The sequence below is a fragment of the Gracilibacillus orientalis genome, assembly GCF_900114645.1.
GTDB classification, from domain to species: Bacteria; Bacillota; Bacilli; order Bacillales; family Amphibacillaceae; genus Gracilibacillus; species Gracilibacillus orientalis.
The window spans coordinates 1-57,671 of record NZ_FOTR01000015.1 but is presented as its reverse complement, the minus strand read 5'-3'; the positions used below and the strand labels follow the sequence as shown (position 1 = coordinate 57,671).

The 57,671-nt window shown below is 35.8% G+C and carries 59 protein-coding genes and 1 pseudogene (1 of these 60 running past the window's edge); 13 read left to right on the top strand and 47 right to left on the bottom strand.

All coding sequences use genetic code 11. From position 1 onward, the window contains the following. The 4 genes from BM121_RS19360 to BM121_RS19345 all read right to left on the bottom strand — a co-directional run. Positions 1-1,931 carry the 5' portion of a dynamin family protein gene (locus BM121_RS19360; RefSeq protein ID WP_091485749.1) on the bottom strand. The gene continues 1,675 nt to the left of window position 1, outside the view, so only the first 1,931 of its 3,606 coding nucleotides appear in the window; the start codon lies at positions 1,929-1,931; its stop codon lies beyond the left edge, outside the window. 737 nt (positions 1,932-2,668) lie between these two features. Next, a complete protein-coding gene (gene parC / locus BM121_RS19355) occupies positions 2,669-5,122 on the bottom strand; it encodes a DNA topoisomerase IV subunit A (protein WP_091485746.1) in 2,454 nt (817 codons plus the stop codon). A gap of 21 nt (positions 5,123-5,143) precedes the next feature. Beyond that, complete coding sequence (parE, locus tag BM121_RS19350; RefSeq protein WP_091485744.1) at positions 5,144-7,096, bottom strand: DNA topoisomerase IV subunit B; 1,953 nt, start codon at positions 7,094-7,096, stop codon at positions 5,144-5,146. A 72-nt stretch (positions 7,097-7,168) separates the two neighbouring features. Continuing rightward, entirely contained in the window at positions 7,169-7,582 is a 414-nt protein-coding gene (locus tag BM121_RS19345) for a CoA-binding protein (RefSeq protein ID WP_091485741.1), read from the bottom strand. A gap of 221 nt (positions 7,583-7,803) precedes the next feature. Here BM121_RS19345 and plsY point away from each other — a divergent pair, with 221 nt between their 5' ends. The 3 genes from plsY (at position 7,804) to yidD (ending at position 9,658) form a co-directional block, all read left to right on the top strand. Next, positions 7,804-8,388: a glycerol-3-phosphate 1-O-acyltransferase PlsY gene (gene plsY, locus BM121_RS19340; protein WP_091485739.1), complete on the top strand. Its 585-nt coding sequence runs from the start codon at positions 7,804-7,806 to the stop codon at positions 8,386-8,388. A 107-nt stretch (positions 8,389-8,495) separates the two neighbouring features. Beyond that, positions 8,496-9,419, top strand: coding sequence for a GTP cyclohydrolase FolE2 (gene folE2, locus BM121_RS19335; RefSeq protein ID WP_091485736.1), 924 nt, complete (start codon positions 8,496-8,498; stop codon positions 9,417-9,419). A gap of 26 nt (positions 9,420-9,445) precedes the next feature. Beyond that, the gene (gene yidD / locus BM121_RS19330) at positions 9,446-9,658 is read left to right on the top strand and encodes a membrane protein insertion efficiency factor YidD (RefSeq protein WP_425432268.1); all 213 of its coding nucleotides are present in this window, start codon (positions 9,446-9,448) and stop codon (positions 9,656-9,658) included. A gap of 192 nt (positions 9,659-9,850) precedes the next feature. Here yidD and BM121_RS19325 read toward each other — a convergent pair whose 3' ends face one another. From BM121_RS19325 to BM121_RS19300, 6 genes are all read right to left on the bottom strand, one after another. After that, the gene (locus BM121_RS19325; RefSeq protein WP_091485731.1) at positions 9,851-10,150 is read right to left on the bottom strand and encodes a hypothetical protein; all 300 of its coding nucleotides are present in this window, start codon (positions 10,148-10,150) and stop codon (positions 9,851-9,853) included. Positions 10,151-10,152: 2 nt separating this feature from the next. Beyond that, positions 10,153-10,575: an acyl-CoA thioesterase gene (locus tag BM121_RS19320; RefSeq protein WP_091485728.1), complete on the bottom strand. Its 423-nt coding sequence runs from the start codon at positions 10,573-10,575 to the stop codon at positions 10,153-10,155. Beyond that, on the bottom strand, positions 10,572-12,857 hold the full coding sequence (locus tag BM121_RS19315) for an AAA family ATPase (protein WP_175495509.1): 2,286 nt from the start codon (positions 12,855-12,857) through the stop codon (positions 10,572-10,574). Before BM121_RS19315 ends, BM121_RS19320 begins: the two co-directional genes overlap by 4 nt. An 18-nt stretch (positions 12,858-12,875) precedes the next feature. Continuing rightward, positions 12,876-13,472: a redoxin domain-containing protein gene (locus tag BM121_RS19310; RefSeq protein WP_175495508.1), complete on the bottom strand. Its 597-nt coding sequence runs from the start codon at positions 13,470-13,472 to the stop codon at positions 12,876-12,878. A 313-nt stretch (positions 13,473-13,785) separates the two neighbouring features. Further along, positions 13,786-16,488 (bottom strand): aconitate hydratase AcnA, encoded by a 2,703-nt coding sequence (gene acnA, locus BM121_RS19305; RefSeq protein ID WP_091485720.1) that lies wholly within the window; start codon positions 16,486-16,488, stop codon positions 13,786-13,788. 180 nt (positions 16,489-16,668) lie between these two features. Then, entirely contained in the window at positions 16,669-17,769 is a 1,101-nt protein-coding gene (locus BM121_RS19300; protein ID WP_091485718.1) for an ATP-binding protein, read from the bottom strand. Positions 17,770-17,959: 190 nt separating this feature from the next. Between BM121_RS19300 and BM121_RS19295 the strand changes: the two genes are divergently transcribed. Continuing rightward, positions 17,960-18,445 (top strand): DUF2621 family protein, encoded by a 486-nt coding sequence (locus BM121_RS19295; protein ID WP_091485715.1) that lies wholly within the window; start codon positions 17,960-17,962, stop codon positions 18,443-18,445. 19 nt (positions 18,446-18,464) lie between these two features. Here BM121_RS19295 and BM121_RS19290 read toward each other — a convergent pair whose 3' ends face one another. From BM121_RS19290 to BM121_RS19265, 6 genes are all read right to left on the bottom strand, one after another. Further along, entirely contained in the window at positions 18,465-18,890 is a 426-nt protein-coding gene (locus tag BM121_RS19290; protein ID WP_091485713.1) for a Na(+)/H(+) antiporter subunit B, read from the bottom strand. Between the two features lie 43 nt (positions 18,891-18,933). Then, positions 18,934-19,638 (bottom strand): cytochrome c biogenesis CcdA family protein, encoded by a 705-nt coding sequence (locus tag BM121_RS19285; protein WP_091485710.1) that lies wholly within the window; start codon positions 19,636-19,638, stop codon positions 18,934-18,936. Positions 19,639-19,751: 113 nt separating this feature from the next. After that, positions 19,752-19,976 carry a YneF family protein gene (locus BM121_RS19280; protein ID WP_091485708.1) on the bottom strand — a complete coding sequence of 75 codons (225 nt, stop codon included), beginning with the start codon at positions 19,974-19,976 and terminating at the stop codon, positions 19,752-19,754. Positions 19,977-20,109: 133 nt separating this feature from the next. Then, complete coding sequence (gene tkt, locus BM121_RS19275) at positions 20,110-22,110, bottom strand: transketolase (RefSeq protein ID WP_091485705.1); 2,001 nt, start codon at positions 22,108-22,110, stop codon at positions 20,110-20,112. 167 nt (positions 22,111-22,277) lie between these two features. Further along, a complete protein-coding gene (locus BM121_RS19270) occupies positions 22,278-22,505 on the bottom strand; it encodes a DUF896 domain-containing protein (RefSeq protein ID WP_091485702.1) in 228 nt (75 codons plus the stop codon). Between the two features lie 111 nt (positions 22,506-22,616). Then, complete coding sequence (locus tag BM121_RS19265; protein ID WP_091485700.1) at positions 22,617-23,279, bottom strand: YneB family resolvase-like protein; 663 nt, start codon at positions 23,277-23,279, stop codon at positions 22,617-22,619. Between the two features lie 263 nt (positions 23,280-23,542). On the opposite strand from BM121_RS19265, the gene lexA reads away from it, so the two are divergent. Beyond that, a complete protein-coding gene (gene lexA, locus BM121_RS19260) occupies positions 23,543-24,163 on the top strand; it encodes a transcriptional repressor LexA (protein WP_091485697.1) in 621 nt (206 codons plus the stop codon). Positions 24,164-24,451: 288 nt separating this feature from the next. On the opposite strand, the gene BM121_RS19255 is transcribed toward lexA, so the two are convergent. Then, on the bottom strand, positions 24,452-24,964 hold the full coding sequence (locus BM121_RS19255; protein ID WP_091485694.1) for a hypothetical protein: 513 nt from the start codon (positions 24,962-24,964) through the stop codon (positions 24,452-24,454). Positions 24,965-25,309: 345 nt separating this feature from the next. On the opposite strand from BM121_RS19255, the gene BM121_RS19250 reads away from it, so the two are divergent. Continuing rightward, positions 25,310-25,417, top strand: a complete 108-nt coding sequence (locus BM121_RS19250; RefSeq protein WP_091485691.1) for a YjcZ family sporulation protein — start codon at positions 25,310-25,312, stop codon at positions 25,415-25,417. Positions 25,418-25,664: 247 nt separating this feature from the next. On the opposite strand, the gene BM121_RS19245 is transcribed toward BM121_RS19250, so the two are convergent. Further along, a complete protein-coding gene (locus BM121_RS19245; protein WP_091485689.1) occupies positions 25,665-26,042 on the bottom strand; it encodes a hypothetical protein in 378 nt (125 codons plus the stop codon). 540 nt (positions 26,043-26,582) lie between these two features. Here BM121_RS19245 and BM121_RS19240 point away from each other — a divergent pair. The 3 genes from BM121_RS19240 (at position 26,583) to BM121_RS19225 (ending at position 28,645) form a co-directional block, all read left to right on the top strand. Continuing rightward, the gene (locus tag BM121_RS19240) at positions 26,583-26,804 is read left to right on the top strand and encodes a hypothetical protein (protein WP_091485686.1); all 222 of its coding nucleotides are present in this window, start codon (positions 26,583-26,585) and stop codon (positions 26,802-26,804) included. A gap of 441 nt (positions 26,805-27,245) precedes the next feature. Further along, entirely contained in the window at positions 27,246-27,536 is a 291-nt protein-coding gene (locus BM121_RS19235; protein ID WP_091485684.1) for an RNA polymerase alpha subunit C-terminal domain-containing protein, read from the top strand. A 608-nt stretch (positions 27,537-28,144) separates the two neighbouring features. Beyond that, entirely contained in the window at positions 28,145-28,645 is a 501-nt protein-coding gene (locus BM121_RS19225) for a phenolic acid decarboxylase (RefSeq protein WP_091485798.1), read from the top strand. 610 nt (positions 28,646-29,255) lie between these two features. Here the strand turns inward: BM121_RS19225 and BM121_RS19220 are convergent. After that, positions 29,256-29,780 carry a GNAT family N-acetyltransferase gene (locus BM121_RS19220; protein ID WP_091485681.1) on the bottom strand — a complete coding sequence of 175 codons (525 nt, stop codon included), beginning with the start codon at positions 29,778-29,780 and terminating at the stop codon, positions 29,256-29,258. A 174-nt stretch (positions 29,781-29,954) separates the two neighbouring features. Next, positions 29,955-30,252, bottom strand: a pseudogene (locus tag BM121_RS22615) (hypothetical protein); the annotation flags it as partial. A 401-nt stretch (positions 30,253-30,653) separates the two neighbouring features. Between BM121_RS22615 and BM121_RS19210 the strand changes: the two are divergent. Next, complete coding sequence (locus BM121_RS19210; RefSeq protein WP_091485680.1) at positions 30,654-31,094, top strand: ferritin-like domain-containing protein; 441 nt, start codon at positions 30,654-30,656, stop codon at positions 31,092-31,094. Between the two features lie 45 nt (positions 31,095-31,139). Here BM121_RS19210 and BM121_RS22215 read toward each other — a convergent pair whose 3' ends face one another. After that, positions 31,140-31,301, bottom strand: a complete 162-nt coding sequence (locus BM121_RS22215; RefSeq protein ID WP_175495507.1) for a hypothetical protein — start codon at positions 31,299-31,301, stop codon at positions 31,140-31,142. A gap of 173 nt (positions 31,302-31,474) precedes the next feature. Between BM121_RS22215 and BM121_RS19205 the strand changes: the two genes are divergently transcribed. After that, on the top strand, positions 31,475-31,975 hold the full coding sequence (locus BM121_RS19205; protein ID WP_091485796.1) for a phenolic acid decarboxylase: 501 nt from the start codon (positions 31,475-31,477) through the stop codon (positions 31,973-31,975). A 336-nt stretch (positions 31,976-32,311) separates the two neighbouring features. On the opposite strand, the gene BM121_RS19200 is transcribed toward BM121_RS19205, so the two are convergent. The 9 genes from BM121_RS19200 to BM121_RS19160 all read right to left on the bottom strand — a co-directional run bounded on the left by BM121_RS19200 (position 32,312) and on the right by BM121_RS19160 (position 37,438). Continuing rightward, complete coding sequence (locus BM121_RS19200; protein ID WP_091485677.1) at positions 32,312-33,088, bottom strand: DUF899 family protein; 777 nt, start codon at positions 33,086-33,088, stop codon at positions 32,312-32,314. Positions 33,089-33,276: 188 nt separating this feature from the next. Beyond that, positions 33,277-34,335, bottom strand: coding sequence for a LysM peptidoglycan-binding domain-containing protein (locus BM121_RS19195; RefSeq protein ID WP_091485675.1), 1,059 nt, complete (start codon positions 34,333-34,335; stop codon positions 33,277-33,279). A gap of 55 nt (positions 34,336-34,390) precedes the next feature. Beyond that, positions 34,391-34,621 (bottom strand): phage holin, encoded by a 231-nt coding sequence (locus tag BM121_RS19190; RefSeq protein WP_091485672.1) that lies wholly within the window; start codon positions 34,619-34,621, stop codon positions 34,391-34,393. Positions 34,622-34,653: 32 nt separating this feature from the next. Beyond that, on the bottom strand, positions 34,654-34,950 hold the full coding sequence (locus tag BM121_RS19185; RefSeq protein WP_091485669.1) for a hypothetical protein: 297 nt from the start codon (positions 34,948-34,950) through the stop codon (positions 34,654-34,656). Between the two features lie 124 nt (positions 34,951-35,074). Beyond that, positions 35,075-35,365: a hypothetical protein gene (locus BM121_RS19180; RefSeq protein ID WP_091485666.1), complete on the bottom strand. Its 291-nt coding sequence runs from the start codon at positions 35,363-35,365 to the stop codon at positions 35,075-35,077. Positions 35,366-35,433: 68 nt separating this feature from the next. Continuing rightward, positions 35,434-35,670 carry a hypothetical protein gene (locus BM121_RS19175; protein WP_139220291.1) on the bottom strand — a complete coding sequence of 79 codons (237 nt, stop codon included), beginning with the start codon at positions 35,668-35,670 and terminating at the stop codon, positions 35,434-35,436. Then, positions 35,667-36,092, bottom strand: coding sequence for a hypothetical protein (locus BM121_RS19170; protein ID WP_091485661.1), 426 nt, complete (start codon positions 36,090-36,092; stop codon positions 35,667-35,669). The genes BM121_RS19175 and BM121_RS19170 overlap by 4 nt, the downstream gene beginning before the upstream one ends. Next, positions 36,089-36,283: a hypothetical protein gene (locus tag BM121_RS19165; RefSeq protein WP_091485658.1), complete on the bottom strand. Its 195-nt coding sequence runs from the start codon at positions 36,281-36,283 to the stop codon at positions 36,089-36,091. Before BM121_RS19165 ends, BM121_RS19170 begins: the two co-directional genes overlap by 4 nt. Before the next feature lie 6 nt (positions 36,284-36,289). After that, positions 36,290-37,438: a tail fiber domain-containing protein gene (locus BM121_RS19160; protein WP_091485656.1), complete on the bottom strand. Its 1,149-nt coding sequence runs from the start codon at positions 37,436-37,438 to the stop codon at positions 36,290-36,292. 42 nt (positions 37,439-37,480) lie between these two features. Between BM121_RS19160 and BM121_RS19155 the strand changes: the two genes are divergently transcribed. Further along, positions 37,481-38,188: a phage head completion protein gene (locus tag BM121_RS19155; RefSeq protein ID WP_139220290.1), complete on the top strand. Its 708-nt coding sequence runs from the start codon at positions 37,481-37,483 to the stop codon at positions 38,186-38,188. Positions 38,189-38,309: 121 nt separating this feature from the next. Here the strand turns inward: BM121_RS19155 and glnA are convergent, their stop codons facing one another. From glnA to BM121_RS19070, 17 genes are all read right to left on the bottom strand, one after another. Next, a complete protein-coding gene (gene glnA, locus BM121_RS19150; RefSeq protein ID WP_091485653.1) occupies positions 38,310-39,641 on the bottom strand; it encodes a type I glutamate--ammonia ligase in 1,332 nt (443 codons plus the stop codon). Between the two features lie 24 nt (positions 39,642-39,665). After that, the gene (locus BM121_RS19145) at positions 39,666-40,061 is read right to left on the bottom strand and encodes a MerR family transcriptional regulator (protein WP_091485650.1); all 396 of its coding nucleotides are present in this window, start codon (positions 40,059-40,061) and stop codon (positions 39,666-39,668) included. Positions 40,062-40,180: 119 nt separating this feature from the next. Then, positions 40,181-41,401, bottom strand: a complete 1,221-nt coding sequence (locus BM121_RS19140; protein WP_091485647.1) for a methionine gamma-lyase family protein — start codon at positions 41,399-41,401, stop codon at positions 40,181-40,183. Beyond that, entirely contained in the window at positions 41,398-42,624 is a 1,227-nt protein-coding gene (gene hflX / locus BM121_RS19135) for a GTPase HflX (protein ID WP_091485645.1), read from the bottom strand. Before hflX ends, BM121_RS19140 begins: the two co-directional genes overlap by 4 nt. A gap of 116 nt (positions 42,625-42,740) precedes the next feature. Next, a complete protein-coding gene (gene hfq, locus BM121_RS19130; RefSeq protein ID WP_091485643.1) occupies positions 42,741-42,965 on the bottom strand; it encodes an RNA chaperone Hfq in 225 nt (74 codons plus the stop codon). A gap of 38 nt (positions 42,966-43,003) precedes the next feature. After that, a complete protein-coding gene (miaA, locus tag BM121_RS19125; RefSeq protein WP_091485641.1) occupies positions 43,004-43,939 on the bottom strand; it encodes a tRNA (adenosine(37)-N6)-dimethylallyltransferase MiaA in 936 nt (311 codons plus the stop codon). A gap of 67 nt (positions 43,940-44,006) precedes the next feature. Continuing rightward, complete coding sequence (gene mutL / locus BM121_RS19120) at positions 44,007-45,851, bottom strand: DNA mismatch repair endonuclease MutL (RefSeq protein WP_091485640.1); 1,845 nt, start codon at positions 45,849-45,851, stop codon at positions 44,007-44,009. Further along, the gene (gene mutS, locus BM121_RS19115) at positions 45,852-48,446 is read right to left on the bottom strand and encodes a DNA mismatch repair protein MutS (RefSeq protein ID WP_091485638.1); all 2,595 of its coding nucleotides are present in this window, start codon (positions 48,444-48,446) and stop codon (positions 45,852-45,854) included. A gap of 238 nt (positions 48,447-48,684) precedes the next feature. Next, on the bottom strand, positions 48,685-49,248 hold the full coding sequence (cotE, locus tag BM121_RS19110; protein ID WP_091485636.1) for an outer spore coat protein CotE: 564 nt from the start codon (positions 49,246-49,248) through the stop codon (positions 48,685-48,687). Positions 49,249-49,534: 286 nt separating this feature from the next. Then, positions 49,535-50,410: a VanY-A/VanY-F/VanY-M family D-Ala-D-Ala carboxypeptidase gene (gene vanY, locus BM121_RS19105; protein ID WP_091485635.1), complete on the bottom strand. Its 876-nt coding sequence runs from the start codon at positions 50,408-50,410 to the stop codon at positions 49,535-49,537. A gap of 102 nt (positions 50,411-50,512) precedes the next feature. Next, a complete protein-coding gene (locus tag BM121_RS19100; RefSeq protein WP_091485791.1) occupies positions 50,513-51,628 on the bottom strand; it encodes a HAMP domain-containing sensor histidine kinase in 1,116 nt (371 codons plus the stop codon). Beyond that, positions 51,621-52,316 (bottom strand): vancomycin resistance response regulator transcription factor, VanR-F/VanR-M family, encoded by a 696-nt coding sequence (vanR, locus tag BM121_RS19095; RefSeq protein WP_091485633.1) that lies wholly within the window; start codon positions 52,314-52,316, stop codon positions 51,621-51,623. Before vanR ends, BM121_RS19100 begins: the two co-directional genes overlap by 8 nt. A gap of 335 nt (positions 52,317-52,651) precedes the next feature. Continuing rightward, a complete protein-coding gene (locus BM121_RS19090) occupies positions 52,652-53,071 on the bottom strand; it encodes a YlbF/YmcA family competence regulator (RefSeq protein WP_091485631.1) in 420 nt (139 codons plus the stop codon). Further along, complete coding sequence (gene miaB, locus BM121_RS19085; protein ID WP_091485630.1) at positions 53,072-54,649, bottom strand: tRNA (N6-isopentenyl adenosine(37)-C2)-methylthiotransferase MiaB; 1,578 nt, start codon at positions 54,647-54,649, stop codon at positions 53,072-53,074. A gap of 109 nt (positions 54,650-54,758) precedes the next feature. Then, positions 54,759-55,676 carry a dipeptidase gene (locus BM121_RS19080; RefSeq protein ID WP_091485628.1) on the bottom strand — a complete coding sequence of 306 codons (918 nt, stop codon included), beginning with the start codon at positions 55,674-55,676 and terminating at the stop codon, positions 54,759-54,761. 76 nt (positions 55,677-55,752) lie between these two features. Next, positions 55,753-56,013, bottom strand: a complete 261-nt coding sequence (locus tag BM121_RS19075) for a stage V sporulation protein S (RefSeq protein ID WP_091485626.1) — start codon at positions 56,011-56,013, stop codon at positions 55,753-55,755. A 125-nt stretch (positions 56,014-56,138) separates the two neighbouring features. Next, the gene (locus BM121_RS19070) at positions 56,139-56,936 is read right to left on the bottom strand and encodes a TIGR00282 family metallophosphoesterase (protein WP_091485625.1); all 798 of its coding nucleotides are present in this window, start codon (positions 56,934-56,936) and stop codon (positions 56,139-56,141) included. Between the two features lie 385 nt (positions 56,937-57,321). On the opposite strand from BM121_RS19070, the gene BM121_RS19065 reads away from it, so the two are divergent. Beyond that, positions 57,322-57,612 (top strand): DUF378 domain-containing protein, encoded by a 291-nt coding sequence (locus BM121_RS19065; RefSeq protein ID WP_091485623.1) that lies wholly within the window; start codon positions 57,322-57,324, stop codon positions 57,610-57,612. Positions 57,613-57,671 lie beyond the last annotated feature (59 nt).

Sequence of the window (57,671 nt, the reverse complement as noted above, 5' to 3'; positions counted from 1 at the left end):
CCAATTAATGCATTGGCAAAAGAAGATTTTCCCGCACTAAAGGCACCAAATAGTGCAATCGTAAACGAGCGGTTACTCAGTCGCTCTTTTTTACGAAGTATTTCTTGGCGAATAGAGCCCAACCCATTAATCCCTTTGAATAGATGATCTGATTGTTCTACATCAGTAATGGTTTCATTAAATGAATATAATGGTGTATCGTTATCTTTTCTAAGCTGTGAATCATACTGTTTTTCCGTTTTGGTTTCTTCTGCTTTTTGTGGTATCTCTGTTATATCCAGCACTTTATCAACTATTCTGGCATCCAATTCCTTCTCGATCGCATGTAATTCATCTTCACCAAAAGTAAGCTCTTTTCTTAAAATAGATTCAACATTATTTTTATAATCATTAAATTCGTGTTTTATTTGATTCATTTCAGCTTGAATGGTCTGATACCTTTCGATTGTCTCCAGTTCTCTTTTCTTCTCACTTAATTGTTCTTCAACCGGAGATAGAATCCTATCTCTTAATTCATGCCACTTGTTTTTATAAAATTGACGATACATTTTCTTTATCGCAGCCGCTACCTGATCCGTATAGACAAGAATATAGTCACCATTTACAGTCGCGCCTTCATTCATCAATTTCACCAAATCATTTGCTTGGAATTGTTGTTCAAAAATAGGATCCGAAAAGTGAACGGATACGTAAGGTTTTAAAAATTCCGACATTTTGTCCCTTAATTTCCATTCTAAACTTACTTCCGCTTTCTCTTTGATTGCCTGGTAAAACATGGCTAATCGTTCATCACGTTCCGATTCTATCTTCTTACGATTGCGGAAAAGACCAACTTTAAATTTTGGATCGAACGAATGTAGCAACTGCTCCGCTTTCTCACGGATTTCATATGGAACAAGCTGAGCGTTTTTCGTTGTCTGCTCAACTTCATGTGAATATTCTTTTTCTATATTTTTTTTCTTTTCTTCTAATGTTTGATAACGATCTTGGACCTCTTCATAGGAAGCTGCAGGTAATACTATATCGTCTATCCCATCCTCTAAAACAGTAAGTCTGTCATCCATTTGTTTTTGCTTTTCCTGGATGCCTTGAAAAACAGAGTACTCGGTACCATGCGATAAAGTATCTTGTAAAAGATTCTGATGATTAGCTGTTATTAACTGATTGATAGTTTTTCTCAACTCGTTAAATTGATTAATTTCCTTTCCTGTGTCATACATGGATGTATAAAAGACTTGTTCAGGGCTAATCCCCCATTGTTCGAAAACGTGTTTTAAGCTATCTTTAAAATCAGAAATTGTTATTTCTGCTTCATCATGTTTATCCATTTGATTAATAATGACATAATACGGTTTATTCATTTCATCCATTTGTTTCAAAAATCGTGCATTTACCTCTGATTGAACATGGTTATAATCCATCACATAAAACAAAACATCGACCTGATGGAGTGCGGATTCGGTCATTAAGCGATCGGCATCATTGGCAGCATCAATACCAGGCGTATCCATAAATGTTACTCCTTCAGGTAATGCTTCCATGTTTTTAAAAATTTCTATCTTCTTCACTTCATCTCCATCACGACATAATTGATGTAGACGATCCATGGGGGGAAGAGCTTTCATTTTAATAGCAGGCTGATCTAAAAAATGAACAATGACTCCTTCATCGCCCTTTTGTATCTCAACAATATTCGCACTGGTTGGGATGGGGCTTTGAGGTAATAAGGCTTCATTCATTAAATGATTGATTAACGTCGATTTTCCTGCTGAAAAATGCCCACTAAAACAAAGATGTAACATTTGTTGTTGTAATTTTGCATAATAATCAAGTATTTGCTCTTGATAGATTGTTTCATTTTTTTCGTCAAAAAAGCGGTATAAGTCTGCTAATTGTCGCTTATCTACCCTTTGGCTGCTTGTTGTCAACATTATCTAAACTCCTTGATTGTTTACTTTACTTTCCCATTATACTGATTTTTCGGAATTATTGCTAATAGTTTTCTGTTACACAAACTTATTGCAGATAAAAAACTGCCAACCAATAAAAATTCTGTTTAGTATCGCTTTCGTAGTGTTTTCTATACCCGAGGCACGGACACAGCTTCCTCAGAAAGCAAAATCCGCTTTTCGCGGGACCTTCAGCTCGCGTTGTTCCCCCAGGGGTGTCGCATTTTTCCATAGCTTAGAATTGTGTTCTGTTAAAGTGGCAAGACACAAAAAAACATAGACCTATGGGGTTCTTTTCTTCCCATAATCAGAACACTTAAATTAGCGAAGGCAGAATACGGAGACTCCTGTGGGACAGTGAGAGCTGAAGATCCACTTTGTGAAGTGCTTTTCTTCACAAAGTTAGCTGAAGCCGAGCCCGCGGAAAGCGCAGTATTCTGCCGAAGCGTAAGTCTCCAGTCAACAAACTACAGTGTGGAAGGAAGTAAACCAACGTTAAAATAACTTCGCATCTTATGAATTTTGTGTACAAAAAGATACCCAACCATAAGCTGGGTATCTTTTTATCACGGCGCTAATCGTCTGTAAGCACACCACTTCAAACTTCAAATAACCCAAGGAAGCTAAGTAGGGGGATAACAGACGCTAACACCCTGATAAGTTTCGGCTAGTGATCAGTGGAGGTCAATCCCCCCCACTGATCTTAGTCCCGCTTTATCTTATTCTTTTTCTTCGTCAAATGCTTTGGTTAGTTCCATTTTTTGTTTGATCGTTGTTACTTCGCCTGCATGATCAGTGTCGATCACATATGATCCATTGCTGTAACGATCGCTTACTGGAAGTTCCATCGGTTTTACTTCATGGATTTCTTCTTTGGTGGTTACTAATGTAATAACATCATTATTGTCTACTATATCGAAACCGACAATACTGTGTGGTTTTGCCTTTAATTCTCTTAACATCACTAGTCCTTTTTTAGCTCGTGATGATTTTTCAAATCGATCAATCTTCATTCGTTTACAAGCACCACGCTGGGTGGTAACAAATAAGTTTCTGTTTTCTCTTAGTTCATCCATCAGTACTGCATTAACAACAAATTCATCATCTTTTAATTGAATAGCTTTCACACCCGACGCGCGCTGTCCAATGATTGATACTTCTGATTCGTGATACCAGAGTCCATATCCTTTATTTGTTGCTACGAATATATCTTGATTACCATCTGTCTCATAAACATTGATTAACTCGTCATCCTTTTTCAAATTTAAAGCAATCAATGGGCGGGAATAACGTTGCGAGATGTATAAATCTAAAGTACTCTTCTTCACCATCCCATTTTTCGTAAAGAAAATAAGATATTTATCTTTTGCAAATTCCCGTATTGGTATGGCTTTAACAATCGTCTCATCTTTGTTAATAGAAGCTATGTTGGAAAAATGCTGACCGAGTTCTTTCCAGCGAATATCAGGTAATTGGTGAACTGGTATCGGTACATAACGTCCTTTATTGGTAAACAACAACAAATGATCTGTCGTATTAAGCTCCAATAAAGAGATTAAATGATCATTTTCTTTAATCACAAAATCTTCATCGGTTGAAGCAGTATACGACCTGATACTTGTTCGTTTCACATAACCTTGTTCTGTGACAGATGTGATTACATCCTCACTTGCAACTGTTACCTCTACATTAATTTTTAATTCTTCAATCTTTTCCTCAATTTTTGTATGGCGAGGATTGGCATATTGTTTTTTCATACTTCTAAGGTCTTTTTTAATCACAGATAATAAATTCTTTTCATCTGCAAGAATTGCCTGATGTTTTGCTATTGCTTTTTGAAGTTCATCAGCCTCTTTCTCTAAAGATGTTATATCTGTATTGGTTAAACGATATAATTGCAATGTGACAATTGCTTCTGCTTGAGGCTCTGTAAATTCATATGCTTCCATGATCCGCTTTTTGGCATCTTGTTTATCCTTGGACGCACGAATGGTTTGAATTAATTCATCTAAAATACTAACGGCTTTTATCAAACCTTCGACAATATGTGCTCTTTTCTCTGCTTTGTTTAAATCAAATTTCGTTTGTCTGGTGACAACTTCTTTCTGATGCTCCGTATATGCATCAATCATTTGTAATAAATTTAATAATCGCGGTGTTTTATCTTTAATGGCAACCATATTAAAGTGATAGCTAATCTGTAAGTCGGTATTCTTATATAAATAATTGAGTACACCTTGACTGTCTGCATTTCTTTTCAATTCAACCACTATTTGTAAACCAGTTCTATCTGTTTCATCACGAACCTCTGCGATTCCCTCTACTTTGCGATCAATTCGTAACTCATCCATTCGTTTGACAAGTACAGCCTTGTTCACTTCATATGGAATTTCATCAATCACAATTTGTTCACGGTTTCCTTTTAATGGTTCAATACTAGCCTTTCCGCGCACGACAATTTTTCCTTTTCCTGTCTGGTAAGCTTTCTTCAATCCTTCATAACCTTGAATAATCCCACCGGTAGGAAAATCTGGCCCTTTTACGATCTCTAATAATTCCTCTATCGTTACAGAAGGTTTATCCAGCCGTTTGATGATAGCATCAATGACCTCACCTAAATTATGAGGTGGTATTTCTGTCGCATAACCAGCAGAAATACCAGTTGAACCATTTACTAACAAATTGGGTATTCTCGCTGGGAGTACAACTGGTTCATCAATTGTATCATCAAAGTTAGGAATATAATCAACGGTTCCTTTATCAATGTCGCGGATCATCTCTGATGCAATAGCGGATAATCTTGCTTCGGTATAACGCATCGCTGCTGGCGGATCACCATCGACACTACCATTGTTACCGTGCATTTCCACTAACACATTACGAAGCTTCCAAGTTTGACTTAACCGCACCATCGCTTCATATACAGATGAGTCACCGTGTGGATGATAATTACCAATTACGGTACCTACCGTTTTAGCTGATTTCCGGAATCCTTTATCATGTGTATTCTTTTCTTCATGCATCGCAAAAAGAATTCTGCGTTGTACCGGCTTTAACCCGTCACGAGCATCAGGTAATGCACGATCCTGGATAATGTATTTACTGTAACGTCCAAAACGATCTCCCATCACATCCTCAAGGGGGAGATCTAAATACTTTTCTTCTACTGCCAACGAAATTCCTCCTAAAATGCCTTAAATTTGAATATTTTCATTATCAATAATATTATCGTCATCTTCTAAACTAAACTGCACATGAGATTCAATCCATTTACGGCGAGGTTCTACCTTATCCCCCATTAATGTTGTCACTCTTCGTTCTGCTCTTGCTAAATCATCAATAGTTACTCGAATTAACGTACGAGTTTCAGGGTTCATGGTCGTTTCCCATAGTTGGTCAGCATTCATTTCTCCAAGACCTTTATAACGCTGCAATTGATAACCATTTTTGAAATTTTTAGTAACTTTTGCTAATTCATCTTCTGTCCAGCAATATTCTATCTGTGCCTTAGCACCTTTTCCTTTTGAAATCTGATATAACGGTGGTAACGCAATGAATACTTTACCGGCTTCAATTAAAGGTCTCATATAACGATAGAAAAAGGTTAGTAATAAAATTTGTATATGGGCACCATCCGTATCGGCATCGGTCATAATTACGATTTTATCGTACTGGACATCGTCAAGAGAAAATTCACTTCCGACACCCGCACCAATTGTGTGAATAATCGTAGAAATTTCTTCATTCTTCAATATATCGACTAATTTTGCTTTTTCCGTATTTACTACTTTACCTCTTAAAGGCAATACAGCTTGAAACTTTCGATCTCTACCTTGTTTGGCTGATCCACCAGCTGAATCACCCTCCACAAGGTAAAGTTCATTCTTTTCTGAGTTTCGGGATTGTGCTGGTGTGAGTTTACCACTTAACAAAGAATCTTTTCTGCGCTTTTTCTTGCCAGTTCTTGCCTCTTCTCTTGCTTTTCTAGCAGCTAGTCGAGCATCTTTAGCACGAATTCCTTTTTTAATTAGCATAGAAGCAATGTCCGGATTTTCTTCCAGAAAATAAAGCAAATGCTCAGCCATAATCGTATCGACAGTGGACCGTGCTTCTGCAGTACCTAACTTTCCTTTTGTCTGCCCTTCGAATTGTAGCTTTTGTTCTGGTATTTTTAATGAAATGACAGCTGTGAAGCCTTCTCGAATATCGTTACCTTCAAGGTTTTTTTCTTTTTCTTTCAATAGATTAACTTTTCTTGCATAATCGTTCACAACTCTTGTGATTGCGGTTTTGGCACCAGACTCGTGTGTCCCGCCATCTTTTGTTCGGACATTATTAACAAATGACAAAATATTTTCGGCAAATCCATCATTAAATTGAAAAGCAAAATCTAGCTCCATTTCTTGATGTTCGCCTTCAAAAGCAACTACTTCATGGAGTGGATCCTTTTCCTCATTTAAGTAGGATACAAACTCTTTTAATCCGTCTGGGTAATGGTAAGTCTCCTCCATTCCTTCATTTCTTTCGTCCACTAAATCAATGGTGATTCCTTTTAACAAGAAAGCAGCTTCTCTTAATCTTTCTGCCAAAATATCAAACTGGAACATATCAGTGGAAAAAATGGAACGGTCAGGTTTAAATGTGATCGCTGTTCCCGTTTTTTTCGTTTTGCCTTTTTTTTCTAGCGTTGTAACTGGTTTACCACCGTTCTCGAATCTCTGATAGAAAACTGCCCCGTCTCGTTCGATTTTAACTTCTAACCGTTCTGACAATGCATTTACAACAGATGCGCCTACACCATGTAAACCACCACTTGTTTTATAACCACCTTGACCAAATTTCCCGCCTGCATGTAATACAGTTAATATTACCTCCGGAGTCGGTCTTCCTGTTTGGTGCATTCCAGTTGGCATACCACGACCATTATCCGTTATGGTAATACTTGGATCCTTGTGGATTGTTACAGTAATTTTATCACCAAAACCGGATAATGCCTCGTCAACTGAATTATCTACTATTTCAAAGACAAGGTGATGTAATCCTCTGGCATCTGTACTTCCAATGTACATCCCTGGTCTTTTTCTTACGGCCTCGAGCCCTTCTAACACTTGAATCGAATCATCATTATACGTTGTATTATTGCTCATTACTTTCTCAATACCCCTTCCCTACACTACCTCTATAACTAGAATATAGAACATACATTCTGATTTGTAAAGTTATTTCATTATAACGGCGTGTGCTACTTTTATACATTGGTCCATGATAACCTGCTTGTTATGTTTGGTTAAATAGTCGTATACTTCATTATCTGTTACGCCTTGTTGCATCCAAACATAATCAGCATCTGTATTAACGATTTCATTTGATAAATCTTTTAAATAAATGGATCGTCTGAAAATATTGATCAATTCAAAAGGTTCTTTCACATCTTCTATTTTCTCATATGCTTTTTCACCTAATACTTCCTCAACATTCGGATTCACCGGAATGATACGATACCCTTCATTTTGCATCGCTTTTGCAATTTGATACGACGTTCGATATGATTTATCTGAAAGCCCGATAACTGCAATGGTTGTTGTTTTTTCTAACATTTCACGCATTAATTGTTGTTCATTTTCATTATTCATATTGTTACACCTCATTTTTATTGATTAAACCATTTAATAGACTTTGACGCAAGTGAACAATTATAAAAATATTCCTGTTACTATCCATTTCTTGCTAGTTCTTCTTCTTTTTTATCATAGATGAACAAAAAATTAAATAATGCGTGTATCTCTTTTTCTAACATCGTGCTAAAATATAATCAATATTACCAATCATAACATTATATTGAAGGAGTTTGATGATGGAGTATATTATTTTTATCATTCTTGCTTATTTACTGGGGTCAATCCCAACAGGATTAATCGTAGGTAAAGTCGGCTATCAGAAAGATATAAGAGAACATGGTAGTGGCAATTTAGGTGCTACAAATACATTTCGAGTACTTGGTGTAAAAGCTGGTATTACGGTAACCATAGTCGATATCTTAAAGGGTACGCTAGCAGCTTTACTCCCCCTACTTTTTCAAGCAGAAATTGCTTATCCCCTGTTAGTTGGTATTTTCGCTGTAATTGGACACATGTACCCAATTTTCGCAAAATTCAACGGTGGAAAAGCAGTAGCAACCTCTTCAGGGGTAATTTTAGGTGTTAATCCGTTATTATTTGTCATTATAATCTGCAGTTTTTTAGTTATCCTTTATTTCACAAAATATGTATCATTATCATCAATGTTAACTGGTATTATCGCAATTATTGTTAGTCTTGTACAACAAGATGTCGGTTTAATTGTCGTCATTTCTATTTTAACAGCATTTGTGATATATCGACACCAAGCAAATATAAAAAGAATTATCAATAAAACCGAGCCTAAAATTAAATGGATGTAAAAGGGTCTAACAGAACCGTTAGATCCTTTTTTCTAAGCTTTTTACATTGAATATTATACTCAGATTAAGTATACTTTGAAATAGTTGAAGACGAAAGGGGTCTAATCATGAAAGATTTTAACACCAAACAACTTCCAAACAAAACAGAAAGACATAAATTGTTTGGCTCAGTTGAACCAGGTGAAAAAAAGAAACCAACTGAAAAAGAAAAAATGCCAGATTTACAAAATACACAGAAAGACTTTTTATTTGATATAGATCAAGTTGGCATTTCCAATGTCAAGCACCCGATACAAGTTACCAGTAAGATGAAGCCTACTACACAAACAACAATCGGGACTTTTAAAATGACTTCTTCTATAAAGAAAAATCATAAGGGGACAAACATGAGTCGCTTTACTGAAATGATACAAAATTATAGTAATGGAAGTCCCTTCGATTTATCTGTTTCAACATTAAAACAATTTACTAAGGAAATGGCCGATCGACTGGAGCAGGTTGATAATCAAATTACCGTCTCTTTTCCTTGGTTCTTTGAGCGCAGCGGACCAGCTTCAGACATGGCTGGTATGAATCACGCAAATGCAGAAATCACGATGATATATGATAAAAATGCAGGATATAAGATTACGGTGTCGCTAGAGGGTACTATAACTACATTGTGTCCTTGTTCAAAAGAAATCAGTGAATATAGCGCTCATAACCAACGCGGTAATGTCAAAATGACTGCAGAATTTTCGGCTGATTACCAAGAGGATGACGTTGATTGGAAACAAGCTTTATTAGAAGCAGCTGAAAGTAATGCAAGCGCACGTATTCATCCTGTGTTAAAACGACCAGATGAAAAAATGGTCACTGAGCAAGCATATGAAAATCCGCGGTTCGTGGAAGATATGGTTCGGTTAGTGGCAGCTGATTTATTTGAAATGGAGTTCATTGAAAAGTTCACGGTAACGTGCGAAAATGAAGAATCCATTCATTTACATGATGCAATGGCGTCGATTACGTATGATAAAGCCCTTCATCGTTGAGGTGAAAAACTTTGAAAAAATTAATTATGTTATTGATTCGTTTTTATCAACGCTTTATCAGTCCAATGTTTCCACCAAGTTGCCGTTTTCAACCAACTTGTTCACACTATAGTCTGGAATGCTTTCAACGGTTTAACATATTCAAAGCAACCTATTTATCAGTCAAAAGAATATTAAAATGCCATCCTTTTCACCCAGGTGGCTTCGATCCTGTTCCAAATAAAAAGACCGAACACTGAAAAAACGTTCAGATATATGATATATCTGAACGTTTTTTTCTTTTAAGGCAAAAAGTTTAAAATTTGCGCGAGTGTCTATCTTCAAATGTACATTCCCAATTTTGTCAGAAATAAAGTGATGGGAGTATTCATAAATTTTTAAAGTAGTTAATGGTGAGAGCTTTTCTTCCAATATCTCTTTGTTTTTACCAACTACAATTGAAATTTTTTTATCTGTTCCCATTGTTGTTCTTTAGTTAAGATTTCTTTTTGTCTGTCTCCAAATAAATCAAAGTGTGGAAAATTAGGATCACGGTGAATCCACTCTTTTTTCAGCCCATATTGTCTACCCCATGTAATTAATTTATGATAATCAGCACAGCCTACTTTTGTAACAGTCTTACAACCAGGAAACCGGTCATCGAGCCAATAATGTGTTAAAAAAGCTATTTCCCCATTTTGAACATCCGATTTCCATTTCCTTAACGTATTTCTGTCAATTCCAAAAGCCATGATTATTGCGCACTTTCTAATGCATTCTGATATGCTTCATGCCAATTAGGAAATTGCTTTTTTAGGGAAAGCGGGCGGAAATTTTCTTTTTTTACAATGACGTGCTGTGTTTCACCTGTAACTGCGACATTGCCGTCCTGATCCAGGATTTGATAACCATAAGTAGTGCGAATGCCATTATATTTCTCTAGCCATGTCTCCACATAGGCATCATCACCATAGCGAATGGGATGCTTAAATTGGATATTGGCATCAACTACCGGAGAAACAACACCTTTTCCCTCCATTTCATGGTATTTAAAACCTAACTCTTCAATAAATGCTGTCCTTCCTATCTCAAACCAGATTAAATAATTGGCGTGATATACTACTCCCATTTGATCTGTTTCCTGATATCTCACTTTAATTGGTGTAGTTACTTTCATTGTTGATTCGTCCCCCTAATAGATTTCCATGCTAATTCGAAATCTTTCTTCGTTAACAACTTCAGCTTATCTATTTGTTCTGTTTCAATATCAAGTCTTAATGCCTGATACTGAATTGCTTCGTTTATCAGATTAACGATGAAGCGGCCATTTCCGCTAATGGTCGTATCTTCAAATTGTTTTAATAAATAGTCGATCACATTATCATCTAACTCGTATTGAAATTCTCTGACATGATATCGCAGCATCTCGAGAAGTTCTTCTTTGGTATAATCCTGAAAATGAAAGTACTTTTTAAACCTTGATTCCAAACCTGGGTTACTGGTAATGAAACGCTCCATCTCATTTTTATAACCAGCAAGGATAATCACGATATTCTCATTATGCTTTGTCATTTCATCAACTAATGTATCAATCGCTTCTTTGCCAAAGTCTTTTTCACCACGGTATAACGCATATGCCTCATCAATAAATAATACGCCACCTAAAGCCTCGCGGACTTTATTCTTGGTTTTCGTTGCTGTTTGACCTACAAATCCAGCAACAAGATCGCTTCTTGAAGCTACTACCAAATGACCTCGTTTCAGTAGACCAGATTGCTTTAAAATTTGCGCAAACAGTTTTGCAACGGTAGTTTTTCCAGTACCCGGATTACCAGAGAAAACTGAATGTAATTGAACTGGAACGTTCGGCAGTTGTAATGATTTGCGCTTTTGTTGTACTTGGACAAATGCAGATAACTTTTTTACCTCTTCTTTCACATTATCAAGCCCTATTAATTGTTCCAGCTGTTCCATTGGCTCAGCAGAACCTTTCTGATCATCAAGCACTAAGATATCTTCTTCTGATATGCGCATATGGACTAGCCAATTGTCCGCTAATGGTAGCTCATGCCTGGCACCAATATGAAAAATAACTTTTAGTACCAAATCCTTGACGGTACGCGCATTACCAAATGACTCATCAACTCGGGCCTTTTCAATTAATGATAAGAAACGATATCGTGCCTGTTCTGTGAAAAAATAATCATTTTGTAAAGCCGTATCTTCTGCGATTTGCAATAATTCTTCATTCGAAAAATCAGGTAGCTTAATAAAGTTACCATCTGGAAAACGACTTCTTAACCCTTGATTTGACCATAAAAAGTGCTGCATTTCATCAGGATATCCTGCAATAATTACCGCGAATTTTTTAGCATATTCCTTACTGGTCATACTCGAAACTAGTGTATCAATAACTGCTTGTCCATAATCATTACCAGCTTGGTCTTCTCGTTTTAAATTATAGGCTTCATCAATAAAGAGCACCCCACCTAATGCTTTCTTGACATAATTTAATGTGTTCTCTTCACTTTGTCCCATAAAAGAACCAACTAATTGCGAACGGTTCACTTCAATCACTTCATTTGTTTCTAGCAGACCAAGACGGTAGTAAATATTTGCTAACAAGCGAGCAATGGTTGTTTTACCTGTTCCCGGATTTCCGGTAATCACCATATTTAATCCCTGCTCATCAACCATTTGAAAACCGGCTTCTTTTCTCTTTTGTTGGTATTTTAAATATTGATAATAATGATTAATATAATCTTTAACCTCATCCAATCCGATCATGGTCGTTAATTCATCTAATGGATCAGAAGTTGTTTCTTTTTTTATGAAAGATGGTAACGCATCATAAAAAAGTGTAATATAATAGCTTAATTTTTCGACTGCCTCATTGTATGGTTGAATTTCTTTCGTTGATTTTCGTTGCTCTAAAGTGTACACCATTGATTCGGCAACATCTTCAATAAATTCCACCTGCTCAAAAATTTGATCATACGTTTTCTTGATACGATTGGTTGATGCTGTATGTATCGATTTTAATTTTGATAAACGATCCATTTCCGTTAAGAGTGCTTTAGCTTTTTTCAGTTTAACCGGATCAAAGTCTGTTTCACGAATGTGATACTGCACGAGGGCGATCTCCTGCATATCATTATAGATAGATAAATAGTGCTTCAATGCTTGTACGTCTGCAATCATCGGATGATTACTTTCTTGCTTTAATTGTTCGAGGTGTTTATTTAAATGATCATCTGTCACGTTCCTTTTTAAACGATAAAAAGCGAGCATACTATATAGTAATGCTTCTGAGTCTACCTGTAATGTAAAAGTCGCTTGCTCAACTTTGTCCAAGATCCGTAGTATTTCTATTTCATTGTATGGCGGAATCTCATCTAGTGAATTCCAACTTTGGATTTTTTCTTCTATTTCTTTCCATTCTATTGTTGACACAAACATACTCCTTCCCAATCAATGCTAGCTCTGTAACTCTTTCAGGTGATCTTCCATTTGCTCTAATGTCATAGCACCATTAATTCGTTTCATAATCTTTTGATCACTCGTTCTTATAATGAATGAAGTAGGCATACCAATAATAGAATAGTGTTCATATACGATATCTTCTTCATCTAATAAAATCGTGAATTGAAAATCACCTTCATCAACGAATGTTTCCACTTTATCGATGGAAGTTTCTCTATTCGTAGTATTCACTGCAATCACCTTAATTGAGTCTTTATTTTCATCTTCGAACGTCTGCATATCAGGCATTTCTTTTAAGCAAGGTTTACACCACGTTGCCCAAAAATTTAATAAAACATAGTCCTGTTCCACATTAAATGCCTCTACTTCACTACCAGTAAGGTCAGCTAATCTGAAACTAGGTGCTTGGTCACCAACTTCTAATTGTTCTATATTAGGAGCTGTAATACCTACCCCGTCTACAGACGTATCTTCCGTCACATCTATAACATTTGGATTTAATTGCTCATCACCGATATTTGTAAAATTGGTGATCACCACAATACCTACTAAAATCAAAACAACCATTGCCGATAGAATACTCTTCCACATCGCTCTCATCCTTTACATTAACACTATGACCTATTATATAAGATAACAACCAAAGCGTCTAATTATAAAAATGAGACGTTCCCCTATTGAAGAATAAAGGAAAATCCAAATGTGCCTGATAAACAGTTTTGCATTAAATGAAAAACTTCGGAGTAATGAAATTCTTTTGGGTATAACTTTCTTCCATTCTTTCAAAAGTAACTCCTAAACCATCGCTGCGAAAAAAACTCCCTGTCCGGCGGTATTTTGTGCCCCATTTTATAATAAGAAAAAAAGATAGCCCATTTCGGGCTATCTTTTCCTGTTAATTCTATTAAGCTAGTTTATTACGAAGCACCATTTGAAGGATACCACCATGACGATAGTAATCCACTTCTACTTCACTTTCAAAGCGAGCAACTACTTCAAATTCTGTCACTTTTCCATCTTCGTCAGTAGCTTTTACTGCTACAAGATCACGTGGTTTAACAGATTCATCCACTTGTACATCAAATGTTTCTTTACCAGTTAAACCTAATGAATCAGCACTATCTCCATCTTTAAATTGAAGTGGAAGTACACCCATCATTACTAGGTTTGAACGGTGGATACGTTCAAAGCTTTGTGCAATAACTGTTCTAATACCTAATAGACTTGTACCTTTCGCAGCCCAGTCACGAGAGCTTCCCATACCATAATCATTACCAGCAAGCACAGCAAGTCCAGTATCAGCTTCTTGATATTTCATTGCTGCATCATAAATTGGCATTATATCACCTGTTGGCCAGTAAGTAGTGTAACCACCTTCTGTACCAGGAGCTAATTGGTTTTTAATACGAATGTTGGCAAATGTACCACGCATCATTATTTCATGGTTACCACGACGAGAACCATAAGAGTTAAAGTTACGAGGTGATACATCTTTAGATTGCAGATGTTTACCTGCTGGCATATCTTTAGCAATCGCACCTGCTGGTGAGATGTGGTCCGTTGTTACAGAGTCGCCGAATTTACCAATTGCGCGCATATCGGAAAGTGGTTCTACTATTCCTGGTTCTTTTGCTAATCCTTCAAAGAATGGAGGATTTTGAATGTAAGTAGAATCATCATTCCAAGAATATAATGGTTCATCAGTAGTTTCGATTGCATTCCATTTTTCATTTGAATCAAATACATTAGCATACTCTTTACGGAAGATTTCTGGAGTAACAACTTTTGCTACCTCATCACGAACTTCTTCCATAGAAGGCCAAAGATCATCAAAGAATACATCATTACCATCTTTATCTTGACCCATTGGTTCGTTTCTAAGGTCTACATCAACTGTTCCAGCTAATGCATAGGCAACTACTAATGGTGGTGAAGCTAAGTAGTTTGCTTTCACTAGTGGATGTATACGACCTTCAAAGTTACGGTTACCAGATAATACAGAAGAAACCGTCAAATCGTTGTCCGCAATCGCTTTTTCGATCTCTTCGCGTAATGGACCAGAATTACCGATACATGTTGTACAACCATAACCTACTAGGTTAAATCCAAGTTGATCCAAATATGGCATTAATCCAGAATCTTCTAAGTAACCTGTAACCACTTTAGAACCTGGTGCTAGTGATGTCTTCACATACGCTGGTACTTCTAATCCTTTTTCTACTGCTTTTTTCGCAAGTAAACCTGCGCCAAGCATTACATAAGGGTTAGATGTGTTAGTACAAGATGTGATCGCTGCAATCGCTACCGCACCTGTTTTCATAACCGATTGACGTCCATTTGGATGATTAATTTCTACTTTTTTATCAAATTCAGAAGCATCTTGCCCAAATCCTTGGTTACCTGCTGGAGCAGTGATTGCGTCATTAAATGACTTCTGCATATTAGATAATGGAATTAAATCTTGTGGACGCTTAGGACCAGCTAGGTTTGGTTCTAGTTCAGAAAGGTTAATTTCTACTAGTTCAGTAAAATCCGCATCTGGTTGATCTGGTGAATACCACAAGCTATTTTCTTTGCAATATTTTTCTACTAATTCAATTTGTTCTTCACTACGTCCTGTTAAACGAAGATAGTTTAATGATTCTTTATCTACAGGGAAGAAACCACAAGTTGCACCGTATTCTGGTGCCATATTTGAAATAGTTGCACGATCTGCTAGTGGCATGTCTTGTAGACCAGGTCCAAAGAATTCCACAAACTTACCAACAACTTTTTTCTCGCGTAAAACTTGTGTTACTTTTAATGCTAAGTCAGTAGCAGTTGTTCCATTCGGGAAGCTACCAGTAAATTTAACACCAATTACTTCAGGTGCTGGGAAGTAAGAAGGTTGTCCAAGCATACCAGCTTCTGCTTCGATACCACCAACACCCCAACCTAGTACACCTAAACCATTAATCATAGTTGTATGTGAGTCAGTACCCACTAGCGTATCAGGGAAAGCATCAATTTCTCCATCATCATTTTCAATACCATGTACTACATTCGCAATATACTCCAGGTTTACCTGGTGTACGATACCAGTTGCTGGCGGAACAGCACGATAGTTATCAAACGCTTTTTGTGCCCAGTTTAAAAATTCATAACGCTCGGCATTACGTTCAAATTCTAATTCCATGTTTGCTTGCAATGCATTCTTTGAACCATATTCATCTACTTGTACAGAGTGGTCAATTACGAGATCCACCGGAACTTCTGGGTTAATCTTATCAGGTGAGCCACCCATATCTACCATTGCTTTACGTAAAGAAGCAAGATCAACTACTGCTGGAACACCGGTAAAGTCTTGTAAAATAACACGAGAAGGTTTGAATGGTACATCCTCACCTTTCTCTTTAGCCCAATTTGCTAGACTCTTAACATGTTCGTCTTTAATAACATGTCCATCGTGTTGACGGATTAACGATTCTAGTAACACACGAATCGAAAAAGGTAATCGATCAATATTACCAATTCCTGCTTCTTCTAACGCTTTTAACTGGTAATAGTTATACTTTTTGCCGTTCAGTTCAAATTGCTTTTTTGCTTGAAATGGATTCTGATTAGTCATTTCGCCAAGTTACCCCCTTTAAAAATGTTAGACCTAAATCTGATCTCTCCTATCTCTAAATACTATGTAACATAGTACGCACCATACTATTTTAAATGAAATCGGTTTATAAGTAAAATAATTCATAGCTAAAAATCGATTAAATCTATAAAACTATGAGTTCAAACCCTATCATTAATATCATTTCCCATTAAAAGGAAGGTAAATACTAAAAGTACTTCCTTGGCCATTTTCTGATTCAATCTCTAATTTTCCACTATGATTATCAATAATTTGATTAGATATCATTAATCCTAAGCCGGTTCCATTTTTTTTGGTTGTAAAAAAAGGTTCTTTCAGTTTATGAATAAGGTGCTTAGGGATACCTGGCCCCTGGTCTTTTATCGCAATTATACACTCTTCTGTATTATTTTTAATTAAAACATGAATCATGCCACCATCTGTCATTTCCTCGATTGCATTTTTGATTAAATTGATAAAAACTTGCTTGATTTGGGAACGATCACAGTACACCATACAGTCCTCATCATCTGCCTCTAATACTAAATCGATATCAAATAAGTTAGCTTGGGTTTTAAGTAGTGTTAGCACATCATGCAACATTTTATTTATATTCTCATCATTTTTTTCGTCTGTCATCGGTTTAGAAATAAATAACAACTCCGATGTTATGGTGTTTATTTTATCGATTTCGTCCATCATGATTTTATAATATTCATCTTTACTATTTATACCGCCTTGCAATAACTGAACGAAACCTTTTAACGAAGTAAGAGGATTTCTAATTTCATGAGCAATACCCGCAGCTAATTGGCCCGCAATCGACATTTTTTCAGATCGAATCAGCATTTCTTCAGCTTGTTTTTTATCTGAAATGTCCTTAGAAAGTGACAATATCTTTTTTTCTCCGTTCCAGTATATAACCTGAAGAATCGTTTCAAAAACAATAAATCTGCCAATTTGATTACGAATATGTATATAAAATTTCTGCTCCCCTGAATGGTTTATATCAAAAAATTTTCTAACATATTTCTGATCATCACGCATGATATAACGAAATACTGACTTACCAATTAATTGTGCTTTGCTAAAACCTAACACTCTTCTTACAGATTCCGATATATATTCTATCTTGCCAGAAAAATTATTAACAGCAATAAGATCAAACCCATTAGATTCAACTTTATTAAGAATGTCTTTTGGTAAATCTGAAAGCATGACATTTTTTTCCACTTCGTCATTTACGCTCGTGCTATCTGGTTGATCGACATAATTAAGCAAGGCCTTACCCCCTAACTTTTTTCATCAAAATTATTTTGTTAAAAAGTCTAATCATGCTATAATATCAACGATCTAGTAAATTATATGAGAAATATAAATATTCATGATTAAATTTACGATTCATAGTTATATTACTATATTTTACATAAAAATAAAATGATAATAAATAAGAAAGGCAGGTGTCACCCTTATGTCCTTTAACTTTATGCTATTCATCGTTGTATGGACTTTTATTTTATTAGGTCTGATTGTAATCGGTGGATATTTCATGTTTCGCAAATTTTTAAAAAGCTTGCCAAAAGATGATGGGAAATCTGATTTAGATTGGGAAAAATATTATATAGAACAATCTAAACACCTATGGAGAGACGATGAAAAGGCCTTTCTTGAAGAATTAGTATCACCAGTACCAGAATTGTTTCGTGATATAGCCAGACAGAAGATTGCTGGAAAAATAGGTCAGTTGGCGCTTAAGAAGGATGAAACTGAAATTACACAAGAAACATTAATTCAAGGTTATATTATGGCAACACCTAAACGAGATCATAAATTTTTGCGCAAGAAACTAAAAGAAAAATCGATCGATATGAAACAATATGAACCTTACTTTAAATACTCACCTAAAGATTACCGAAATAAAAAATACGCAGCAAGAACACGTCAAAACCTACGTTAAGCGTGTCTTGCTGCGTATTTTATCGATCACTGGAGATAGTTAAGACAATCGTCATTGTTACTCCAATAACCGTTAAATAAACACCCAAATCAAATAATAGTGCTGTTGCCAGTTCCACCTCTCCGAATACAGGAACGTGAAAATAATCAAATGTTTGGCTAAGGAAAGGCTGACCAAACAGTAAGGATCCAACACCAGTAGCAATCGCAATAATCAGCCCAATTGCAGTCAGGGTACGGTAATTAAATGGCAAGACTTTATTAACAACTTTCTCGCCATAAGCCATATACATCAGAACAATTGCCGCTGCAGTCATTAAACCTCCAATGAAACCTCCGCCCGGTTCATTGTGGCCTGCAAAAAATAAATTCACTGCAAACCCAAATAAAATAAAAGCGATTAATACTGTCATCGTTTTTAAAATTAAATCATTAGTTCTTACCATAGATTTCCCCTCCGAATATTGTTAGTATATCTCGATCTGTTTGTTAAAATCCTTGAAAGTTAAAAAATCCTGCAAGAAATGATGTGAGCTTCGTCATTAAATCGAAAAATAAGAAGAACCCCATAAAAATCATCACGTATCCACCGATTTTTACTAACTTTTGTGAATTTCTCTTGATCCATTTCATTTTACCAATAAAAAAGGCAAGAATAAAGAAAGGAATAGCGAAACCTAATGAATAGGCAGTCATTAATATAATTCCTAATTCAGTGTTCGCTGCGGCAAGAGAAATGACAGCCATAAGAATCGGACCTGTACACGGAGTCCACCCTAGTGAAAATGCCATACCGATGACAAACGACCCGATGAAGCCTGTAGGTCTATTTTTAAAGTGTACTTTTTTCTCTTTCATTAAGAAATTAAAATTTAACGCGCCTACTATTATAAGCCCAAAAAAGATGATTAAGATCGCGCCAATTTGTCTTATTAAATCGTCCCATCTCGTTAAAAATTCACCCATAAAACTAGTGGTGAAACCGAGAAGGATAAATATACTAGAAAACCCCAGCAGAAAAAATAATGTGTGTAGAATACTTTTATAATTGAACATTGCCTTTTCTTCTTTTATATCGTTCACACTCATACCAGTGATGTATGAAAGGAATGCGGGGTATAGCGGCAATACACACGGGGAGATAAATGATAAAAAACCTGCACCAAATGCAATAAAAATATTTACTTCATTCAAGTTTGTCACTCCAGACTCCACAATATTTATAGATATTAGTTCTATAAATATGATAAAACCCTTGCTGTTTTATAGCAAGGATTCTAATTCGACAATTATGTTACAATGCGTTTTTATTTGTTATCCGTTTGATTGTTCATCGAACGCATCATTTGTTTGATTTTCTTTTGTGACGGCTTTTGCCCCATTTGCATCATTAATGTTCTCAGCATTTGTTCATTAATTGGTGGGTTTTTCTTTAAGTAGTTCATCATATACTTTCTCGCGATAAAAAAGCCTAGGGCAACCCCAGCCAAAAGAGCAACCACGATAAATATAATCCAAAGAATAGTGCTCATTCCATCGTTCCTCCTTAAAATTGTCTCTTATATAGTATAGTAAAAGTCATTTAATAATACAAGCACTTGTGTATTTACCTGTATACGTAAAAAAATGGGACGAGGAACCTGTCCTCTGTCCCATTTTAATGTATTAGAATAATTGGTTTACGTGTTTTACAACATTTTCTACAGTGAAGCCATATTCTTCTATAATTTTGTTTCCGTTTGCGGATGCACCGAATGTATCAATTGAAATGATTTTTCCTTCAAGACCAACATAACGATCCCATCCTAATGAAGAAGCCATTTCAATCGCAACTCGTTTCGTTACAGCACTTGGTAATACAGATTCTTTGTAAGCTGCGTCTTGTTTGTCAAAACGATCCCATGATGGAATACTTACAACACTCACGTCTTTACCTTCTTCTTTTAATGCTTTTTGTGCCTTTACTGCAAGCTGAACTTCTGAACCAGTAGCAACAAGGATAGCATCTGGCGTTTCTTTAGAAGCAGGGCTTACTACATAACCGCCTTGTTTCACACCTTCGTATGCTTTATCAGCAGTACCTGCTAATGTAGGCAGTCCTTGACGAGTAAGCACTAGTGCTGTTGGCTGTGAAGTAGATTCAATCGCCAAACGCCATGCAGCTTGTACCTCATTACCGTCTGCAGGACGAATAACAGACAGATTTGGCATTGCTCTGAATGCAGCTAGTTGTTCAACAGGTTCATGTGTAGGACCATCTTCCCCTACTGCAATAGAATCATGTGTTAATACATATGTTACAGGCAGGCTTTGAATAGCTGATAGACGGACTGCTGGACGTAAATAGTCACTGAATACAAAGAAAGTACCACCGAATACTTTTAGTCCTCCGTGTAATGCCATACCGTTTAATGCAGCTGCCATTGCAAATTCACGCACACCAAACCAGATATTTCGTTGATCAGGTGTAGCTGCTGAGAAGTCCCCAGTATCTTTAAGATTAGTTTTATTAGAACCTGCTAAGTCTGCACTACCGCCGAATAATGTTGGTACAGTTTTAGCAATGGCATTTAATACTTCACCAGATGTTGCACGTGTAGCTGCTTCATCTTTACCTGCTTCATATACTGGTAAATCTTTATCCCAGCCTTCAGGTAATTTATTATTAATTGCATTATCTAATTCCTGACCAAGTTCAGGATATGCTTCCTTATAAGAATCGAATAATTCCTTCCATTCTTGTTCTACTTTTTTACCGTTTTCAACAATTTTTGTTTCAAAATCCTGATATACTTCATCAGGTACGTGGAAATCTTCATGTTCCCAGTCATAGAATTCTTTTGTTAATTTTACTTCGTCTTCTCCAAGTGGCGCACCATGTGAAGCAGATGAAGCAGATTTGTTAGGTGAACCATAACCAATTACAGTTTTTACTTCAATTAATGTTGGTTGTTCTGTGTTTGCTTTAGCATCTGCAATAGCTTTTGAAATCGTTTCTGCATCCGTACCATCTTCTACACGGATTACTTGCCATCCATATGCTTTGAAACGATCTTCTACACTATCAGAGAATGACTTGTTTAGGTCACCATCTAATGAGATGTCATTAGAGTCGTATAAAGCAATTAGTTTACCTAATTTTAAGTGACCAGCTAGAGAGGCAGACTCATGAGAGACACCTTCCATTAGATCTCCATCACTAACAATGGCAAATGTATTATGATCTACTACATTATATTTATCTTTATTGTATTTCGCAGCTAAGTGTTTTTCTGCCATTGCCATACCAACACTCATCGCAATACCTTGACCTAATGGACCTGTAGTTGCTTCCACCCCATCAGTATGGTGTACTTCCGGGTGACCAGGAGTTTTAGAATCCCATTGACGGAACCCTTTTAGGTCGTCAATTGTTACATCATAACCTGACAAGTGAAGTAAGCTGTAAAGTAACATGGAACCATGACCTGCGGATAATACAAAACGGTCACGATCAAACCATTTAGAGCTTTTTGGGTTATGATTCATGTGTTGTGTCCAGAGAGTATATGCCATTGGAGCCGCACCCATTGGTAACCCTGGATGACCAGAATTAGCTTTTTCAATAGCGTCTATTGACAATGTTCTAATTGCATTAATAGACATTTGTTCAATTTGCTTTGCCATCGTTTAATTTGTCCCCTTTCAAAATTGCAAAATATGTACGCACATTTATAATCCTATAACGAAATCACTTTAAAGACAAGTATATCAAGTCAAAAAGCGAGTAATTTCTTTAGGAATATCCAGTATTTGTTACATTTTATCAGATTTTGAAGAAAAAGTAGAAATCACTACTTTTTCTTCTCTCTTAAATGTTTTACTTTTTCCGGAGTGACATCATTTCCGTTAGGATCGACGACTGTCATCCCTTTCATATGGTTTTTAAATGATTTTTTAACGTTTTTCAGATAAGCTTCACGCAAAGATTTTTGTTCCTGCTTTTCTTCATCCGTTAATCCTTCATTTTTCGCTTTGTTCGCTAATTCATTAATACGAGCAATTTTTTCCTTCGATAACATAGAGAGTTGACACCTCTTTTCTATTCCAAAATAACTGTTCACTCATTTATCATATTTTACATTCTCTACATGAAAAAAGAGTATACACGAATAGTATACCCTATCTTTATTCTAATCTTGATTTTGTAAGTTTTCAAGTGATTGATATTCCTGATACCGACGATGGACTGTTGCTTTAGATACATCGTAGCCCACGCCTCTTAAAACGGATGCAATCTCTTTAAAAGTTAAATTATTCTTCTTTAATCTGATTACTTCTTCTATCGGAAATTCTTTTCGTTCTCTACCTTTAGCAAGATGTTGATTTGAAAGGTTATCAGTTGGATTAAAACCATTGCTTACCGCCTTCTTCATCCCTCTTTTAATTTTCGCATTATGTAATTTCCTTTGGTATTCTTCTACTATCGAAACAATTTGTAACACCATCGAATCGCCTTCTGATAGTTGTAATTCACCATGATGTGATAGTGTGTATATGTTCACATTTAATCGATGCAGTTGATGAAGTAATGCGATTTTTGTATTTCCTCTTCCAAGTCTTGTTTCATCTTGAACAAGTAGTGTGTCTGCATTTCCATTTTGAAATTCCTCTAACATGTCGAAAATACCTTCTCGTTCAATTTCATAACCGCTTTGTTTTTCTTCTATTACTTTGATGATCTCAAAATTATATTTATTTGCAAACAATTGCAATTCTTCTTGTTGCCTGTTAATAGATGTTTCTTGTACTTCCTTTTCTGTACTAACACGACAATAAATGATCGCTTTCGTCATAGATTTACTCCTTTATTCTATATACTTGTTACAGCTGAAAAATAAAAAAAGACAAGAGCAAGTATAAATGCAATCAAATAGAAAATGTCAACCTTAGATATATTTTTTAACATAATAAATCCCTCCACAGAACTTTTGTTCGTACCTTTATTATACACGAACAGGTGTCCGTGTCAACAGTTTTTCTCGAACGAATGTTTGTAAATATTACCTCGCTGTGCTATACTTTTATTAATAAATAATACGTGTAAGGAGATTTAAATATGACAAATCTATCAAAACGACAAGAGGAGATATTAGCTTATATTAAAGAGCAAGTAGAGCTAAAAGGATACCCGCCATCTGTTCGTGAGATTGGGGAAGCAGTTGGTTTAGCATCAAGTTCAACCGTTCACGGTCATCTAGCCAGATTGGAGAAGAAAGGCTATATCAGACGTGATCCTACTAAACCAAGAGCTATAGAAGTACTTCCACAAGATGGGGAACTGGATATTCCAAAAACAGAAGCCACTTTTGCACCTGTAATCGGGAAAGTAACAGCAGGTCTTCCGATTACAGCAGTTGAAAATATTGAAGAATATATACCGATTCCGCACAATGAGATGCATGTAAGCGAACAGTTATTTGTACTGATCATTGAAGGAGATAGTATGATCGAAGCTGGTATATTAGATGGAGACAAAGTAATCGTCAAACAACAAAACACAGCAGAAAACGGTGATATTGTAGTTGCGATGACAGAAGACAGTGAAGCAACTGTGAAACGTTTCTTTAAAGAAACGGATCATATACGTCTCCAGCCAGAAAATGCAACCATGGAGCCGCTAATTTATTATAATGTCAGTATATTAGGAAAAGTTGTCGGATTGTATCGTAGTATATAAATAAGTTTAGGTATACAAAAAAGTGCGTACTTAATAAAGTACGCACTTTTTTGTATTAATCTAAGCAATACCCTATAATTTCACTGTAATAATATTATGTTAATTAAGAGTGATATTCCATAAAGCTATTTAGATGTTTGTAGGTGAACTCTTCCATTCTTAATATTAAATGTATAGTCCTTATCATCATTATTTACTAATCGGAATTTGAAAGAAGAAATGGAAACGATGATAAGGACATTGCTCAAATTACAATAGATATAACTTGAGTGGTAGTCTCGTTAATTATTATAATAAACCATTACCATTTTCGGGTGCAGGAAGTGTGAAGGAAGGTGCATCCCCTAAATTTTCACAGCGATTCTGATTTACATCGCAAACATTTCCTTGCGCATCTTGAATAACTGGTCGAATAACAGTTATATTTGTTCGTAAAACTACTTTAAATAAAATACCTGTAACCAAGTCACCAACTACAGGTCCAGTTATTACTGGTACCCCAGGTTGAGTGAAAATTCCTTCCACTTCAAGAGGTGTTTCTTGTAAGGTATCTTCTGGACAAGCTCCTGGAAAGTCTGTGTGCTCTTGAAAAGGAATTGAAGTGGATAACGTAACTGGTAAATCTATGCCTGCAATTGTAACAGTAATTGTTACTGGCAGAACTCCGATGTTAACGACCTTATCCCTTATAATACGAGCATTTTGAGTAACCTCATTTAGATTTGGAACAACATCAACTGATACTAGATCATCGAGAACGTCTAAACCAAACGCAGTTATAGGTAATGTCAGTTCTGCCACCTTTTGAACAGATTTTGTTCCTACAAGTGAAGGGCTTTAAATCAAATCGTATTGCGAAGTTAAGATATATTAGAGAAGCGGAAAATTAAAGCAATTCTAATACTTGTTTCAATTGATAGGCCACAAATACTCCTTGTGTACCTTATTTCCATGATTTTAAAATGTAGAAGTAACCTTTAGAGGGACATTGTTTAGAGATTTTGCTTATTCGTGGTTCTATCTGTAACACGTTTCATTTTTATAAGATGAAATCTGCCTATTTTCAAAAAAAAAATGACCCTTGCCAATGCAGTTTCTAGAAATCTGCATACCATGTAATATCTTAATTCAAGGAGGTGTTACTTTATGAGTGCAGGTGTTGGATATGGATCTGGTTTTGCATTGATTGTAGTCCTGTTTATTCTTTTAATCATCATTGGTGCTTCCTTCGGTGGTGGCTATGGTGGTTATTAATATGTTTTAAATGTATTCACTCTATACACTCTCCTCTCCAAGATACAGATGGGGAAATAATCTCCTTTCTGTATCTTGATACATAATTCAGATTTCAACTCAAACAAATTAAACTGTAACGAATAGATGAAAAAATCCATGGCTATATACGAATCATATTTTTAATCAAATCAAAGATAGTTCTAATGATTAACTTTTCGGGGTGTTTTTGGAGGGTGTTTTGTAACACATTACAATTCAATTTCAACTATTTTACATGAAATTCCTCATGCTCATTGTCCCAAGTAATAATTACTTTTAAAGAATCATGTTTTTTAAACTTTTCTACTCTTTCTTCAACTTCATAAATAGATATTTCTTCTCCTTTTTTTAAAATGCTTTTATTATAACTTGAACTATTATTTTCTCCATCAATAAACACTGAGAAATCTGTGATGTCTTTATTTATATCCATATTTGGTACGACAACAAACTCTCCATGTTCATCAGGATATTCAACTAGTTTAACTATCCAATTACTACTTTCACCTATAAATATAGTTTCATTTTCTTCAATCTGTTGACAACCACCAGTCATCACAATAAATACACAACAACAACACAAACTAATAACGACTTTTTTCAAACATATCCTCCTAGCATAAAATTGTTAACGAAATGTATCATAACAATATTCTTACATCAAATAGTTGATTATTTATATTTTTTTCATAAAAACCTACCAATATATATATTTTGTAAATGTTGTTTCATTATCAAAAAACATACAACAATCTGTCTATAACCCTGGAGATTACATCATATTTTACTGCAAACACCAAATATAGATATATTAGGGAGGGTGCATCTTTGTTATTAAATTCTATCGAAGGTGTTGTAGAATTACTAAATAATACACAAAAAGAAAACACATAGGAGAAGAACAAATGAAACAGGTTACGTCAGATTTTCCCCTTATTATGATAGAATATATGGTAATTTAAGAGCGTATTCAAATGCTATAAACTATTAGATGAAGACATTAAAGCCAGCTCACCTCAGCGAATGTCAACCGATGAACCTAATGGAACATATTTTGTACAGTTTTAATAGTTTATCTACCAGAAACACAACTGATATAATTATATCAGTTGTGTTTCTATAATTTATATGGGGGGGTTCTCATTTGAAGAAAAGAACTATTGTAATGATTAGTTTCTTATTATTATTAATTGGATGCAATTCAGGTTATGATTTAAATTCAAGTGAAGATACTTATGCTACAAAAAACAAAGCTCTACAAGCATTTATTGAAACCAATAACATACAAGGGGCTGTTGTTGATATAACAACATCTACTAATAAAAATTTTCTTTTATCAGAGTACCGTGATCAAATTTTTTTATAGGAGAAATTAGAGAAATAGATGGTGAGTATACTCATCATAAACTAACTGCAAACCTCTCTTTAAATGATGAATCCACTAATGGATCAGTTAAATTCAAAGCAGCAGATGAAGATGCTACATACAAAGTTCAAATCTCTTTGAATGAAAGCCCTGAGAATTATTATCCTATTGACCATTCCGATTATTATTTTAATATTTTTGAAAAGGCAGACAATACAAGTATTGTAGAAAATTACTCAAATAATGTACCTACTTCGGTTGTAGATAAGTAGTCAAGGCATGCATGCTTAATCGCAATTGTGCATTAATAATTTTCAAAACGATGAGCAAAAGGATATTAATAATATAGTATTTAAAAGACACCGGTTTTCCACGCCGGAGTCTTTTCACACTATTTGTGCTAGAATTTAATTATTAATTGTAAAAGTTGGAGGGATTAGTTTGGCAGCAGAAAAAAAATTAAAAGTTTGTGAAAAGGGACATAAGTATTACAAAAGTAGTGAGTGTCGAAGTTGCCCTACCTGTGATAAAGAGAATAAACCTAAAAGTGGATTCCTTTCGAAACTTAGTTCACCTGCAAGAAATGCATTAATTCACGAAGGAATTGATACTTTGGAAAAATTATCGAAGTACACTGAAAAAGAAATATTAAAATTTCATGGTATTGGACCGGCTTCTTTACCTACTATGAGAGCTTCATTAGAAGAAGAAGGGTTATCATTAAAAAAATGAATATAAGTTTAAACATTCAAGCCCAAGCTTTCCTCACCTGGGCTTTTTGTTAACTACATAGATATTGTATTCACGACTTGTTAATTATAATGTGCCTTTGTTAAGATGACGTTGCAACTCTTTGACTACAGAGAAGAACGACTTCCCCACAACGGCATAAACTGGGGGGTTAATTGCATTATTTCAATTTGATTTGGTTGCCCCTATATTTTGGGGGTAAGACGCTGTACTATCCAGAGTCACCTATACATTAGTAGGAATCGGTGCTTTATGTTGCTTACCTTTATTGTTTACTCCAGCAGATGAGGATGAATGAGGAACTGTAAGAGATAGAAATTTAGCATAGACATTTTGAAATTCATAATCCACGTCATTTGTTAGGACCGGTTGTTCCACGCCGGTCCATTTTCATTTTAAATAAAATACCTACCATTTATGAGTGGTGGGCTTGGAGCAATGGTGTATGATTTAAGAGCACTGCTTTTTTTAGTATGGATAAATTTAATAGAATCATGATGTTTTTGCAGGAATTTTGTTGGGTTGTGTAGAAGGATGTATTAAGAGAGCTAAAGTTTAAAAACAGATAAATTCAAAGGAGTGGTCATGTGTTGAAGGAACTAGAAGAATTTTTAGGAAGCCATTTAATTTATACGTATGAAAATGGTTGGGAATACGAAATCTACATTAAAAATAAAAACACCATTGATTACCGCATCCACAGTGGAATGGTAGGGGGCCGATGGGTTCGCGACCAAAAAGTAGATCTAGTTAAAATTGTAGATGGTGTATTTAAAGTGTCCTGGACTGAACCAACGGGTACAGATGTATCACTCAATTTTATGCCTAATGACAAGCGCATGCATGGGATAATTTTCTTCCCTAAATGGGTCCATGAACATCCTGAAATTACTGTTTGTTACCAAAATGACTTCATAGACATGATAGAAGAATCACGCTTAAAATATGAAACTTACCCTAAGCATGTGGTTCCTGAGTTTGCAAATATCACTTTCTTCAAAAATGAGGGATTGAATAACGAACAGATTATTTCAGAAGCTCCTTATGATGGCATGACCGAAGATATACGCTCTGAAAAGTTAACTTTTTAAACGACAGTTACTACTAAATGAATTTAATTGACTAAAAATAAAATTATTTAGTTTTCATTTAAGCCCCGGCTTTCCACGCCAGGGCTTAAGTATTTCCTTACTTTATAAATTTTCTCTCTTAAAAGTAATTGAACATGTTTAAGAAACAAACAAATAAATTTGTGCCATTCCACCTTTCATAATTTCTGTGGATGTTTCGTGGGTGACGCTGCGGGACTTGAAAACCACTAATTTTAAAACAAAATAAAACCCCCGACACCAAAAGTGCCAAGGGTTTTGCTTCTTAATATGTTTGGATGTATTGTTCTCTTTCCCAAGGATGTACTTGCGTACGGACTACATTCTAATAGGAAGAAACTTGACCAGATCATATCAAATGATTGATAAATCAACCTTTTAAATAATTAGTTATATCAATTAAAGTCAATCATTTCCTAAATCCGTGGGTGTTTCGTGGGTGAACTCGTGGGTGTTTTCGTAATGGTCAAACTATTGATATAAAAGGTTAGCACCTACTTATTCGGTAGGTGCTTTTCTTTTTCCACGTTAATTCGAAAGGACTTATGCGAAATATGCTATTATTGTATTTTTTTACAATAAAGTAATCCCCTTATTTTAAATCTGTAAATAGCATTCCATACACTATGCTATCTGTCCATTCACCTTTATTCCAAAAATCTTGAATGAAATGAGCTTCTTTTCTCATCCCTATACGCTCACATAATTTTTGTGATGCTTCATTTCTTGCATCAAGGTTAGCATGTATGCGATGCACATCAAACTCATCAAATAACTTCTTGACTAAACCACTCACAGCTTCTGTTGCATAACCCTTTCCTGAAGCAGTCTTAGAAAAACTATAACCAATTTCAACTGTATCTTTCATATCTGTATACCATACAGATAAATCACCAACTACGTTAGTATCGTTTACTACCGCTAAACTTAACATTCCTTCTTTTGTGAGTGTTCTATTTTCTAGCTTTTTATTAAACTCTTCCTGCATATTTTCATGTGTCCACGTATCATGCAAGAGATATTTACATATATCATCATTATTGTAAATGTTAAATACATCATGTAAGTCATTACTCAAAAACGGCCTAATTGTTAATCTTTCAGTGCTAAATTCCAAAAAGACTCCTCCTCTAAAGAAAATGATTTCAATAAAACACTAACTACAGATTAATTTCAAAGGAACTGAAAATGTATCCATACAATAAAAATGTGAAGTAAATAGAATACTATGCATATCATCCGCTATCTCTAACCCTCTAACCCAAGGTTGAACAATTACTATTTTCATAATTGGATCTTTAATACCGAGCTCATCCGCAATAATAATTGTTTCCTCTAGAGGTAACAGTGGAAATTGTTCACGGAAATCTAATATTTCATCGGAATATTCAGATGTATAAAGTAATTTCGCTCCAAATCCGATAAAAACTCATGTTGTCTGCCAGTTTTTATACCTTTTAATCTCGTCGACCGACCTAACGAGGAAACATTGAATTTTTTAGCCATGGTTGATAATCTGCACCACTCCCAGTTCCTCTACCTTCTTTAATCCACTTATCGACTTTAGATGTTCTTTTTCTTTTCGTCACAAAAACACCCCTTTAGACAATCATATCCAAAGGGGTAAGGCTTCGCAACTTTTTTATAAACGTCGCGACTTTATTTTAAACATCGTATCTTTTTTCCAAACATCACGACTTTATTTTAAAACTACAGTTAGCCTATTTTTCATTTTGCTCAATTTTAATTTCAGTGACGAATTTTTGTTTTCCATATGATTAAAGCCCTGGTTTTCAACGCTAGATTTCTTTTAATACAAAGAAAAACGGAGATACTTTAATCCGGCTATACGGAAGAAAGTGTTGGTTATATTGGAGGAGTTGTTTGAATCAGTTGAGATAAACTTGAAAGTATAGTTAGATGTACTAGCACATTCACCTACGAGGTGTTCATATAAATACATAGATACTACCTTATAAGGAGAGATACTATGTATTCACATTACCAATATATAAATGATCCATATCATTACCGCACTTCAAGTCATGACGCTTTTATTAACTATCTTCAAAAAGCAATTAATGGAGAATTTAGTGCTATATCATGTTATGAACAACTTGCTAAAATGGCACCTAAAAGTCAGTTGAATAGAATTTTTGAAATAATAAATGATGAAAAAATGCATTTACAAAAATTTTCAAGTATTTATATCAATATGACTGGCAAAAAGCCTACTTATTCGATTACCGAAGAATGCCCTAATAATTATCGTGATGGGGTACGCTTTGCTTTTAACGATGAACAAGAAACCGTTGATTTTTATTTAGATTTAGCAGACAGATCAAACGATCCATATGTCAAAGAAGCATTTAGACGTGCTGCAGCTGACGAGCAAAATCATGCTGTTTGGTTTTTGTCCTTCATGCAATAAGGAACCCCCTCTCATCTCTAAAAAGTTGAGGGGGTTTTCTTTTTATTACAGTAGTTCACGACATTCAGCAATGCACTCTTCTAAATCTTTAGAAGCATGTTGCATTTTTTGTTTAGCTTGTTCGTGTGCTTTACTCATAGCATTATTTAAATGAGATAGTGCACTTTCACATTCAGTAATACATTCTTGTAGTTGACTTTGGTCCACAGAAATTCGCCTCCTTTACATAAATTCATTCATATTATTTGATACTTTTATTGGATTATTTATAATAACTTAATTTATTATAGGTTCTTTGCAGGAATTTTGTTGGCTGGTGTAGAAAGTTGTATTAAGAGCTAAAGTGTAAAACCAGATGAATTCAAAGGAGTGGTTATGTGTTGAAGGAACTAGAAGAATTTTTAGGAAGCCATTTAATTTATACATATGAAAACGGTTGGGAATACGAGATCTACATCAAAAATAAAAACACCATTGATTACCGTATCCACAGTGGAATGGTAGGGGGACGCTGGGTTCGTGACCAACAAGTAGATCTAGTTAAAATTGTAGATGGTGTATTTAAAGTGTCATGGACTGAACCAACAGGTACAGATGTATCACTCAATTTTATGCCTAATGAAAATCGTATGCATGGAATAATTTTCTTCCCTAAATGGGTTCATGAACATCCAGAAATTACTGTTTGTTATCAAAATGACTTCATAGATCTAATGGAAGAATCACGCTTAAAATATGAAACTTACCCTAAGCATGTGGTTCCTGAGTTTGCAGATATCACTTTCTTCCAAAATGAAGGATTAAATAACGAACAGGTTGTCTCACAAGCTCCTTATGATGGTATGACCGAAGATATACACTCTGGAAAGTTAACTTTTTAAACGATAGTTACTACTAAATGAATGTACTTGAGTAAAAGTATAATTATCCTTAGCTTTTTATATTAAGCCCAGGCTTTCCACACCTGGGCTATTGTTGTAAGTTTGGTATAATGATTGATCAAAAATATCTCACAAAATCGTTTTTTATCAAAAGGAAAATCCATTTTGAAAAAAAGAGTGATCATTTTCTAATTATGATCTGCAACAATTGCACATATGATTGATATAGAGAAAAATAAAGTAGGTTGCTTTTGCAATTCAATTGTGTTGTATAGCCTGAAACAACCATCTGGAGGGCTTTCATCACGCTATATTTTATTTTTTTGTTATCCTAGGTCACGGCTTATCTTGGCAGCAGCGTCGGTCGGTGGTGGTGGCTCTGGTGCCGAGGTCGTCGGAGTGCCCAGCCTCAAGCCGAGACCATTGAGCGGTCGGGCGGCCGTCCAGCTGAAACTGACCGCCTTTAGAGCCCCAATGCTGTGGCCAGCCCATGGGCGAGTCCTCCCAGTACTCTTGCCGACCGTAGACAGTCAGGTCCAGCAGTCCGTACGACGGAGCCATCAGTTCGTTGCCTCGCCCGGTGGTCCAGTAGGTCTCGTAGACCTTGTCACCGTCCCGGAGATAACTGACCAGGATGCCGAAGTGCCGGTCTGCGATCAACCGGTCCACGGCGTCTTGCGGCACCGAGTACCAGGGAACCGTCCAGCCCATGAAGTCTCGATACCGTGAACTCTCCTCGTACGGTCCCTGACAGAAAGTCGCATAGCTCACGTCTCGCGAGTGCAGATAGGACAGTTCGTTGATATGAGTCGTGGAGAAAGTGCAGCCCTCGCACTGCTCCTCGGCGGGTCTACCGGTGTGCCACATGTGGTAGTACGCGATCAGCTGGTGGCGGTCCTCGAATGTATCCAACAGCGTGACAGGGCCATCCGGGCCGATCAGCGGGATGGTCGAGTCCACCTCGACCATCGGCAGCCGCCGTCGGGCCGCTGCGATCGCGTCACCTTCTCGGGTGTGTGCCTTCTCCCGGACCCGCAACTCATCAAGTTTGGCCTGCCAGGTGTCCCGGTCGACCACCGTTGGTAGCGCAGAGGTTTTGTAATTATGATTCATGCAAACATCTCCTTTCGCTATTGTTTTCCTACACACTTGATAGTTTATCAAACATAAATACAAATGACTTCTTCTCGATTGCTAAAAATTTTTTATTCAACATAATAGTTCGTTAGTGGTATAACATTATATTATTTTCACCATTAAATCTACAATTGTAACTACATAGATTTTGTATTCAGGATTTATTAAAATGTACCTTTATTCAAACGACGTTGTAACTCTTTGACTACTAGTGATGGTTTGCTTAGTTTCTTGTCATAAACAGTACCTAAATACTCTTGAATTGTATTAGGACCTAGCAGACCATCCACCTTCGCACCAATCTTGCTCTGTAACGCTTTAATGACTAGACTACCTTTACCATTTCCAAAATCAATAGTCGTACCATAAAAAGTATTTGTCACGTTGTTACGTACTTGATCGCTTATAATTCCATCTTGTACTGTATCAAGGTATTGTTGCAATCCTTTGGTTGTGCCATTTCCCCACTTGCCATCTACTTTTAAATTAGCCTTTGGTTTACTTTTACTTGAGTTGTTATTAGATCCACTTGATTTCTTAGCTTTACCTAAATTAATAACCTGACCAACTTTTAGCTTGGTAGGATCCACACCTGGGTTAGCCTTTTTAAGATCCTCTACAGAAATGCCATCACTGTTATTAGCAATGCCCCATAGTGTATCGCCTTCTTGGATTTTATAAGTGTCTGGTGCACTTGATGGTTTGGTATCATCCAAGAATTTAAAAGCCTTTTTATAGTTATACACACAACAAGCTTTCCACGAATAATCTGGCATTTGGTGGTGTGATTTATCATATTTCCCAATGCTGTCTTTTACCAGGGCTTCCTGCAACTCGTCAATTGTTGCCTTTGTTGCATCCGATAATTCTTCTTTACGATAATCACCAGTTACACATACCCCAAGACTGAAGTTATTACTGTTACCAATATGATACGTTTTTTTACGTATATCATTGCAATAAACTATTCGAGCACGTGGTCCATTTGGTGTTTGAACAATATTCTTTGCTTCGATCACGAGATGATAACCACACCCTGGCCATCCTAAGGTAATATGGTAGTTGTTATATCCTAAAGCAGTAGAACCGCTTAAGTGTGATAACGTTAAACCGTGATGCCATACTCTGGTTGTAATAATGGTTGTTCTGTCAGCATAATGACCTTTCTTTGGCAGCGTGTTTCTATGATCAACTAACTGCGGTAATTTTTCAAAGTGTGTCACTATTTAACCACTCCTTTTAAATATAGTAGAAAAAGCCACCTCTAATGAGACGGCTTTATTTCAATCCTTTATCTTTTAATACTTGTTGTTGATATTTCCCTCTTGCAGTTACGGCATTGTCTTTAAACCATGCCCATACTGCAGCACCAACAGTAATTGCACTTGAGATTGCTTCTCCCCAAACATCTTCACTTCCTGAGATCGGATTTAAGCCTGTTGCCACTAGTACCTGGTTAATTAAAGCAATCACTAGGACTGCTGTACGTACGATTGCGCCTTTATCCATAGATATCACCTCCTTCAAATAAAAAATCAGCCCTAGTCTGGACTGATTGCGTCAATTCTTTTATGCGCTTGTTTAGTTGATTCATCTACCCTAGCTACTCGTTCAGATAATGCATTCATCTGCTTTTCGTTTGACCTTAGATCAATACGAATATCATCCACACCTTTTCGAATGTAATCTACCCCAGCTTTTAACTCCGCACTTTCTTTGGTGTCATTTTTAGTAGTAGTACTCCTTCTTGATTGATACGTCAAATATGCTATTAGCACACCTAATGCTGCTATTAATATAGATGCAATAGATATTAGAATCCCTAGTTCGACTGTCATGCTTTGCCCCCTACCTATTTTTGGGTATAAAAAAAGCACCTCTTTTGAGATGCTATAATAATCAGATATCTACTCTTAAATTTAAATGGGAATTAAACAAATAGTTAAACAAATAGAACCCTCGTTAAACTGATTCTTTAATCTTAATTTTTATTTCATGAAGCACTTCGTTTATGTTTACAGTTTCCCCGTTCTCTTTGGGAAAATGACCTATGGGTTTATTCTTTCCAATTATAAATAAATTTTCACCCTCCTCAACCAATGAAGCTGAACGTGAATCTATTCCAAACATGCTAAGAAGTTCTTGAGTGTTTGTATTTTCTAAAGTTATTTCCATTTCCTTAAGATCCACGCCCACACCAATACAATCAATAGCATTAAAACCTTTGCTCTTTAGTTCTTGTACAATATCCATTTCATCTCCCCTCCTCCTTATCATAATTCGACAAAAAGGAGGAAATTCCTGCATAAAAAATACGCCAATTAGGCGCTTTGTTCTGTTGGTGTCAATTTATCAATAACAAAATTTCTGATTAAATCACTTAATGTACCGTCAAGTCCTGCTTGAAAATAATCCATTTCTGGAACTTTAGGGATATAACCGTCTACATTTAATTCATTTGTTGGATCATTTCCCCGGAAGTTAATTCTACGGAAGCGTTGACCATCTTCCGTAACTGTGCGTGAACTGGTTTCTACAAATACGTATTCTTCCATCACTCTTCTTCACCTCCTTCAACATTTTCAATTGATTCAGCCAATAAAAAATGAGCCTCGGCAGATTTGCCGATGAGCTCTTTGTCGTAATCATTTGTTAAATTTTCGACTGTTTTTACAGCGGATTCTAGGTTCTTATCATCAATCACGTATTCCTCATCAAACAATTCTTTATGTTGCTCGTTAAAGCCTTTTTTATCGTCTACATCAAATCCCCCCTTCTCATTAGTGACTAACTCCCCTTGTTCATCTGTCTTGGCATACTCTTTTAAAAGAGCAACCTCTTCCTCAGCCAGCTTGTTATTACCTTCCTGTAGAGCCTTTACTATTCTCATACGGTGAATGTTTTTCTTTCCTTTCGCCCCCACATTGTTTTGTAAAAAATCTGCTACGTCTTTTAAATGTTTATTTTGTAATTTGATCATGCTACTTTTTCCTCCAATTGTTGTACTTTATTTTTTAATGTTGTTACCTCATTACGTAATAATTGATTTTCAACTTTAAGCCAATTGATTTCATCATCTAACTTTTTATCTATTTCTTGAACGGCTTTAATGGTTGGTGCGATTAGTTGTGTATAAGCTACTCCCATAACTTCTTCATTCTCGAACACCATGCTTTGTTAATCCAAATTAACATCATGGGCATCTAGAACGGATACTAATTCTTGGGCAATCACACCGGATTTATACTTTTCACTGCTTTTCATTTTAAAATCTACAACGTGAATATCTTTTACAAAGTTTAATCCGAGCTGGCTATCTTGTACATTATCCTTAATAGACTCATCAGAGCCCTCAATTAAATAATCTGTATATACATAACTATGTGGATTAGATGATGTCCCGATAGAATTACCTTCTACAATATTTAAATACGCTCTATTGATTCTGTTGTTTGAGCGACCAATATTGTAATAATTAGGTGTACCAGTGTTGATAGGGTAAAAGTCAACAGTAGAACCGCCTTCATACGCTAATTTCAATGTCCACCCTACGTTACTGTCGTCGTATCTATTACGAAATAGGATTTCATCAAATCCATTAACCCGATTTGTATTCACGTTTTCTATATATCCGTTGGAAAACTCTCCACCACCAGCGAATCCTAAATCATATCCAAAGTTTTCTCCGTCCATTCCGTAGATTGCTCTATTACGATTACCTGACCAAGCATTTTCTAATACCCAACCTTCGCCAGAGTAATCAGGATTTTGGTTTGTCCAAAATTGTTGGGAAATGATGTTAGTCATTACGCCATCCACATTACTTTCAACCCAACCACTATGCACACGTAACCCATTCCAACTTGTGTCATTTGGATCAAAGCCGTTATCTGACACGCCTAGTGCGACTAGCGGACGACCGCCACCATTTAAAGAGTGGTCAAATAATAAACCTCCATATACACTATTATTTGTGTAATATAATGTATTGGCTCTATCAGTAAAGTGTATCTTGGCATTACTACCTAACTTAAATTGAGAAGTGTTTAAGTTAATATCAATCGCATTGTTGTTAGATAATAATCGTCCTGCTGTTACCGTGCCCATGTTTGCAGTTATAGCTGATAATCTTGATGCATTAATCTTATCTGCATTTAAACTAGCTATCTTTGCATTGGTAACAGCTAAATCCTCAATCTGGGCTTCACCGATAACAGCTCTTACTAACTTAGCCCTTTCAATTGTTCCATTTTCAATATGAGCGTTTTGAATAACACCATTTTCTATAAGTGTTAATCCGTCAAGGTGTATGAGGTTAGATAGCATTATTCGAGAGTTGAAATATTGCTATGTAGTAGGTGATGAAGAATGAATCCGGGAGATCTAAAACAAAGACTGACATTTCAAAAACCTGCAGGTGGAACAAATGATAATGGATTTCCAATTACAGAACCGATTAAGTATAAAGCGGTTTGGGGTGCATTAAAAACGCTACGTGGTAATCAATTTTATGCCGCAGCAGCAGGAATGCGCAAAGGTGAAGTCGCTGCGCTTCAATGGTCAGATATTAATTTTAAAGACAAAACAGTAACAATAAATAATACATTGGATTTTCAAGCTATATCGGATGATGAGTTGTTTGGCGACCCTAAGACTTTTCGTTCTAAGAGAACTATCTCATTAACCAACAATACTATCAATCAATTAAAAGATCATCTCAAATGGCAAAATAAGAACAAACAGAATCTTAATGATATATATCGTCATGACCTCAATCTTGTATTTTGTCGTGAAGATGGATACATCATGCCTAAATCAAGCTTATTTAATGCATATGGGCGCATCTTAAAACAGGCAGGTATTAGGAGTCTTCCTATTCATTCGTTGCGCCACACGCATGCTGTATTACAATTAGAAGCTGGTGCAGAAATTAAATTTATTCAAGAAAGATTAGGCCATGGTAGTTATCAAATAACCGCAGATGTATATTCTCATATATCCAAAAGATTAGATGAACAGGCTATGACTAAATATGAGGAATATTTTAATCAAATTACAGGTGTTAAAAATGACTAAATATTTTTTTGTTATTTTTCGTGGGTGTTTCGTGGGTGACCTCGTGGGTGAATGATTTTCCATTGAAAGTAAAACCAAAGAAAAACCCCTCAACACGTTATGTATCAAGGGGTTGAAACTGTTAATATGTTTGGATATATTGTTCTCTTTCCCAAGGATGTACTTGCGTACGGAACATATCCCATTCGATTTCTTTTGATTCGATAAAATGTTCGAATAAATGCTCTCCAAGAGCTTCAACGACTGTTTCATCTTTTCTCAATTCATCTAATGCATCTGCTAATGTTGCAGGCAAGTCTCTAACTCCGTTAGCTTCACGCTCTTCTTTATCCATCACATAGATGTTGCGATCTACTGCTTTTGGAGCCTCTAATTTGTTTTCAATTCCGTCTAAACCAGATGCTAACAGAACTGATAGAGCTAAGTATGGGTTAGCAGCCGGGTCTACACTACGTACCTCAACACGTGTACTTAACCCACGAGAAGCTGGTACACGGATTAATGGACTACGGTTGGAACCGGACCATGCTACATAACAAGGTGCTTCATAACCAGGTACCAGACGCTTATAAGAGTTTACAGTTGGGTTTGTTACTGCTGTAAATGAAAGAGCGTGCTTAATAATACCTGCGATGAATTGATAGGCAGTCTCACTTAATTCAAGTGATCCATTTTCATCTAAGAATGTATTAGTCTTACCTTTGAATAATGACATGTTACAGTGCATACCAGAACCGTTAACACCAAATAGTGGTTTTGGCATAAATGTAGCATGTAAACCGTGCTTACGTGCGATTGTTTTAACAACTAGTTTAAATGTTTGGATATCATCTGCGTGCTTAACAGCATCAGAATATTTAAAATCAATTTCGTGTTGACCTGGAGCAACCTCATGGTGAGATGCTTCGATTTCAAATCCCATTTCTTCTAATTCAAGTACGATATCACGACGGCAGTTTTCACCTAAATCTGTTGGTGCAAGGTCAAAATAACCACCTTTATCATTTAATTCTAGAGAAGGTTCACCTTTCTCATCTAATTTGAATAAGAAGAATTCTGGTTCGGTACCAATATTAAAAGCAGTGAAGCCAAGATCTTCTGCTCTTTTAAGGTTGCGCTTTAAGTTGTAACGCGGGCAACCTTCAAATGGAGTACCATCAGTATTATAAATGTCACAGATAAAACGCGCTACTTTACCTTTTTCAGAAGTCCATGGGAATACAACAAAAGTATCTAAGTCTGGATAAAGTTTCATGTCAGATTCTTCAATACGTACAAAACCTTCGATTGAGGAACCATCAAATACCATTTGGTTGTCTAACGCTTTATCCAATTGGCCTAATGGAATCTCAACGTTTTTGATTGTTCCAAGTAAATCAGTGAATTGCAAGCGGATAAATTTTACATTCTCCTCTTTGATTCTTTGCTTGATTTCTTCTTTAGTTAATCCCATTGATTAAACTCTCTCCTTTATATTTTAATGGAAGAATCGTGATAACTCTCCCTGTCTTAACGAAGTTTTACCTAATCTGCCAGCATCAAATAATTCTTTATGTAATATTTTGCGCAACTCCTTATCAGATATATCAGCTGATTTTTTATCTGAAGCGGAATCCTCTGTCTTCGGCAGTGTTTTCATTTCAAGAACTTGTTTTATGCCTGCTAAATTAAGACCTTTTTCAATTAATTCTTTAATCTCTAATAGACGATCCACATCATTAAAAGAAAATAATCTTTGATTTCCTTCAGTCCGAGATGGATGGATCAATTGATGCTGTTCATAATATCGGATTTGTCGTGCGGTTAATCCTGTAAGTGATTTAACAATTCCGATAGAAAACAAGGGCATAGAACGTCTATCTAAATCACTCATCTCATTCACCCCTTCCTTCTGTTTTCTATAACTCTATTATACACTTTGTATATTTAGTGTCAAGATATGTTAGGTAAGTTAACATGTAAAATTAGCTGTAGGTGTCTGTCACTAAATAATCATGATCTTAACTCGTTTGCAGCATTTATAACCGCTAATTTAACATGACTGTAAGTTAATCCTCCTTGAACAAAAGCAGTATAAGGCTCTCTTATCGGACCATCTGCTGTTAGTTCTAAACTTGCTCCTTGTATAAAAGTACCTGCTGCCATGATCACATCATCTTCATAACCCGGCATAGGTGCAGGGTATGGCAGAACATGTGAATTAATAGGTGACTGTCTTTGAATAGCTTGACAAAAAGCAATCATTTCTTTAGAAGTATGAAAGGTTACCGATTGGATTAAATCCGTTCGATGGTCATCAAAAGCGGGTGTTGTATTGTATCCTATTTTTTTTAAATAAGCTGACGTGAATACAGCTCCCTTTAACGCTTCACTTACCACATGCGGGGCAAGGAATAAGCCTTGATACATTTCTTGTAACATCCCGATGCTTGCTCCTACTTCTTTCCCGATACCTGGAGCAGTTAAACGATTAGCTGCCATCTCCACATATTGTTTATTTCCTGCAATATAACCACCCATTCTGACAATGCCACCACCAGGGTTTTTAATCAAAGATCCTGCGATCAGATCAGCACCTAAATCTGTTGGTTCTAGCGTTTCTACAAATTCCCCATAGCAATTGTCAACAAAAATAATGACATCTTTCTTCAATTGACGAATTTGCTTGATGATTTTTTCCATTTCAACTATCGTAATCGATGGCCTGTCATCATAACCTTTTGAACGCTGAATAGCAACAACTTTAGTATGATCGTTAACCTTTTGCTTCACCTGATCACTATCAATATAACCATCTATTAGATCAGTATAATGATATTTCACCCCGAAATCAGAAAGTGATCCTGGGACATGTTTTTCGTGACCGATCACTTTGTTTAACGTATCATATGGTTGTCCAGTAATATACAATAGTTCATCCCCTGGACGAAGCACACCGAACAAAGCTGTACTTATTGCATGGGTTCCAGACGTTATTTGAGGACGGACAAGTGCGTCTTCTGCCCCAAAAACGGTAGCATAAACAGCTTCTAACTTATCTCTTCCATAATCATCGTATCCATAACCTGTCGTCGGATTAAAATCACTGTCACTGACTTGATGATTTCGAAAAGCTTGTAATACTTTATCTTGATTATACATTTCATTTGTTTGAAATTCTTGAAAAATTGGTTCTATTTGTTTCTGGACTTCCCTTATCAATGATTGATTCATTCGTGATGAAACTCCTTTATTTCTTTCATAATAGCATGATTTGGGTCGACAAATCCCTCTACTTGATAGCCTGATTTGTCCTCTTCATATGTCTGTTTTTCTAGAATGGTATATTGCCGAATTTTTGCTAGTTTACTTGCCTTCTCTTCAGGAACAACCCCCGAGAAATAAGTCCATTGCTCTTTAATCATTTTTTCCACTGCATGCTTTACGGTGAATATATCTTCACCTTCTAAAGCACTAATCATTAAATATGGATGTGCTGAAGGAATAAACTCGTCAGCTTCAATTAAATCCTTTTTATTATAAATAGTTAAAATCGGGATGTTATCTGCTTCTAATTCTGACAGTGACTGATCTACTGTTTTTTCGTGATCATCCCTGTTTGGTGCAGCAACATCGATCACATGTAAAATAAGATCTGCTTCACGAACTTCTTCTAACGTGGAACGAAAAGCAGCTATTAAAGCAGTCGGTAAATCCTGAATAAAACCTACCGTATCTGTTAATAACACCTCAAGATTGGACGGTAATTTCATTCTTCGCGATAAAGGATCTAGTGTTGCAAATAATTTATCTTCGTAAAGAGAATCACTTTTAGTTAGACTGTTGAACAATGTTGATTTTCCCGCATTTGTATAGCCAACAACAGCGATTTGAAAAAGTTGATGTTTACGTCTATTATTACGATATTGCTCCCGCTGATTAACCACTTGCTTTAAACGTCTTTTAATATCATCCATCCGATTTCGAATGTGACGACGGTCCGTTTCAAGCTTCGTTTCACCAGGACCTCTAGCACCAATACCACCCGCTAACCTTGATAGCTCTATACCTTGCCCATGTAGTCTTGGGAGCATATAGGTATATTGCGCAAGCTCAACTTGTAACTTACCTTCTTTAGTACGTGCTCTTGCCGCAAATATATCCAATATCAACTGGCTTCGGTCAATTATACGAACATCAAGTTGTTCCCGTAAATTCCTAGACTGTCCACCTGTTAGTTCCTCATTGGTTATAACAATTTCAATTTCGTTTTCTTCTGCAATTTGCTTAACTTCCTCTAATTTACCTTCACCAACATAATATTTACGATGAGGTGAAGGCCGTTTTTGAACGATTGTTTCTACTACTTCTCCTTCAGCAGTTTTCACAAGCGCTTCTAACTCACTTAATGAGTAATAAAATTGGTCCTCATCTTTTTGTTCATGCATAATAGCCATTAATAATACTTTCTCGATGTCGATCACCTACTATTTTATTTATTAGTGTAACAACTACTTTCGATTTAATGCATAGAAAAAGGCGCTACTTAAAGAATAGCGCCATAGATGCTTCTTTATTCCTTATCAAGAGTGACATTCTTAGATGGAGCAAAAGTGGATATCGCATGTTTGAAAATTAATTGTTGCTTTCCTTCTGTTTCAAGTAACACAGTAAAATTATCAAATGCTTTAATAACTCCACGTAATTGGAATCCATTAGTTAAGAATAGAGTTGATGGGATACGTTCTTTTCGAAGTTGATTTAAATATTGATCCTGAATATTAACTGATTGAGACATGGTAGTACCTCCTCTAATTTCTCTATGTTTTTTATATTCTATGTTTCTTTATAGAATCCTTCTAAATCTGTTAAAATATTTTGAAAAACCTGTTTCTTTGTTTCTACTGTTATTGGGTACCAGTCCACAGGCATCTTATTTTTAAACCATGTATATTGCCTTTTAGCAAATCGGCGCGAATTTCTTTTCAACGTTTCTATTGCTTCTTCCATGGTTTGTTCCCCTTTTATAAAGGGAAGTATTTCTTTATAACCAATACCTCGCATCGCTTGATTATTTTCCAGACCAGCTTGATAAAATCGGTTTACTTCATCGATTAAACCTGCTTCAATCATTTGATCGACACGGTTATTTATTCGCTCATATAAGAGAGGACGATCCATCTGCAGACCGACAATGCGAAAATCATAACGTGATTCTTCCTGTTGCTTTTCCTTGTACTCTGTCATTGTCATACCTGTTCGATCATAGACTTCAAGCGCACGAATAAGTCGCCGACGATTATTAGGATGAATTTTTTCCGCTTGTATAGGGTCTACCCTATTCAGACGTCGGTAAACATAATCAATTCCTTCACGTTCTATTTCAGACTCAATTTGTTCATGATATTCATTAGACCGTTCACTGACTGCGAATTCATAGTCATATAATACCGATTGTATATATAAACCAGTCCCGCCAGCTATGATTGGTAATTTATCTTTTTGTTGGATCGTATCAATATTATCTTGCACTTGTTGTTGAAAGTCAGCAACTGAAAAAGATTCGGTTGGATCTAAAATATCAACCATATAGTGAGGGATTCCGTCTTGTTCTGCTTCTGTTACTTTTGCAGTACCAATGTCTAATCCTCTATATATTTGCATGGAATCTCCACTTATTACTTCACCATTAAATTTTTTGGCTACCTCAATAGATAACGCTGTTTTTCCTACAGCAGTTGGACCTACAATAACGACTAGTTTCTCTTTCAAATTATCACTTCCAATGATGACAATGCTTTCTTACAGTATACCTTACATTTTCTGTTTCTTCATCCATTTACATAATTCGTTTGAACATTTTTTCCATTTCGTATTTGGTGAATTGGATAATAATTGGTCTACCATGCGGACAAGTAAAAGGTTCTTCACATTTTCTCAAATCATCAAGAAGTCGTTGCATATCCTCTATATTTAAATAATGGTTAGCCTTGATCGACCTTTTACAAGACATAAGAATTGCTGCTTCTTCTCTTAGCTTGTGCAAATTGACTTGTTTTTCCTGGATCAATTGATCTACCATGTCCCGGATAATCTCTTCTTCTTCATCTTTCGGAAACCAGTATGGATGGGAACGCACTATATAGGCATTTTGGCCAAATGTGTCTAAAATTAACCCTACTTTTTGTAACTCTTCCTTATATTGTTCAATAAAGAGTGCTTCTTGTTGGGTAAATTCAAAGGTTAGCGGGACTAATAAATCTTGTACATGTCCTTCTACTTCACCAATCTTATCTCGATAATATTCATATTTGATTCGCTCTTGTGCTGCGTGTTGGTCAATGATATAGAGACCTTCATCATTTTGCGCCAAAATATACGTGCCGTGGTGCTGACCAATTGGATACATAACAGGTACACGATTTACTTCATTCACTACCTGTTCCTGTTCGTTTTGAATGATCTCGATATCTTCATTCAAGTCATTGCTATTATGTTCATTATTTTCCATTGTCATACTACTGCCAACATGTTCTGACTCACGTACCATTCCGATATCATCTATTGAGCCATGATTGACTTCTTGTTGGAAAGATTCGTTCGTCGGTTTTTCCTTAGTTGATTGCTTCCTTTCAAATTCAAATTGTGGCTGTTCTGATTTAGCTTTTGGCAAATTTTTCTTCTGACCAGCAGGAATCAGTGTCTGTTGATGAAGTGCACCTTTAATCATTTGTTCAACTGCTTCAAATAATTCTTTTTCTTTACTAAAACGTACTTCTAGTTTAGTTGGATGAACATTAACATCAATTAAATAGGGATCCATCGTAATGTTTAGTACAACAACAGGTTGTCTTCCAATTGGAAGGAAGGTATGAAAACCATTTGTAATAGCTTTCGCCAGTATGATACTTTTAATAAAACGGCCATTAACAATAGTAGTAATATAGTTTCTGGAAGCTCGATTGACTTCCGGTTTTGCGATAAATCCATCTATTTCATAATCTAAAGTTCTGGTATGCACCGGAATCATTTGCTTCGCTACTGATATTCCATATACAGAAGCCGCTATTTGTCTCAAATCTCCTTTACCTGTCGTCTGGAAAATTCGCTTATCGTTATGTGTTAATTCAAAACGAATGTCGGAATGAGAGAAAGCCATACGATTAATAATATCCGTAATATGACCTAGCTCTGTATGAACGGTTTTCAAGTATTTGAGCCGGGCAGGTGTATTAAAGAAGATATCCTGGACAGTAATTTCTGTTCCTTGTCGTGCATCACTTCTTCCTTCTTCTTTAATACGGCCACCTTCTAATACCATTCTTGTTCCTGCTTCTGCTCCTGTTGATGTTTTGATTTCTAAACGACTAACCGCTGCAATACTGGCTAGGGCTTCCCCTCGAAACCCTAGTGTTCTCACATGAAAAAGGTCATTTTCATTTTTTATTTTACTTGTTGCATGTCGCAAAAAAGCTTTCTTGCACTGATCGTTAGGAATACCGTTACCGTCATCAGTTACTTTGATTTCTTGTAATCCTGCTTCTTTAATCTCTATTTTTATCCAGCTGCTATTTGCATCCACACTATTTTCAACTAATTCTTTCACAACAGAGGCTGGGCGTTCTACGACTTCACCAGCCGCGATCTTATTGGCTAAATAATCCGGAAGTTCGTTGATTTGCATCTATTTTCGCCCCTTTGTTCCTTGTGCTTGCTTTTGCAATTGGTAGAGCTCATTCATAGCATCCATCGGTGTCATTTCCAACAATTTTATCTTCTGTAAACTTTCTATTATCTCATGATTTGCTGACTTTTCTTCCTTTTTAGCAGGCTCTTCCGGTGCGAAAAAGGCTATTTGTTCCATTGTTAAGTCATTTTCTTTCCTGTTTTTTGAGAATAATGTTTTGTCACTTGACTCTCCTTCTAACTGGTGCAAAATAACATTAGCTCGTTTTATTAATGAATCAGGTAATCCAGCTAATTGGGCTACATGAATTCCATAGCTTTCATCTGCTGCTCCATCGTGAATTTGGTGAAGAAAGACTACTTTCCCTTCAATTTCTTCGGCTCGAACATGAATATTTTTAAGTGCTGATAAGTTTTCTTCTAAACTTGTTAATTCATGATAGTGAGTAGAGAAAAGTGTTTTAGCTTTAATATCATCATGAATATATTCAATAATTGCTTGGGCAAGAGCCATCCCGTCATATGTACTCGTACCTCTTCCGATTTCATCAAGTAATATTAGGCTATCTTCTGTAGCATGTTGAATCGCATGGTTGGATTCTAGCATTTCGACCATAAATGTACTTTGTCCCGATACAAGATCATCAGCTGCACCAATTCTAGTAAAAATCTGATCTGTAATCGATAGTTCTGCGCGTTGAGCAGGTACGAAGCAACCTACTTGAGCCATAATAATTGTTAAAGCTAACTGACGCATATACGTACTTTTACCTGACATATTTGGTCCTGTAATTAGTAAAAGATGCTTATCATCAGCCAATTCCAATGTGTTAGGAACAAATTGTTCATTTTTCATCACTTTTTCAACGACTGGGTGCCGACTTTCTTCCAAATAAATATGATGGTCTTTCGTAAAGTACGGTCTGACATAATTATTTTCTTCACTTACAGTAGCAAAACTTTGCAATACATCTATTTCACTTATTGTTTCTGCTAAATGCTGTAATTCAGGAATATACATCTTGACTTTTTCTCTCAGGTCCAGAAAAAGTTGATACTCCAGTTCGACACTTTTTTCCTCTGCCTCTAAAATTAATGTTTCTTTTTCTTTTAAATCTTCCGTAATAAACCGTTCTGCATTCGTTAAGGTTTGTTTCCGTTGATAGCGACCTTCCGGGATCATTGGCAAGTTTGGTCGAGTTACCTCAATGTAATACCCAAACACTCTGTTAAACCCGATTTTTAACGATTTAATATTCGTATCGGCTTTCTCTTTCTGTTCTAGTTCTGCTATCCAATGCTTACCATTCCTTGACGCATCTCGATACTGATCCAATTCTTGATGGTAACCATCCTTAAGAAGGTGACCTTCTGTTATCGAAATAGGAGGATCTTCGGCAATACTATTATCGAGAAGTTCGAAAAGTTCCGGTAATGGATCCATATTATCTGAAAGTGCTTGTACCGCATTATTATCAAACTGCTTTAACAGTTGCTTAATAAATGGTACTTTTGCTAAAGACCTTTTTAATTGAATTAAATCTCTTGCATTGACATTTCCAAATGATACTCTTCCTGATAAACGTTCCATATCATAAATAGACTGCAATGCTTCCCTAATTTCTTCCCGCTCGAAAAATTGATCATAGAAACCATTCACTAAATCCAGTCTTTTTTCAATTAAAGATTGTGTCAGTAAGGGACGTTCTAACCATTTCTTTAATTTTCGTGCTCCCATAGCGGTTACAGTTCGGTCAATTACCCATAATAAACTGCCGAATTTTTCCTTGCGCAATAACGAAGAAGTAATTTCTAAATTACGTTGTGAATACATATCCAGAGTCATATATTCAGCAAGTTCAATTTCCTGTGCTTTCTTCAAGTGATCTATTGCCCGTTTTTGTGTATGGAATAAATATTGATATAACACCATACATGTCTGCTTTAGACGGTCATTCGAAATATTTTCAACAAGTTCTGTGATAGCTTGATTTGATTTTGTTTCTTTTGCATAGGAAACGGTCAATTGCATCTTCTCTTTTAATTCATCAATATACGTAGTGGAGAGCTCTTGTTCTACTACTACCTCTTTAATGGGACGGTTATATAACTCACTTAATACTGCACTCCACCCACGTTTTATTTCCATTACAAAGGTTTCGCCTGTAGACATATCAGTATATGCAAATGCAAATTGCTGGTCTGCTATTTCTTTCACCACAGCAAGATAGTTATTTTCTTTATCATCCAGCATATTTCCTTCCATCACAGTACCTGGTGTGATTAGTTGAACTACTTCTCTTTTGACTACACCTTTTGCCACTTTAGGATCCTCAACTTGTTCACAGATCGCAACTTTATAACCTTTATCTATTAATGCCTTGATGTAGCTTTCTGCAGAATGAAAAGGAACCCCACACATCGGGATTTTTCCACCATCTCTGCTCGTAAGTGTTATTTCCAGCTCCAAGGCTGCTTTTTTGGCATCTTCAAAAAACATTTCATAAAAATCGCCTAAACGAAAAAATAAAAAGCAATCCTGATAATCTGCTTTTATTTTTAAATATTGCTCTATCATTGGCGTGTAACTCATTCTAGTATCCCCCAACATCTTTCATTTCTTGTAACATTATAGCACAGAAGAAGAAATCAGATAAACAATTAAGAGAAACCTCATCCGATCAATTCTCCTGTGTTTATCTGAATCAAAACTGATATAAACTACGCACTAGTGAAAATTCAGCTTTGGCGTTCTGGAAAACACGCCCTTTCAGCAAAAGCTAGAGATTTTCAAAAAAAATACAGTGTGAGCATTCCCCACACTGTATGCCTTACTCTTCTTCATGATCATCTAAAAAATCTGGATCAATGTCATCGAATTCATCATCTGAGATTGCTAGATCCCAATCTTCATCATCGTAGACTTTACCTTTTGGATCAACTTTCACAGAGATTTTTGTTTCACCGATCACTTCTACTAGAAATTCTCTTTCTGCATCTACTTTAATTTTATTGCCTCTTGTTTCAATACTGCATTCTAAACAATTTGGTTGTTGAATAACTTTAGCAATAACTTCACACTCATCACCAATATGGTGTTTATCTCTAATGGATAACGGTATATGATCACAATATTCTACTCGTTCTGTTACTACTTCTGTTTTTGTATTATCATTATATGCATACCATACATTGACATCGTAGCTTCCTTTAATCTCAACTGTTTCTTTTTTTACTAATTTTGCGTGATAGTTATGATTGATAATCCAACAACCTAATATACTGGATGGACGGTGTGACGGTGTGATGGTGTTCGTATCTTGTTTGAATTTTCTACCCTTTCCAATGACCGCTTTTGTTATAATTTCCCGGTATTGTTGGTCTAGATAAGACATCGAATTATAACCTCCCTCTTATTTCAATTCCATCATATGCGAGATATTCGTCTATAGTGCCTTCATTCGTTTAAAAAAATGTTAGCCATAGCGCCTACTTCATCCTATGCAGTTGCCTAGAAATGTGTACATATGTAAAAAAGGGATACTTCTTGTATAAAAAACCGTTCACATCCACTCTATTCACTTAAATGAAAAAGATAATTACTGAAACACAGAAAATTCTCATCAGCGAAACTTCCTCCCATTCTTTCGTGGATGCGGATTACCTCATCTTGTTCATCTATCATTCATATACAGTCGCAATTACTCCGTCCGTATTGTTTCCTGAAATCTCATACTCGTGATTTTCCGGTATATCAATTTTCATGTTTTCGGAAAAAGGGTAATAAGAAACAGTATAATTTTTACCATCTACTTCAACAGATACCTTCCTTTTGTCTTTGAGATAATCCAGATATTCTTCTAAAGCAAAATTCTCTTCCTTCATAATCAAACTATGTGGTAAACCTACATAACGAATATGCCATGGTTCATATTCAATCCCGGTAACAGCAACTTTGTCTTCTGGGTAGCGTAAAATGAAGCCATGTTTCCACGCATTTTCTTTTATCCATTCTCCTTCTGATGCTTCATACATGGATGTTTCTGTAGAACCTACATCAAGAGCTAAACCTAAATTGTGTTCACTATGTCCTGCTGGTAAAGCATAATCAGCTCCCATGTCTTGATAAAGCTCTCTTTGTTCTTCAAAATTCCGAAAACCGCTACTAATTAAAAATCGACTAACCCCATCTTTTTCAGCAGCATCAACCATCTTCGAAAATTTGCGTGCGACATCCTCTGATAAGTAAATATCAGACTCTAACAACACATATCCTTGAGTCAACTCTTTGTGTGTAAATAAATTTACAATATCCGCTTTTATACTCTCTTGCTCAACTGGATAGTCCCTGTTGACCAAAAGTAGATTTCCGTGATTAATCTGATCTTCGTTAATGTTTTTCTGTTGGGTACTTTCAGAAGACCATTCATCATCTAATGCACCTTTGTTATTTTGATTATACGGTTGAATCTCTACCTCTTGGAAAATGGGTGCTATATAAACATATGAAATACCTAAGCATACTAACAAAAACAATAAAATTCCCCACTTTTTCATTTTCAGTTCCTCCTTCATTCTAGTTGATGAAAGTATAGGATAAACTTCTTAAATAAAAAGTGGGGTAAATATTAAATTTTTCTTAAATTTGTATCTTGAACTTTAAACCTGTTCATTATTTGACTCACTTTCCTGTGGTAAACGAACTTCAAATATTGTACGTATTAAATTGCTATCAACAGTAACAGTTCCGTTGTGCTGCTCGACGATATTTTTCGCAATGAACAAACCAAGGCCTGTACTGTCTTCTTTATGACTTCGTGCTTTATCACCTGTGTAGAACATATCAAAGACATGTGGGAGTTCATCCGAAGATATACGATCTCCATAATTCACGATTTGAATAATAACGTTCTTCGAATCAATAAAACCCTTTATATCTATAAATTGTCCATCATATCCATATCGATTTGCATTAGTCAGAAGGTTTTCAAACACACGTGCTAACAACTCCCCGTCGCCTAAGATTGGTAAAGAGGAAATCATATTCGTTCGAGCAACTAAATCATTTTTTTCGAAGATAGGATATAATTCTTCCTTCAATTGATGAAGAAGATCAGATAAATTAATTTTCTTTTTATTAACTGGCAACATACCATAGTTCATTCTAGTTATTTCAAATAATTCATCAATTAATCCTTCTAAACGCTGAGATTTGGTAAAGGCAATCATTAAAAAATGTCTAACCTGGTCTTGTGTCAAATCTTTGTCCTTTAGGATTAAATCTAAATAACCTAACACAGAGGTGAGTGGTGTACGCAGATCATGAGCTAAATTTACTACTAATTGATCCTTACTGCTTTCCGAAAAATCTCCTCTTTCAATGGCTTGTTGCAATTTTTCACTTGCCAGATTAATATCCTGCGCAATGTCTTTAAACTCATCATTTGATTGGATTTGAACAAGATGTGTAAAGTCACCACGAGCGAGATAATGAATTCCATTCGAAATCTCATTGAAATAGGTAGAATAAGGCTTAGTAAGTAAAAAGAAAAAGAAAATGGAAAGTGGTATAAATAGTAGTAAAAAGAAATTAATGTCTCCAATCCTTCCTATGAATAAACGAACCTCAGTTAACGGATCTCCATACTCTACCATAGAGTTATAAAAAAGTTGCAGACCTTTAAAGATTAAATACGTTATAATACCAGAAAAGAGCATACTTAAACCAAACAATAACACCATCTTTGAACGAAAACTGCGTACCGTTTTAAACATTGAAGGCATACCCCACTCCCCAAACTGTTTTAATCCATTTATATTTCCGATTATCTTCTTTAAGTTTTTTCCTCAATGTCCGTACATGAACCATAACAGTATTGCCACTTTCAAAGTATGCTTCGCCCCACACCTGATGGAATATATTATCCACACTATAAACCTTCTTTGGGTGACTAGCTAGTAAATACAAAATATCAAACTCTTTGGGAGTGAGCTCAACGTTTTCACCATACAATAAAACTGTGCGTTGCTCAGGAGAAATAACTAACCCACCAAATTCCAAGTTCAAATTATTACCTGTTTTGGGTTGATTTAATTTCATAAAGCGTCTTAACTGAGCATTTACACGAGCAACCAGTTCAATGGGTGTAAATGGTTTAGTCATATAATCGTCTGCTCCAATAACAAGTCCATGTACCTTGTCGAAATCAGAAGTTTTAGCACTCAAAAATATGATAGGCATATTATGTTTGTCACGAATGCGTCGGGCTACTTCATATCCATCCATTTTTGGCATCATAATATCCAAGATCAGCAAATCAATCACTTGGCTCTCGATAACATGAATGGCTTCTGGTCCATCAGATACTTTTATAACATGATAGTCTTCTTTTTCTAAATGAATGGCAACAAGATCATTAATTTCCTGCTCATCATCAGCTATTAAAATTGATATACGTTTCATTATTCCACTCCTTGGATACATTGTTACATTAAGTGAATTTATAATATTTTAGCAATTATTCGCTACGTAAAGTATTGAATGTCCTAATAACCTGACCTTATCTAGCATGACAGGTAATTGAATAAAATAGTACTCTTTTTATTTTCTATTATTTCCGCTTCTTATTCAAGAGTATAGTCCGAGTGGTGAATATATAAATTCTAATACTTTAAAATAATACATCTGGTTTCAAAACATCTATGCAATGTATATATTTATTACAGTTGTTATCTGCAATATTGCCTATAAAAAAAGCATGATTAACTTTTTTAGTTAATCATGCTTTTTATTTATTCTTAACAATGACTTTGTCCCTTTTTGGATCCTGTTTCTCCGGCTAATACATCTCCATCTGTGGATCGAATCACTTCATTTGTAATCTCTCTAGCAATTGTATTGGTCACAAGTTGCAGAAGATCATTTATAACAACTTGTGAATCCTTAAATTCCTGTACAATTGGAATTTCATCTATTTCTTCTTGGATACGGTCGATTTCTGCTTCCACACGTTTTAATGCTTCGTGTTTTCCGTAAGCTTGGAAGTTAACCGCTTGTTTTTGTAATGCTTTTGTTTTTTTAATTAAGCTTTGAATTTTATTGCTTTCATTCAGTTTTACTTCTAATTGTTTGAAGCGATCGATTTCTTCAATGTTAGCCATTTTGTTAGCTAAGCTATGAGCTTCCTCAATCACTTCTGCTCTCGTATATTTTGCCATTTATCTCACCTCAACTGCTGATTCGACCATTTCTCCATCTAATGTCCATGTCTTTGTGTTAGTAATCTTCACTTCAACAATTTCACCAATGACAGATTTTGGCCCTTTAAAGTTCACTAATTTATTGCGTTCTGTATAACCAGATAAAACATCAGGATCTTTTTTACTTTCGCCTTCTACCAGTACTTTTACTATTTTATCTTGATAATGTGTCATCGCTTCTGCTGATTGCTTATTCACTAAAGCATTTAAACGTTGTAGACGTTCTTTCTTCACTTCCATCGGAGTATTGTCTTCCCAACGTGCAGATGGTGTACCCTCTCTTGGTGAATAAATAAACGTATATGCACTTTCAAATCCTACTTCTTCTACAAGAGTCATGGTTTCTTCAAATTGTTCATCTGTTTCATTTGGGAAGCCTACAATAATATCAGTCGTTAATGTAGCGTTTGGCATGGCCTCTCTAATTTTTCTTACTAATTCCAAGTAGCTTTCTCTTGTGTAACGACGAGCCATTACACGAAGAATATCGGAGCTGCCAGATTGAACTGGTAAATGAATGTGATCTAACAAGTTCCCACCTTTTGCCAATACTTCAATTAAGCGATCATCGAAATCCCTAGGGTGTGACGTTGTAAAACGTACTCGTGGAATATCAATTTTACTGATTTCTTCCATTAAATTACCTAGACCATAATCAAATTCTAAGTCTTTCCCATATGCATTAACATTTTGACCTAACAATGTAATTTCTTTGTATCCTTGTGCAGCAAGGTGACGCACTTCTTGAATAATATCTTCCGGCATTCGGCTACGTTCTTTACCACGAGTATATGGAACAATACAGTATGTACAGAACTTATCACAGCCGTACATAATATTAACCCATGCTTTGATTTTACCTTTACGTGCTTTTGGAAGGTTTTCAATAATGTCGCCTTCTTTAGACCAAACATCGACCACCATTTCCTTACCAAACAACGCTTCATTAATTAATTGTGGTAAACGGTGAATGTTATGCGTACCAAAAATCAAATCAACGAAAGGGTGTTTTTTCAAGATACGGTTAACGACTGATTCTTCTTGGGACATGCATCCACAAACACCTAAGATTAAATCAGGATTTTCTAATTTCAATGGTTTTAGATGGCCAAGTTCGCCAAATACTTTGTTCTCTGCATTCTCACGGATCGCACAGGTATTTAATAAAATGATGTCAGCATCATTTGTATCTTCTGTTGAGGTATAACCCATTTGGGTAAGAATACCTGCCATTACTTCTGTGTCATGCTCATTCATTTGACAACCATAAGTACGGATAAGAAATTTTTTACCTTTACCAATTTCTTTCATCTCTAATGGAATTTCAAAATCATAATGAATATCCACGTCTTTTTTCAAGCGTTTCTTTGCTTTACGCATATTAGGTGGTTCATAAGTTGCTTGAAAATATTTCGAAATCAACTCATCACTTGATATGTTTTTTAAACGGCCTAAATTATCGTTCGCATCGGATTTTACGTCCGCCGAACTCTTTTGGTTGATTTGTTGATTCTCTAATCGTTGTTTCTCGTTCATGCTATTTATCTCCTTTCTTACCCCTAATCAATCTTAAGATAAAACTACTTCATCTATTATAGGGGATAAACCGAGTAAATACAAAGCGAATTAATTGATATTTTATCAATTAATCTGGGAAATGCTTGATAAAATTTTGATAACTGATATTTTGGATGACTGATGCAGAATATCTTCGTTTCAATGCTGCTTGTAAAAAACTATATTGGTTAATGGAAGATAGATTTTCTACAAATTGATCTGTGCCATCGAAATCTGATCCAAATACAAGATGATTTTCTCCTCCAGCACTTAGAAAATAAGATATATGTCTAAAGAGGTCATTGACTGTCGCATTATTATTTATTGTCACGAAATATGCAACGAAAGTGATACCAATTAAGCCATTATTATCGATAATTTTACGGACTTGTTGTTCATTAAGATTACGAGAATGTCCACAAACCGACCGGCTATTTGCGTGAGAGACTATCAGATAATCGCTAAGTTCAACTGCTTCATCAAATCCTTGTTCGGAAATATGCGCGAGATCAATCCATACCTTCTGTTGATTAGCTAGCTGGATCACTTTTCTTCCTAGTGAACTAAGTCCACTTCCCCTCGGCTCTCCTATCCCGTCTACAGCTAGATTTGCTTGATTCCAAGACATGCCAATCATTTTAACACCCAGTCGAAGAAGAATTCTCAATTTATACAGCTCTGCACCTATACAATCCAATCCTTCTAACGTTAATATGGCACCTCTTTCATTTGGCTTCAAGCTTTCTATCTCTTCTTTCGTTTGAATGAAACGAATGTTAGAAAACGGTTTAATAATTTTCTCAAAAAAAAGGTCAACCATATGTAATGCCGCGGCGAATTTTGATTCTGTTGGAATGTTTTCTGGAACATAGATTGCAAAACACTGCACTTTCACAGGGCTATCCATCCATTTTTGGTAATTCACATCCAGAACAGAATTATCATCAAAATCGATATGGTGCGACCACATTTTATTTAGTGCATCACAATGACAATCGATAATCATGAGCTCCACTCCTAATAAAAAATTGGCATTTAAAAACCTGTTTGTCATCTAACAAACAGGTTACTAATATTCTGTATCATCTTGGCTCGACAATTAACTTTATAGCTGTACGTTCTTCATTATCAATCATAATATCAGTAAAAGCTGGAATACAAATGAGATCCACTCCACTTGGAGCAACAAAACCACGTGAGATTGCAACTGCCTTCACTGCTTGATTAAGTGCGCCAGCACCTATCGCTTGGATTTCCGCTGTACCACGTTCACGTAATACATTTGCAAGTGCGCCTGCTACAGAATTCGGGTTTGATTTTGCTGAAACTTTTAATATATCCATTCCTGGTACCTCCTTCGAATGCTATTGTTATTCCACTTTTACTATATTCATGATATTGAAAGATATTACTTTTTATTATGAAGGATAGCCGTCATAATTTCAAACTATTCGTTAGTGATGATGGTTTAGTTGAAGAATGGATGATCATCATTAATTTGAATACGATCGATTTTTTTTGCTTTTCCAGTCGTATTATCGACGTCTATTAATACACCGCTTAATTGGGAACGTCCCGATTTCGGTACCTCGAAACGGACGGGTAATCCTGTTTGGAACTTCTTAATGACAGCTTCTCTTTCCATCCCCAATATCCCATCATAAGGGCCTGTCATACCGACATCTGATATATACGCTGTGCCATTTGGTAATATACGATTATCTGCCGTTTGCACATGTGTATGGGTGCCGACTACTACACTTGCTTTACCGTCAGAAAACCATCCAAAAGCCTGTTTTTCACTTGTAGCTTCCGCATGAAAGTCAACAAAAATAATATTGGTACGCTTTTTTGCCTTATTAATCAATTCGTCCATTTTACGAAACGGATCATCTGCTGGCTGCATAAACGTTCTGCCAAGCAAATTGATAACAGCAATTTCTTGCCCATTTGATTTAATATAGACAATGTCATTTCCTGGTGTATCGGGCGGTAAATTACCCGGTCGAACTAAATAGGTAGCGTCATCAATAAAATTGAAAATTTCTTGCTTATCCCACGTATGGTTACCCATTGTTAGCCCCTGAGCACCCCATTCAAGTAAACTCTTATAAATTTTCTCGGTAATTCCTTTGCCAGCTGCTGCATTTTCACCATTGATTATGGTTACATGTGGCTGATATTTCGCTTTTAATTTTGGTAAATATGTTTGTACCATATCTCTGCCTGGTGAACCCACAACGTCACCAATAAATAAAATCTTCATGTACGTCTACCTTTCTATTATAGTAACCATATTCTTTTTAACATGTAAAGTGCATTGTAAAAAACTTAAAAACCCACTGTATCAACACTTTACTATTAATTGTTATAAAACGCAAACGCAAAATAATGAATACAAATGAATGTTTCTGGGGCTGATTTTGGGACTTAAAATAATACGTGGGTAGATAATACGGAATTATTTTAATCCGACAATAAGGAAGAAGGTTCTGTTGATTATTGAAGAATTGTTTGAATCGGTTAAGATGAAAGTGGCAGCTAAGGCTGTCTTTTTTTATTGCAAAAACTTTTTCTAATTGATCGTATAACTAGAAAAAACAAACCAATAATAAATATGACCATCATTCTAAAAAAAGGAGGCGATATAAATGAAGACACTACAACGTATTGCTTTGGCATTAGTAATTATTGGTGGTATAAACTGGGGGTTAATTGGATTATTTCAATTTGATTTGGTTGCATCTATATTCGGAGGACAAGATGCTGCACTTTCCAGACTAATCTACACATTAGTAGGAGTCGGCGCTTTATGCTGTTTACCCTTATTGTTCGCAGATGAAGATGAGAGAGTAACTGTGAGAGATAGAAAATTAGCCTATTCTACTGAGTTTGCGGAAGAGAATGACCCGACTGATTTTAACAATGATAAAGATAAATAATCAATTATTTTGACGTTTGTTATTCATTATATCAGGTCATTTGTTAGGGCCGGTTGTTC

Coding starts and splice junctions, on each gene's coding strand:
- plsY (WP_091485739.1), top strand. CDS start 7,804: ATGGAGTATATTATTTTTATCATTCTTGCTTATTTACTGGGGTCAATC.
- BM121_RS19310 (WP_175495508.1), bottom strand. CDS start 13,472: ATGTGGAAGAGTATTCTATCGGCAATGGTTGTTTTGATTTTAGTAGGT.
- BM121_RS19290 (WP_091485713.1), bottom strand. CDS start 18,890: ATGGTAAGAACTAATGATTTAATTTTAAAAACGATGACAGTATTAATC.
- lexA (WP_091485697.1), top strand. CDS start 23,543: ATGACAAATCTATCAAAACGACAAGAGGAGATATTAGCTTATATTAAA.
- BM121_RS19155 (WP_139220290.1), top strand. CDS start 37,481: ATGAATCCGGGAGATCTAAAACAAAGACTGACATTTCAAAAACCTGCA.
- hfq (WP_091485643.1), bottom strand. CDS start 42,965: ATGTCTCAATCAGTTAATATTCAGGATCAATATTTAAATCAACTTCGA.
- BM121_RS19210 (WP_091485680.1), top strand. CDS start 30,654: ATGTATTCACATTACCAATATATAAATGATCCATATCATTACCGCACT.
- BM121_RS19280 (WP_091485708.1), bottom strand. CDS start 19,976: ATGAGCACTATTCTTTGGATTATATTTATCGTGGTTGCTCTTTTGGCT.
- cotE (WP_091485636.1), bottom strand. CDS start 49,248: ATGTCTTATCTAGACCAACAATACCGGGAAATTATAACAAAAGCGGTC.
- BM121_RS19070 (WP_091485625.1), bottom strand. CDS start 56,936: ATGAAGATTTTATTTATTGGTGACGTTGTGGGTTCACCAGGCAGAGAT.
- yidD (WP_425432268.1), top strand. CDS start 9,446: ATGTTATTGATTCGTTTTTATCAACGCTTTATCAGTCCAATGTTTCCA.
- BM121_RS19250 (WP_091485691.1), top strand. CDS start 25,310: ATGAGTGCAGGTGTTGGATATGGATCTGGTTTTGCATTGATTGTAGTC.
- BM121_RS19190 (WP_091485672.1), bottom strand. CDS start 34,621: ATGGATAAAGGCGCAATCGTACGTACAGCAGTCCTAGTGATTGCTTTA.
- BM121_RS19325 (WP_091485731.1), bottom strand. CDS start 10,150: ATGGCTTTTGGAATTGACAGAAATACGTTAAGGAAATGGAAATCGGAT.
- BM121_RS19080 (WP_091485628.1), bottom strand. CDS start 55,676: ATGATTATCGATTGTCATTGTGATGCACTAAATAAAATGTGGTCGCAC.
- BM121_RS19295 (WP_091485715.1), top strand. CDS start 17,960: ATGTCCTTTAACTTTATGCTATTCATCGTTGTATGGACTTTTATTTTA.
- BM121_RS19170 (WP_091485661.1), bottom strand. CDS start 36,092: ATGATCAAATTACAAAATAAACATTTAAAAGACGTAGCAGATTTTTTA.
- BM121_RS19140 (WP_091485647.1), bottom strand. CDS start 41,401: ATGAATCAATCATTGATAAGGGAAGTCCAGAAACAAATAGAACCAATT.
- BM121_RS19145 (WP_091485650.1), bottom strand. CDS start 40,061: ATGAGTGATTTAGATAGACGTTCTATGCCCTTGTTTTCTATCGGAATT.
- BM121_RS19100 (WP_091485791.1), bottom strand. CDS start 51,628: ATGTTTAAAACGGTACGCAGTTTTCGTTCAAAGATGGTGTTATTGTTT.
- BM121_RS19185 (WP_091485669.1), bottom strand. CDS start 34,950: ATGACAGTCGAACTAGGGATTCTAATATCTATTGCATCTATATTAATA.
- tkt (WP_091485705.1), bottom strand. CDS start 22,110: ATGGCAAAGCAAATTGAACAAATGTCTATTAATGCAATTAGAACATTG.
- BM121_RS19315 (WP_175495509.1), bottom strand. CDS start 12,857: ATGTTTGTGTCAACAATAGAATGGAAAGAAATAGAAGAAAAAATCCAA.
- BM121_RS19270 (WP_091485702.1), bottom strand. CDS start 22,505: ATGTTATCGAAGGAAAAAATTGCTCGTATTAATGAATTAGCGAACAAA.
- BM121_RS19090 (WP_091485631.1), bottom strand. CDS start 53,071: ATGGCAAAATATACGAGAGCAGAAGTGATTGAGGAAGCTCATAGCTTA.
- BM121_RS19265 (WP_091485700.1), bottom strand. CDS start 23,279: ATGACGAAAGCGATCATTTATTGTCGTGTTAGTACAGAAAAGGAAGTA.
- folE2 (WP_091485736.1), top strand. CDS start 8,496: ATGAAAGATTTTAACACCAAACAACTTCCAAACAAAACAGAAAGACAT.
- BM121_RS19165 (WP_091485658.1), bottom strand. CDS start 36,283: ATGGTGTTCGAGAATGAAGAAGTTATGGGAGTAGCTTATACACAACTA.
- miaB (WP_091485630.1), bottom strand. CDS start 54,649: ATGAACGAGAAACAACGATTAGAGAATCAACAAATCAACCAAAAGAGT.
- BM121_RS19345 (WP_091485741.1), bottom strand. CDS start 7,582: ATGAATAATGAAAATGAACAACAATTAATGCGTGAAATGTTAGAAAAA.
- glnA (WP_091485653.1), bottom strand. CDS start 39,641: ATGGGATTAACTAAAGAAGAAATCAAGCAAAGAATCAAAGAGGAGAAT.
- BM121_RS19160 (WP_091485656.1), bottom strand. CDS start 37,438: ATGCTATCTAACCTCATACACCTTGACGGATTAACACTTATAGAAAAT.
- acnA (WP_091485720.1), bottom strand. CDS start 16,488: ATGACTAATCAGAATCCATTTCAAGCAAAAAAGCAATTTGAACTGAAC.
- BM121_RS19075 (WP_091485626.1), bottom strand. CDS start 56,013: ATGGATATATTAAAAGTTTCAGCAAAATCAAACCCGAATTCTGTAGCA.
- vanR (WP_091485633.1), bottom strand. CDS start 52,316: ATGAAACGTATATCAATTTTAATAGCTGATGATGAGCAGGAAATTAAT.
- mutL (WP_091485640.1), bottom strand. CDS start 45,851: ATGCAAATCAACGAACTTCCGGATTATTTAGCCAATAAGATCGCGGCT.
- BM121_RS19180 (WP_091485666.1), bottom strand. CDS start 35,365: ATGGATATTGTACAAGAACTAAAGAGCAAAGGTTTTAATGCTATTGAT.
- BM121_RS19065 (WP_091485623.1), top strand. CDS start 57,322: ATGAAGACACTACAACGTATTGCTTTGGCATTAGTAATTATTGGTGGT.
- vanY (WP_091485635.1), bottom strand. CDS start 50,410: ATGAAAAAGTGGGGAATTTTATTGTTTTTGTTAGTATGCTTAGGTATT.
- BM121_RS19200 (WP_091485677.1), bottom strand. CDS start 33,088: ATGAATCATAATTACAAAACCTCTGCGCTACCAACGGTGGTCGACCGG.
- BM121_RS19320 (WP_091485728.1), bottom strand. CDS start 10,575: ATGAAAGTAACTACACCAATTAAAGTGAGATATCAGGAAACAGATCAA.
- mutS (WP_091485638.1), bottom strand. CDS start 48,446: ATGAGTTACACGCCAATGATAGAGCAATATTTAAAAATAAAAGCAGAT.
- parE (WP_091485744.1), bottom strand. CDS start 7,096: ATGAGCAATAATACAACGTATAATGATGATTCGATTCAAGTGTTAGAA.
- hflX (WP_091485645.1), bottom strand. CDS start 42,624: ATGGCTATTATGCATGAACAAAAAGATGAGGACCAATTTTATTACTCA.